Below are 55,247 nucleotides of genomic sequence, written 5' to 3'. Positions count from 1 at the left end.
GAACTCGCCGCCGCCGGCGTGCGCAGGCTGTTCGTCATGGACTCCGACGGCGCACTGGTCGGCGTGCTGTCCCGCCGCGACCTGTTGAAGCTCTTCGTCCGTGAGGACGACGAGCTGCGCACGACCATTCGCGACGAGATCTTCGGCCGGACGCTGTGGGTGGACCCGAACACCATCGACGTCAAGGTCACCGAGGGCGTGGTCGCACTGCAGGGCGAGCTGGAGCGCCAGAGCGAAGTCGACATCGCGGAGCACCTCGTGCGTGTCCTGCCTGGCGTGGTGGACGTGCACAACCGGTTGCGCTGCGGGTGGAACGACACCACCCACACCCGCCAGACCACGATCCTCGGCTGAAGGAGTGTCATGAGGACTCGAGACGTGATGACGACGGATGTCGTGGTGGTCGGACCGGACACGCTGGCGCGTGATGCCGCCCGGCTGCTCGCCGAACGTGGCTTAACCGCGCTGCCCGTGATCGATGCCTCGGGGGCGCTGGTCGGCATGGTCAGCGAGGCCGACCTGCTCCAGGACCGACTGCCGCAGGACCCGCGGTGGCTCGTCCACGGCGAACCCGTCGAGCCGAGGCAGGTGCCCGCGGACGTGGTCGCCCAGGTGATGACGAAGTCGCCGGTGAGGGTGAACCCGAACACCGACCTCGCCGAAGTCGCCAGCCTGATGCTGGAGCACAACGTGCGCAGCGTGCCAGTGGTCCACGAGGGCCACCTCGCGGGCATCGTGACCCGCCGGGACATGCTCCGCTCGATCACCCGCGCAGACTGGGTCGTCGAGGCCGAGATCCACAACCGGCTAGGCATGGTCGGTGGCGCGCAACGATGGCAGATCGCGGTGACCGGCGGCAAAGTGACCATCCTCGACAAGGGGAACAGCGCCACCGAACGGCACGTGGCCGAGGTGCTGGTTCGCGCGATCGCGGGCGTGACCGAGGTCGAGTTCACCACCGAACCCGTGCCCGCGGGGAGCTGACGATGGTAAGGAAGCGGTGGAGTGATCTCACTCCGGTGCAGCGCAAGGCTTTCACTTGGCTGGGCATCGTGCAGGTGACGTTCGCGGCGGCGGCGTGGGCGGACCTGTCGATGCGGCCCAGGGAGTTCGTACGTGGTCGCAAGTTGTGGTGGGCGCTTGCGATTGCAGTGAACTTCATCGGGCCGCTGTCCTACTTCCGCTGGGGGAGGAGGTCGTAGGGAAGGACAGAACGAAAGGCGCTGGGCTCCCCCTCCCGGCGCCTTTGCGGTGTCGGGCCGATCCCCGTTGTGATGAGGACTTAGGTCCTGCGAGCGACGAGACGTCAGGTAGTGGGAGATCAGTTCGCCGAAGCGCAGGCTGCTCACAGTAAGACAGTCCACATCGGAGTCAGGAGTTCACCGTGAGCACAGGCGTAGCCGGCCCGGAGGTCGCGACGCGGCCTGGCGCGGGAAGTGAGCAACCACGACCGTCGAGATTCGGTCTGCCCACCGCGACCGCGCTGGTGGTCGGATCCGTGATCGGAACCGGAGTGTTCGGCCTTCCGACCGCACTCGCGGCGTTTGGCCCGGTCAGTCTCGTGGCGTTCGTGCTCGTGTCGATCGGTGCCCTGGCACTCGCGTTGACGTTCGGCGCGCTCTCGAAGCGCATCAGCGGCTCCGGTGGCCCGTACGTGTACGCCAGGGAGGCGTTCGGCGAGTTCGCGGGATTCCTCAACGCCTGGTGCTACTGGATCACGGCGTGGGCGGGAAACGCGGCAATCGTCGTGGCGCTGGTCGGCTACGTCGAGGTGTTCGTCAACACCGAGCACCAGGTCGGCTGGTCCATCGTCATCGCGCTGGCGGGCCTCTGGATTCCGGCCCTGGTCAACCTGTCCGGGCTGCGGAACATGGCTGTCACGCAGATCGTCTTCACGGTGTTAAAGATCGTGCCGCTGCTGTTCATGGCCACCGTCGGCCTGGTCTTCGTGAAGTCGGCGAACTTCGGCCCCTTCAACGCCAGCGGCACGTCGATCAGCGGCGCCATCTCAGCCGCGGCCGCGATCGCGCTGTTCAGCTACATCGGCATCGAGACCGCGTCGGTCGCCGCCGGCCGCGTGCGCAACCCCGAACGCAACGTCGGCCGCGCCACCGTGCTCGGCACGATCGGCTGCGCCGTCATCTACGTCCTCGGCACGCTCACCGTCTTCGGCACCGTGCCGAACGAGACCCTCCGTGGGACCTCGGCGCCCTTCACCGACGCCGCCAACGCCATCTTCGGAGGCCAGTGGGCCGGCCAGGCCGTGGCTATCGCCGCCGTCGTGTCCGGCATCGGCTGCCTCGTCGGCTGGACCCTGATCGTCGGCGAGATGCCGATGGCCGCCGCGAAGGACAAGCTGTTCCCGAAGGCGTTCCTGCGCACCCGTGGCGACATCCCGAGCTTCGGCATCATCAGCTCCACGGTGCTCGCCTCGGCCCTGGTGAGCGTCAGCTACACCAACTTCGAGCAGGTCTTCACCACGCTCGTGCTGCTGTCGGTGTTCACCGCCGTCGTCCCGTACCTGTTCAGCGCCGCAGCGCAGCTGTACTGGTTGCTGGTGCGCGGCCGCAAGGCCGAGTGGCCGCACCTCGTGCGCGACTGCACCGTCTCGATCCTTGCTCTCGCCTTCGCCTTCTGGGCGCTGGCCGGCAGCGGCTACCAGGCCGTCTACTACGGCGTCATCTGCCTGCTGCTGGGCGTGCCGCTCTACATCTGGCTCAAAGTCGGCCGCCGCGAGTACGGCGAGGTCACGTCATGAACCTCGGAGTTGGATCGGAAGTCGGCGCGCTGCGTCAGGTGATCGTGCACCGCCCAGGCCTGGAACTGAGCAGGCTCACCCCGCGCAACTGCGACGAGCTGTTGTTCGACGACGTGCTCTGGGCCTCGAAGGCCCAGGAGGAACACGACACCTTCGCCGCGAAACTGCGTCAGCGCGGCATCACCGTGCACCACACCGGCACCTTGCTCGCTGAAACCCTGGCGCTGCCAGAAGCCCGCTCGTTCGTGCTGGACCGCGTCTGCACCCCTGAGCTGCTCGGACCGACGCTTGCCGGCCCGGTGCGGGAGTTCGCGGAGAAGGTCGACGCCCCGACGTTCGCTGAGCTTCTCGTCGGTGGCGTGACCCGTGCCGACCTGTCTCCACTCGGCGTGCCGAGCCTGCGCTGGAACAGCCTCGGACTGGACGACTTCGTTCTGCCGCCGCTGCCCAACACACTCTTCCCGCGCGACAGCTCGGCGTGGATCTATGGCGGCGTCACCATCAACCCGATGGCGAAAGCCGCGCGCCGCCGCGAATCCCTGCACTGTCAGGCGATCTACCGCTTCCACCCGATGTTCGCCGACGCGATGTTCCCGATCTACTACGGCGCCGACGACGCCAACCACCAGCCCGCAACGCTGGAAGGCGGCGACATTCTCGTCCTCGGGCGCGGCACCGTGCTGATCGGCATGGGGGAACGGACCACCTCGATGGGAGTGGAAATCCTGGCGCGCGAACTGTTCCGCACCGGGCAGGCGAGTTCCGTGATCGCCGTGCAACTTCCTCGCTCCCACGCCCTCATGCACCTCGACACGGTCATGACCATGCTCGATCTGGAGACTTTCATCCGGTACCCCGGCCTCGACCCCGAGACGCTCAAGACATGGGTGATCACCCCCGCCGACGCGGAAGAGGTCGTCGAGCGCAGCTCGGCCGGCCTGCGGGTGCAGGAGCGGTCCTCAGTGTTCGAAACGATCGCCGATCTGCTCGGTGTCGACCGGCTGCGCGTGCTGTGCGCAGACGAAGACGCCCGCGCCGCCGAACGCGAACAGTGGGACGACGCCAACAACTTCCTCGCGCTCGCACCCGGCGTCGTCGTCGGTTACGAGCGCAACACCGTCACCAACTCCATGCTCGCTGACCACGGCATCGAGGTCATCTCCATCCCCGGCAACGAACTCGGCCGCGGCCGCGGCGGCGCCCGCTGCATGACCTGCCCGATCCAGCGCGACGGAATCTGAAAGGACCACCCCGATGCGCCACCCCGGCTCACTGCTCAAGGAACTCGACCTCACCAAGGAGACGTTCCTCGACCTCGTCTCCCAGGCTCGCGGACTGAAGCGCGCCAAGGCGTCCCACACCGAACACCCGCTGCTGAAGGGCAAGAACATCGCCCTGGTCTTCGAGAAGAGCTCGACCCGCACCCGCTGTGCCTTCGAGGTCGCTGCCCATGACCAGGGCGCCCACGTCACCTACCTCGATCCCACCGGCTCCCACATGGGCCGTGAGGAGTCCATTCCGGACACCGCCAAGGTCCTCGGCCGCATGTTCGACGCCATCGAGTTCCGCGGTTTCGCCCAGGACACCGTCGAGACGCTGGCCGAGCACGCCGGCGTGCCCGTGTGGAACGGCCTGACCGACTCCTGGCACCCCACCCAGATGCTCGCCGACGTCCTCACCATGACCGAGAACTTCAACGGCCAGGTCGAGGACATCAAGTTCGCCTTCGTCGGGGACGGCCACAACAACGTCGCCCGCTCCCTGCTCACCACCGGCGCTCTGCTCGGCATGGACGTCCGCATCGCCGCCCCCATCCAGCTGCAGCCACCGGCCGACGTGATCGCCAAGGCCCACGAACTGGCCGCGGAAAGCGGCGCTCGCGTGCTCGTCACCGACGACCCCGAACACGCCGTCGCCGGCGTCGACTTCATCTACACCGACGTCTGGGTCAGCATGGGGGACTCACCCGAGGCCTGGGACACCCGCGTGCCCCTGCTCACGCCCTACCGCGTCACCGCCGAGCTCATGAAGGCCACCGGCAACCCCGACACGAAGTTCCTGCACTGCCTGCCTTCCATCCACGACCGCACCACAACCGTCGGCCGCCGAGTCCACGACCAGTACGGCCTCGACGGCGCCGAAGTCACCGACGAGGTGTTCTCCTCGCCTGCCTCGGTCGTCTTCGACCAGGCCGAGAACCGCCTCCACACCATCAAGGCGGTCATCGTCGCCGGGCTGGCCTCCTGATGCGCATCGTCGTCGCACTCGGAGGCAACGCCCTGCTCATGCGCGGCGAACGTGCAGACGCCACCGTCCAGCTCCACCACGTCGAAGCAGCGGCGCGAGCCCTCGCGCCGCTCGCCGCCGAACACGAACTCGTGGTGTGCCACGGCAACGGCCCGCAAATCGGCCTGCTCGCACTAGAAAGCGAAGCCGATCCGTCGTTGACCCGTCCGTATCCGCTTGACACCCTCGGCGCCGAAACCCAGGGCATGATCGGCTACTGGCTGGCCCAGTCGCTGCGCAACGCAGGCGTCCGCAAACCGGTCCTCGCCGTCGTGACCCAGACCGTCGTCGACAAGACAGATCCCGCATTCGGTTCGCCGACCAAATTCATCGGTCCGATCTACGACCGCGCCCAGGTCGACGAGCTCGCCGAGCAGAACAGCTGGACCATGTCCGCGGACGGCTCACACTGGCGCCGTGTGGTGCCTTCACCCGAGCCTGTCCGACTCGTCGAACAGGAGTCCATCGAGCAGTTGGTGAGCAGCGGCACGGTCGTCGTCTGTGCTGGTGGGGGAGGAGCACCCGTCGTCGACAACGGGCAACTGCACGGCGTCGAAGCGGTCGTGGACAAGGACCTCACCTCGGCCGAACTCGCGATCGCGCTGAAAGCTGACCGCCTGCTCCTGCTCACCGACGTGCCAGCCGTGATGACTGACTTCGGCCTGCCCGACGCTGAACCGCTACGCCACCTCGCAGTGGAAGAACTGGAACAGTTGACGTTCCCTGCCGGCTCGATGGGGCCGAAGATCGAAGCGTGTCGCCGGTTCGTCGCGGCGAGCGGTTCGACAGCTGCGATTGGTGCGCTCACTGACGCTGAGGCGATCCTGCAAGGTGCAGCGGGTACGACCATTGGGCCGGTGAAGATCGCGGAAACTCAGGAGATGAGGCTGTAGCTCCCGTCTGAGTGCCTCTCGAAGTAAGCCGTGTAGCCGCCGGGGTTGCCTCGGCGGTGCTTCGGCAGGAAGACGCCGTAGGTGTGGTCGGCCCAGCCGGGACAGGCTCGGCGAACGTCGTTCGGGCGGAACTTTCTCGGCAGGTCACCGCGGCTGACGGCGTCGCGGATGTCGCTGACGAACCGGCTCATCAAGACCCCCTTGCCAGCCATCTGTGGACACTCGGAATATTTCTGCGTATCTTTTCCTGCATGAGTGCGTACCTCGTGACCGGTGACGGTAACCCGGAACTCCTGGTCGCCGCGCGCGAAGCACTCGGATGGACGCAGAAGCAGCTCGCCGTGGAACTGACCCGCTTGTCGAATGCCGACCCGGAGATCAGCCAGGGCTACGTATCGCGGGTGGAGAAGGGCGCCTTGTCGGTGTCGGGTGATCGCCTGGAGCTGTTCGGCACTGCACTCGAAGTCACCCCGGACTTCCTGGCGGGCGACGCCAAGCTGTGGGCGCTGGGTGACGGGTGCATGTACCACCGCAACCGCGCTTCGACGAAGGCATCGACGCTTCGCAAGCTCCACGCACAGGTCAACCTGCTGCGTCTCTTCCTGCGGAGGCTTGCGTCCGGATCTACCGTGGAGCCACGGGAGTTCACGCTGGCGCCTATGCAGGTCGGTGGCATCGACAGTCCGGAGGACGCCGCGCGGGCGCTTCGACGCTCGCTTGAGCTCGCGGATGGGCCGATCGCATCCGTCACCGAAGTGGTGGAGAAGGTCGGCGCGCTGGTGGTGCCGATGTCGCTGGGAGGGCGAGAGGTGGACGCGACCAGCTTGCACCCGCCTGGCGAGGCGCCTCTGTTCGTGATCAACACTGATGCTTCGGCGGACCGTCAGCGGTTTACTCAGGCGCACGAGCTTGGCCATATCGCCTGTACGCCGGCGCTCGACATGGACGCGGAGGAGATGGCCCAGGCGTTCGCGAGCGAGTTCCTGGCTCCCGCTGCTCAGATTCGGCCGGAGCTGATGTCCGCTCCGATCACGCCGACGCGGCTGCTGCAGCTGAAGGCGCGTTGGCGGATCTCCGCTGCCGCGTTGTTGCGTCGGGCGGTCGATCTCGGTGTGATCACCGACTCGCGCTACCGCACGCTGAACACGCAGATCTCCGCGTTGGGATGGAAGAAGACCGAACCCGAGCCGCTTCCGCCCGAGAAAGCGACGTTCGTGCCGGCGTTGTTGAAGGCGTCGATCGACTCCGCGGGCGGTGTTGAAGCGGCGGCCGCGGTGGCTGGCACGACCTCGGTCAAGCTCCGCGCGATGCTGGGCGACGAGCTCCTGGGGGTTGTCGATGACTGACGTGGAGGGCATGAGCACCCCGTCGAGCGACGACGCGCAGACCGCGCTCGCACAGCTCGCCGACCGCGCATCGCCGCGGCGCCCGGCAGGCAGCGTTGGCGTTTTGCTCAACCGCATGCTGGTCTACGCGCGTCCGAGCCAGGTGCCGAACCTGGAGCCGCACGTCAGCCTGGACCGAGGCGGATTCATCCTGGCCGGCGCGAACACCAACGGCCGGATGCGGCTACTTGAGGACTCCGGTTACAACGGCGTGGTGCTCGTGGACCCCGCAGCCTACGAGAACCATCTCGCCACCCCCGAGGCGCCGTTCTGGTTCCCTGAGGACCAGCTGCTGCCCATGACGCTCGACGAGCAACTCAACCAGCAGTTGATAGCTGGAGCTCCGGCCGCGATCACGCCGACCAAGTTCGTGACGGCCGGCGACACCGACTCGCTGAAGGCCGCCGCCCGACAGGTGAAGGCACTCGGCCGCAACGATGTCATCTTCGCCGTGCCGCTCGACGTCTCGCTGCTGGACCGCAGGTACATCCGTCAGGTCACGGCTATCCTCGTCGACGCGGAGTGCCCGATCGGCCTCGTCCTGGGCGGACAGCTCGACCCGCTGGACCAGGCCGCGCGCCGCATCATCCCCAACTTGCGGATGCTCGCTGCGACGGTCGACCTCCTCCCAATGCGAACCGACTTCAACGCGTTCGACCTCGTTGCGCACGGCGCGTTCGCGGGAGCGGTCGGCACAGGAGGCAAGGTACGTCATGCCGTTGAACCGCCACAGCCCGACGAGTTCATCGTCCGCGATCAGTCGCCCAGCGTCCTGGTGCCAGAGCTGATGTGCTGGTGGAGGGGCAGCAAGTTGATGAAGATCTTCGGTGCCAGGCAGAACCTGGTGCCGCAGTGCCCGTGCGACGTGTGTGGTGGCCAGCGGTTGTCCCGGCTCCAAAGGCGATCGGACTGGAACGAGGCCATGGCCCACTCTGTCGCGACGTGGTCTCCCTACGCGGAGAACTTGATAGGCGCTCCGACCATGCGGCTGCGGGCGCAGTACTGGCGGAACGTCTGCAGCAATGCGGTGAAGTATCACGAGATGTTCACCAAACAGCTCAAGCGGGCGAAGCCGATCAAGCCTCAGGTGCCGCTAACGGTGTGGGCCGACCTGCCGCTCTGGCTCACTGATCAGGTCTGATCGTCAGCCGTTGAGGGTGTGCCGGTAGACCTGCTCGCAGAACCACCACCACGCGGTTGTGGGCTGCCAGTCGGCGAGCGGCTCGGGTTCGAGCACTGTCGTGGGCGCGGATCGCGGTCCGACCGCCACACCAACCCCGTACCAGGAAGCCTCCGCCAGCGCCTCCTCCGAACTCGAAGGCGCCTCCGGCACGACGAACATCCGCGGCAAATAGGAGGCGAACTCCGAGGCGCGTTCCAAGCCGTCGCGCCAGCTCGACGCGTACACAACGGCAAGCACCGGCGTAACCGCCTGCGCTGCGAGGCGGGTGACCGACGTGTCGTTGAACTGCACAACGCCGTCCGGCGCACGATGCAGCACACGAAGGACGGCTGGGCTTAGCGACGATCGAGGTATCGCCGCGCCTACAGGAAGATCCAACAGCACATCGAGCAGCTCCATCGACTTGATGTCTGCCAGGCCGCAACTGCGCCGCCGTTCGTGCTCAACATCGTCACGGCGATGAACGATCGTGGCGGTTGTGCCGAAGATCCGTACTCGCGAGGAGCGCGAGTCCTTCAGTTCAAGGGCCGTGCCCGGCTTCACCTGCACCGTGTTAGCCAGCGGAGACATCATCGCGACCGGCTCATAGCTGCGGGGCGTGGGCTGGGGGCGGTTGGCACGGCGTGATCCTTCCCTATCGGCTCCAGCTGTGCCCGCTCAGGGGACGACTTGTCCAATGACCTGGGCCTTACGCAGCTAATCGAACACCTGTGCGACGCGTTCTGCAACAGGACGTCAAGGTCGCAGGCAGCGGGTCCGGCTCATACTCGTTGGATGAATGTCCCGGAGCTCATCGTCGGCGCGTTGCTGGGAGTTGCGGTCGGCGCGCCGCTCGGAGCACTGGTGCGCCCGCACATCGCCTGGCTCGAGAAGCATTCGCGACGAGCTTGGAACGTCGATCCGCTGATCACCCATTGCGAGCGCGACAGGTCGATCATCTGGGCTGGAATGCCGGACTGGGTCGGTGAAGTCGTCTACATCGACGACCCTTTGCGGCTGAGCGGTCAGATCCCTCCTGACCGCGACACCTGGTCGACATGGGTTCGCGCGCAAAACGCGTTCGACGCGTACCGGACGCCGCTCAAAATCACTCTGCAGGCAAGGGTGGAAGCAGCGGTTGTCATCGAGAACATCCTCGTGCACGTACATCGGGCAGTGCCTGTGACCCGCGGTGCGATCCTGGCCCGCGGCACCGGTGGTGCCTCGGTCGAGCCCCGCCGATTTAGCATCGATCTTGACTGGGGATCGCCGCCGGTCGTCACGTGGCACGGCAAGGACGGATCGCCGAAAGGGCCACTGGCGTTGAAACTGGCCGCCGGAGACGTTGAGGTGTTTCACGTATGGGCCGAGGCGCGGCAGCCGGTCTGGTACGAGTGGGCGTTCGAGCTGTTGCTGCTCGTCGAGGGCAAGCGGGTTCGTCGGCTGATCAAGCAGGACGACGGCTCGTGGTTCGTGACGGTAGGCGGCGACGGCCTCGACATGTGGATGAACTACTCCGGCAGCGATGAGTGGCAGCGTCCGCCGGAGTTCGGAGCACGTTAGACCGTTTCGTCGGATACCAGGGCAGGACTTGCGTGTAGCGAGAGCGCGACTGCCCGTGCATGCCCGCGTGACCGGGCTGGCTAGAGCTTCCGCAGTACGTGGAACGGCACCAACTGGTCGACCAGATACAGCTTGTCGTTGCGGCCGTCGGCATAACTGATCTCGTAGTTCACGACGCCGAGCCAGTCGCCGTCGACACTGGGAAAACGCCCGTGGAGCCTCCCGTTGACGGAGCCGGTCAGCTCGAGGCCGATCGGAATGACATGCCTCTCGGCGCCAGGCGGCCGGGCGAAAAGGCGGTCGAGGCACACCGAGACTCCCGTGAGAACGGGTCTGCGGCCGTGGATCTGATCGCCCTCCCAGGCGGTGAACGGACTGCTAAGCGCCATGGCCACCTGCCGCAGTGATGGCTCGCTGGGAGCGGCGAAGGACGAGATCGAAGTAAAGCTCTTCGGACAGCTCAGCTCGCTCGGGCGTGGGTGCAGTAGCAGCCAGCCGCCAGAAGTGGTCGGCCGTGTCGGTGGCGCAAGCCAGGCAGCTGACGCGAGCCTCACCATACTGAACAACGGCACGGAACTCCGAGTGGCCGAGGGTGTGTCGTCCGAGCTTGCATCGCGCCGGCAGAAGGGCGATCGGCCGCCCGGTCGAGTCGTACCTGTAAGTGAGGTTGCCGTCCATTTGGGACGATTCAAGAAGCTGCCGGTCCATGACGCGAGAACCTATCACCGTCTTCGCACATATGTTCGGTTAGACGCGTGTGGCGTTTGGACTTAACCCGGCAGGGTGGCGGGCAGTGAGCCTGCTGGACTTGCTGCCGCGAATGCTTGCCACAACAGGTTGAGGGGATGGTCGGCGGCGTAGCGGTTCCGCTCGCCCTTGCGGGCGAAGATGCCCGTGACGATTTCGAGCGCAGGTGCGTAGTCGTCAGCGAGGTTGATCTTGCGCAGGCCACGACCGGGCAATCGTCCTTCGAGGACGGCATCGGCGACTCGTTCCGTCGTGAGCATGCATCCATGCGCGAGTTCGGCGTTGAGCAGGTTGAGGCCGTAGTTGAGCGAGTCGATCTCGGCGATGACGTTGAGGGTGCCGCGGTAGTCGGGGCCGTACCAGCGGCCGAGGAACTGGGCGAGCAAGCCGGCGGTTGGCGCGAGCAGTGGCAGGGTTGGCAGTTTCGCGGCGGTCACCGGAGTGTCGGGGAGTTCGCGGGTGGTGAGGTTCGTGAGCAGGGCGACGCGTTCTCGGTGCCATTCGAGGAAGTCGTAGTCGAGTTCGGGTGGTTGTCCGGGCCGGGCGGCGAAGCTGCCGCAGACCATGTCGACTTTCTTGGCGTCGAGTTTGCGCCAGAGGTCGCGGGTGCGGACGTGCTCGATGTTGAGGTGGATGTCGCGGCGCTCGAAGTCCTCGCGCAGGGAGGGCCAGACGGTGCCGAGGAACTCGACGGTGAACTCCGTGGTGCCGAAGGTGACGGTGGAGCCGAGGCGTCTCCGGCTGCGGTGCAGGCTGTCGGTCCACGATGCCAAGGTCTGGATCGCCAGTGCGACGACCTCTTCGCCGGACGGCGTGAAGAGGAAGTCCTTGCCCCGGCCCTGTTTCAGCACCAGCGCCTCGCCGACGAGACGGGTTGTGGTGCGGTTGAGATTGTCCAGCTGCTTCTGCACGCTTGACTGCTCGCGGCCCAGGATGCGAGCGGCGCGCTGTGCGGTGCCGGTCGTGTGCACGACGGCGAGGGTGCGGAGCTGATCGAGGCTGACGTCCAGCATCTCCGGCGGGCAGCCGAGCAAGGTTGCCAGCAATTCCTCCGCGTCGACCTCGTCCACGATGTCGGGCACCAGCGCCTCCCTCTTCAGGTCTCCCTGAACCCTGCTCTGACGTGCGTGTTGTCCGTGCGAACAGTTGGGTTGTCGTTGATCGCAGTTGTACTCGTAGTGTCCCAAAGATGTCCACTCGAACATCTGAAGTCGCGCTACTGTACTTCCGAACATCTATTCGGGGGTGCTTGATCCGGCACTCGATCATCGGCGGCATTGGCGAACCGCGTGCCGTGGACGTGGAGGTTCACGATGACTAGTGCTCGCAGCATCGCCGAAGAGGCGCGCGCCGCCTCCTGCTACTTCCGGACCACAGTGGATAGTCCGCATCGCAAAGCCTTGGTGCAGATCAACGAGGACTGCAACCTCCACTGCGCTCACTGCTTCGTATCCGCGACCCGCGCTGGTAAGCAGATGCCGCTGACGGAGATCGTCGGCAAGGTGATCCCACAGCTGAGCGAGGCACGAGTTCAGCGAATCACTCTCACCGGCGGAGAACCCACGATCCACCCCGACTTCATGGCCATCGTGCGCGCGTTCCGCGCCGCCGACATGGACGTCGGAATCTGCACGAACGCCACCACACTGAGCGACTTCGAGATCAGTGACCTCGCCGATCAGGGCGTGCACTGCAACGTGTCGCTCGACGGATTCGCCTCCGACTCGCACGGCAAGTTCCGCGGCGACCGAGCCAGTTTCAACGTCACCGTGGCCACCGTGAAGAAGCTCGGCGCGGCTCGGATTCTGCAGGGTTTGTTGTGCACACCGAACTCATTGGCACAGAACGAGGAGTACGTCGAGCTGTGCGAGTTCGCGCGCGCGAACGGTGCGCGCTACGTGCTGCTCAACCCGCTGGGCAGCATGGGCCGCGGCGTCAAGTCGCAGGGGCGACTCGCGAAGACGACCCTGCACATGCAGGAGATCCACGCTTTGACCGAACCGTTCAACAGCCCTGATCTCGACATCGCGCACATCCGTTTCCCGAACACCACGGGCAAGCCGTTGTCCGGCTGCGAAGCGGGAACGATCATCTACGTGTTCACCCCTGGCGAGGTCACCGTGTGCCCGTACTTGGTGTTCGCCGCGCGCACTCCCGCATCCCGGCACGCCGACACCGAGTTCATCGTCGGGAACATCTTCACCGACACGGACATCGCGCGACGCCTCGACGACTACCGGTTCAAAGCCCGTTACCAGGCAGGCTCCAACAACACGTGCGCGTCGTGCTCGATGAACGCAGGATGCGGCAAGGGCTGCCCGGCCGCCGTGATCGCGTCCGGTGGCCGGATCGGCGACGTCGATGCCGAGCAGTGCCCGGTCACGACCGCTGATCAGGTCGCGGGAGAACGTCGGCTGCTGCCACTGATGCCGGTATGACCGCCTTCTTCGACGAACCGCGGCGTCTCCCAGGAACGCTGATCACGCTGGATGGCCCTGGTGGAGTCGGCAAGTCCACTTCGGCGAAACTGGTCACTGACACGTTGGTCGCGGCGGGCGTACCGGTCCTCGCGACAGCTCAACCGTCCCGAGCACCGCTGGGCGAGCTCGCCCGGCACGGCACCGATACCTATAGAGGCATGGCCCTGGCCTGCCTGTGTGCGGCGGACCGGCACCACCAGCTCGACGCCGAGATCAAGCCCGCACTCCGCGACGGGAAAGTGGTCATTTGTGACCGCTACGTCGCGTCTTCGCTCGTCCTGCAGGGGCTTGACGGGCTGTCCGCCGAGACCGTGTGGCAGCTCAACCACGGCATCTACCGCCCGGATCTCTCTGTCATCCTCAACGGCGACCCCACCGTGATCGACCACCGGCTCCGAACACGTGGCGGGCACAGTCGCTTCGAACGCGCCGAGGACAACAGCGACATGGAATCCGGTCTCTACGTCCACGCCGTGGTCGATCTGCAGGCCAAGGGATGGCCGGTGGAGACGCTGGATTGCACCACCGACGACGCTGCCACGATCGCTGCGAGGATCGTGTCCCTGATCCACCGAGTGCTCGAGGAGAAGATCCCGGTATGCAGCTGAGCCTGCTCACCGTCAACGTCGGCGCCCCGTCGATCGACCGTGCTCGTCGACAGCTGGAATGGCTCGCCGCTCGCCCCGAGCACGTCCTGGTGCTGACCGAGACCAAGGCCACCGCGGGCAGCGTGTTCCTGGCTCAGGCCTTTACTGCGGCCGGGTACTCGGTCACCTTCCCCGAGCACGCACCGGGCGAGCTGGGCGTGATGATCGTCAGCAAGCTCGCCACTGCGCTGGACCCTCTCGGCGACGCCTTGGACTACCTGCCCGCACGCGCTGCCGGCGTCGTGGTCGACACCGATGAAGGACCGCTTCGCGTCGTGGGCGTGTACGTGCCGTCCCGCGACTCGACGCTGGAGAAGACCGACCGGAAGAAGACGTGGATCGCCAGGTTCGGAGAAGCCCTGAAGCGGACGGCGTCCGACCAGTCGTTGGTGGTGCTCGGTGATCTGAACGTGCTCGAACCCGGTCATCAGCCAGCACACCGTGGCCAGTTCGCCCAGTTCGAGTACGACTTCTACACCAGCTTGACCGAGCTGTACGACCTCGCCGACCTGTTCCGGCACCTGCACCCCGAACTGGTCGAACACAGCTGGGCTCGTCGTCCGGAACTCGGCTACCGCTACGACCACGCTCACGGCTCACCGGCGGTCGTCCAGCGGCTCATGGCCTGCGAATACCTGCACGAGACCAGAGAAGTCTCGCCGGGCGGCTCCCGGCTGACCGATCATTCGGGACTCGCCGTCCGGTTGTCGCTGAGCGCGAACAGGACGCTGCTAACGTCGGACCCCACCACGGCGGTCGACGCGCACAACGAGCCGGAACCGACTCTGTTCTGAACTCCGGCCCCACTCGCGCAGGCTGCCGCCCACGTAGCCGACCGCGAGGAACTCCCGCACGATGTCCACCACCCTCACCCCACGCGTCGGGGCTCGAGTGCTGCTGATCGACCCACAGGACCGCGTGCTGCTCATTCACGCCTGCGATCCGCACGACCGCGGCCACGATTGGTGGGAGCTGCCCGGTGGCGGCTTGGACGAGGGCGAGGAGCCGGTCGACGCCGCTCGCCGCGAAGTGGCGGAGGAGACCGGGCTCGTTCTTCCGTCGCTGGGGCGCAAGCTGTGGATCAGGGAATCCCGGTTCCACTACAAGGGACGCGACCATCACCGCATTGATCACGTCTTCCTCGGCCGCATCACCGACACGGCACCGAAGGTCGCGCTCCAGCCCACCGAGAACGAGAAAGCAGGACTGATCGAACGGCGCTGGTGGTCAGCCGCAGAACTCGTTCAGACGACGGCCAAACTCCTTCCGGCCAGCCTCCCCAGGTTGGTTGAGGACCTCCTGGCGGGCACGTTGAGCACGACGCCTCTCAACCTTTCCGACTGACCGGCCGGCGGGCTGAGCGAGCGGCTCGGCCCGTCACTCACCGGGCCGAGCCGACGCAGTCAGGATGCGGCTGTGTCTGAGCGGCTTCCGGCGCTCACCCAGGTCCTGAATTGGGACCAAGCACCTCCGCGGAAAGCCAGGCGGCCTTCGTCAGGCGCCTTGGAGTCGCGGACGCCGACTTGGCCAGCCCTGAACCTGATCTCGACGCACGCGCTCTCGCTCGGCTGGCTGTAGGAGGACTTGAACCAGGGCGTGAATCCGATATCAGGCGTTGTTGATGGCTTGCTCATCTCGTAAGCCGATCCTTCCGCTGTTGCCGTCACCAACTGTCACGACGGCAGCGGTCCGCCTACGAACGCAAGGAAGCTCGCTGCTTGATCCGACCCAAGCGCGACCTTGTCCTGCGCCTCCCACAGATCCAGGTACCTCTTGACGATCTTCGGCTCGTGCAGGACCGCCTGCTCGTCGTAACGCTCAACGTAGACGAGGTTCAGCGCGGGGTCAGCCGCATATGTGGCGAGGTGGTAGTCGGTTTCCTGACCTGGGTAGAACCCGTGGCTGAACGGCAACCACTTGATGTGCACGTTGGGAAGCTTCGCGACTTCGGCCAGCCGCCTGAGCTGGCCGGCCCATATGCCTGTGGTATCTGAGATCAAACTCACCCGCGCGAGCGCGGCTTGGTCGATGATGAACTCGAACCGTTGAGCGGGGTTCGCGAGCGCTTCCTGACGTTGAACGCGGAGGTTGATGAGCCGGTCGATCTCCTCTGCGGCGACTCCTGCGGCCTCCATGAGGTAGCGCATCAACTCGATCGTCTGGAGCATTCCGGGCAGCAACATGCTCGCCTTGCAGCGAATCAGTGTGGCGGTGCGCTCCATGTCGACCAGTTTGCGCATCGGCTCGGACTTGAACTTCCACCGAAGATCAGCCTTCGGGACCGAGACGGATCCGACTTCGGCGTGCCAAGCGATCTGCGTCCAGGTCTCCGCATCCCCGCCAAGCGCAGCCTTGAGCTTCTGCAGGTTCTCTGCCGTGAAGAGCTTCTGACCGCGCTCCAGATCGACTTGAGTCGGCTGACTCCATCCGCACGCAGTCGCGATCTCGCGTTGAGTGCGCTCGCCGCGCAGCGCTTCGAGCAATCGGCCGCACTGGATGTTGTGGATGAAGGCCGGCATCTCCACGGACGCCATGCACGTACCTCCTGAACAAGTCACCGAACCCAACGCAGACGCTACGGAGAGTAGCAGGATGGCGTTCACCGGATTGGGGCATTATCAGACTCTGATATCAGACTATACGCTTGGCTCATCAGTAGGTGAGCTGGGACATCTGGCGAGGAGGGTGAGAAATGATCACTGATATCGATGCGAGTTTCATGGCTCCGCCGCTCGATCTCCGGATCACACCCTTCGGGAGCGTTCGCCGGCTGAGCGGCAGGCCGGGAACTGGGTGTTTGTTGCTGGCACTCGTTCCGGCTGCACGGCGTTGCCGCTATCCGATCCCGGCGAACGGGGCGCGCCACGGCACGGTCGACGCCGTACCGGGGCTGTGGCGCTGCTTCCGTGATGGGTGACTTTGGCGAGAGGCGTGCAGATGGCACAGCCGAAGAAGACGGTTCGGGTCATTGTCGAACTGGCCCTCGCGGAGGCCACGGTGCTTGCGCGAGCAGCTGTGGTCGTCACATCGGCCCTGGACTGCAAAGAAGCGAACGCAGCCGAGCAAGGGCTTCTTGCGTTTCGCGCCGCAGTGGGGCTGGCCCTGGGGCAGCGCCCGACCCAAGCCGTAGTCGATCAGCCGGAGGCTGTGGCCGATCAGTCGCGACGAGCGAGCTAGTTCAGGAGGGGATCGGCGATGGGCAACCTGGTCTTGTTCGCTGAGCTGCGGCAGCGCCTCGATGCTCACCTCGATCTCGTGTCCCGAGTCGCGGCTGAGGGCGACGCCGCGTCCGCTTTGTCGATGATGCGGCGGGAAGTCCCAGGCCTGGTCGCAGCGGTGCATGCGCTCGTTGATGAACATCTCCCGGACGAGAACGGCAGCTGCAGGAAATGTCGCAGCGGACCGTTCTGGCGCCGCATCCCCGCACCGTGCCGGATGCTGATCAAGGTTCACCTCGCTGTCGGAGCAGCTACGGCGACAACGCGGGACCGCACGTGCTGGAGCCCAAGACGACACAGGCTTCACGAGTCCTCAGTGGACTGAGTTGACCGCCCCTCAATCTTTTTATCAGTACAAGGAATTCGGACATGCCGAAGAGGTTCTCCACCGCGCGCGGCCGTGAATTCGGTGAGGGCATGCGAGCTGTCATCGCCAACTCGGGGATGAACGCCCGAGAGATTGCCGACGTGTTGAGCTGGCAGGAGGCCAAAGTCTCGGACGTGGTGACCGGTAAGGGCGGTGTTAGCCGGCTCGAAGTCGTGATGCTGCTGAGCGTCTGCCGCGCCAAGGCCGCTGAGCGTGACCGCCTGCTCGAACTCTTTCCGGAGCGCGACTTGTCGGGATGGTGGCAGCTGCACGGCAAGTGCGCGCCGGTACGGCCGCGTACCGCCTTCGCCAACCTCGCCGCAGCCAAAACCCTTATCAGCTGGCACACGCATGCGATGCCAGTGCTTCTGCGGACAGCTGACTACATGCGTGCGGTGTTGACGGCGTCCGCCACTGTGTCGGCCGACGAGATGGAGGAGCGGTTGCATGTGCTGCACGAGATGCAGAAGCTGCTCAGCGGTGGCCTGGACTGCACCTTCTACATCCACGAGCTCGCGCTCGATCTTCAAATCGGTGAACCAGAAGAGCACATCGGCCAGCTGCAGCACCTCATGCTGATGTCGAACTGGAAGAAGATCAGGATCCTGATCGTGCCTTCGACAGTTGGTGCACATGCAGGTATAGCGGGGCCCTTCACTCAGCTGACGTTCCCGAAGTACCAGTCGTTGGTGTGGACGGAGACGGAGAACTCCAGCCTCTTCATCGAGACGAAGGAGGCTGTCGAAGGCTACGCGGATGTCATCCGGGCGCTCGACGAGGTCAGCCTGGACGAGGACGAATCGAGGGATCTGATCGTCCGCCGGTGCGTGCGCCTCCAAGAGGCCACTTCGCAGTATTCCGAGTACGAAAGTGAACCGAGCCATGACTGAGGTTGGAACACGCGTGTTGGAAGCCGCCGCCGTGCAGGCTGTGGCGACGCAGCTGAGCGATGCGATCGAGAAGGGGCGCCATCAAGACCGCAGGCTGTGGCGAGCGGTCCAAAACGAGGTCGACCGACGGACTGGCTTCGGACCGAGGTACCTACCTCTGTCGTCGGCCCTCGTGATCCTCGCCGTGTTCGTGGTTGGTGGGACAGCCGGATTTCTCTGGGCGGCCACGTCACGGAACTGGGTGGAGTGCGCTCTCTTTGTGGTTCTGATGATCCTTGGCGTCATGCTCCTCGACCAGGTGCGGCTGATGCAGCGGCGGGAGGACGCACTCAAGGCTGGGCTGTACGTCTCCGCCGTTCCTGCGTCGGATGAGCCGTGCGACGGCTAGCTCCTCATGCCTAAGGACTTCAGGGCTACAGCGCTTGAACGAGCCGTCGGGCGGAAGCTCGCCCGTTGGCGCAACGCGCTTGATCTCAGCCTCACCGAAGCCGGCGGTCGCGTGGGGTTCAGCAGCGCCAAGTTGTCCATGATGGAGAACGCGATGCAGCCCTCCGCACCACTCGACGTCATGGCGCTGGGATACGTCTACAAAGTGCCCACACTCGAGTGGCAGTTCGTGCTGTCCCAATCCCAACGTGCTGCCGAGCTCAGGACAGCCACCCGACCGGAGCCGGAGATCTTCGACCCGGCGGAGGACTTCCCCCAGCTCGTAGCTGATGCAACGTTCCTCCGAACGTTCACCACGGACACGGTGCCGAGCGTGTTCCAGCTCGTCGGCTACACGGATGCAGCGACGTACGGAGACGACCCGGTGAAGGCCTCGGTGACGGCTCGTGTGCGGGAGTCGTGGGCATCGAGGTCGGAGGGCAACGATCCGCTGGCGGTCGAGGCGGTGTTCCCGGAGGCGGTGTTGCGGCAGGTCGTGGGTGGGCCGCGGCTGATGAAGGCGCAACTGCTTCGTCTCATGGAGGTGAGTGAGCAGCCGTACGTGAGCCTTCGGATCGTTCCACAGGCGTCTCCGGCGATGGCCTGCCCTTTCACCTGGTTGAGCTTCCCGCACCGCCAGCACGACGACGTCGTCTATCTCGAGACCTTCCTGCGGTGCGAGTACGTGGAGGAACCTTCCAAGATCGAGCAGGTGTCGCAGCGGTTCATGGCGTTGCAGGACCTCGCGCTCAGCGACGGCGAGTCGATGGAACTCATCGCAGGCGCAGCTTCGACTTTGTGATGTACCGCAGAGCCGACCAAAGAATTCACTCGACTGAATGATTTGAGCACCTCGCCCTCGGCGTCTTGGAGAAGCTCCAAGCGCGGCGCCCTCGGTGGAGTTAGCCTGCCTGAGCAGGCCAATCTTCGACCGGGGGGACGGAGCGATGGCGGCTGACTGGTTGTTGGTCGAGACCTTCGGCGGCAGTCGGTGCGAACCGACGGTGCTGGCTGTTGGAAGCAACCCGAAGAACATGGTTCCGCTTCGGTCGGTTCTAGGACGAGGACCGTTCCTTGCCGACGCACTGGGCGTGACCGCACGCGTGATTGAAAGCCGGCAGTCGGTCGAAGCTCGAACGACCACTGGCAGGCGGCGCGTTATCGGTCACCCTTTGCTCGCGTACGGCGGTCTGGTCCACGGCGTCTACCTGTGGGTCGGACCGCTGGACGAGGATCCGCCGCCGCGGGACCCCGCGGGCGCGTGGCACATCAACCTCACCCGGCACGTCAGCAGCAGGTCTGACGATCTGCTGAGGCTCTACGGAACCAGAGCCGACAAATGGCGGAACGAGCACGACCTCGCTGAGCTCTTCGCCTATCAGCGGCTGACGACGAACGCGGACGAGGCGAAGGCGCTGGCCCTCATCGTCAACGCGAAGGAGGGCGCGGAGCACCTCGCTACGTGGACCGTCAACCGGGACGACGGCGAGCGGCGGGGTGTGCATTTCGCATGCCGGTGCGTCGAGGTGAAGACGCCCAATGGCCGCGTCGAGCTCATCGTCCGCGGAATCACCCACGACATAGGGCCTGCCGAGAGCGTTCCGGCCGCTCCGCCGCCCACGCCGGTCCTGCTCGCGCAACAGGTCCTCGCGGCTGAGGCCACGCCGGGACGTTGGCGGGCGATCGTCGACCTGCACACGATGAGGCTGCTGAAGTGGCTCGACAACCCCATGCCCGGAGTCGCCTGGACGCTCGGCGCACCGCACCGTCCAGCCATCCACCGCGAGGATCTGCGCAGCGCGGTCGGGTTGTCGAAGGAACTGGTGTCGAGCGGGCGGACAGGTGGTGTTCTGAGGCTTCGCGCCGAGGACGGAAGCTGGATGAAGGTGGCCATCTCCGCGGCGCTCATGGCGTTGGATCAACACACCACCGCAGCGCTTGTCACCCTCACCCTGCCCTGAACGTGGGAAGGTCGACTCAGTTGGCCGGCCGCGGGGAAGGTGCTGGGTCTTGAGCTGCTTCGAGGGCAAGGTTGCGGTCATCACCGGTGCTGGTGCGGGCATCGGGCGGGCGTTGGCGGTGGAGCTCGCGCGCCGTGGCGCTCGGCTTTCACTGCTTGATCACGATGCCGACGGTCTTGAGGAAGCGGCCCGCAGCTGCGAGGCGATCGGAGCGCAGGTGCTCGCGCAAGTCGTCGATGTGACTGACTGGGACGGCATGCAGGCTGCCGCGGCCGCGGCCAACGCCGAGCTGGGCGGCGTCGACTCCGTGTTCGCGGCCGCCGGGACCATTCATCGCGGCAGCCTGCTCGACTCGGACATCGCGGACATCGAACGCGTGATGGCGGTGAACTGGCGAGGGCTGATGTACACCGTCAAGGCGCACCTTTCGGCTGTCACCCACTCGAAGGACGGCCGCATCGTGACGTTCTCCAGCGCATACGGTCTGGTGGCGACTCCGAAGTACAGCGCGTACAACTCGTCGAAGTTCGCTGTCCGCGGCTTCAGCGAGTCACTGCGGCAGGAGCTCGCTGGCACCGGCGTCTCGGTGACGTGCGTGTTCCCTGGGGGCGTCCGGACCTCGATCGTCCGCAATGGAAGTTTCGCGAGCGGTGAGAACCGTGACGCCGTGGTCCAAGGCTTCGAGAAGCGTGTCGCACGCACTGAACCTGAAGAGGCCGCGACGATCGTCCTAAGTGGAGTTGAACGCCGTCGTGCGCGGGTCTTCGTCGGTGCGGACGCGCGTCTTGTGGCCGTCCTAGAGCGCCTTATCGGCGGGCACTACCAGGGCCTGGTTCCGGCTGTCGGGCGGTTGCTCGGGCGTCGGCGGAGGCGATCCGGTTGACGTGATTGGCGTCACTGTCTACTCTAGGCCAATCGGAGTATTCCGATTGGGTTGGCTTTGTCGCTATCGAGCTGATCCCTGAAACCGCAGTGGTGAGGCAGCCGTGGGCTGGCCTCGAACGCGATCGGGGATCGACATGTCTCGGCGACCATCAGCTACCAGCAACCATCTTTTGACGCTTCTCAGCGCTCTGTCGCGCTCGCCTGCGCGGATCCGGCCGGTCGGACATTCGCTTGCTGGAGGGCGCGATGTTCATGGTGCTGTCCTACTCGGTGCTGGGCCTGGCTACGGGACCGCTGGTGGTGCTCTACAGCTTCTCGATCGCGCGGCACGAGCTGCTGTCGTGGCGCCTCCTCGCCTCTGCTGGCTGGACGGTTTCCCTTGCAGCGAGCGCGCTTCTGGGTTCTGCGCTGGCGTGTGCAGCTTTGATGGCTCCTCGATCGGCCGCGCTCGTTGCGTGGTTGGTGATCGTCGGCCTCGTGCTCGCGCTCGTCGACTGGACGTGCCACAAGCTGCCGCACCACGTCGTGGGCACGCTGTTCGCCGGTGGCCTGATCCAGCTCAGCTTCATGGCGTTTGCCCTGCGCGATGTCGAGTTGCTGGTTCGTGCCGGCCTCGCCTCAGCTGTGGTGTTCGGAGTCGGATTGCTCCTCTATCTGAGGCTTGGCGCCGAGTTGGGGTTCGGCGACGTCACGCTCGCCACGACATTGGCTCTCTTCCTGGGCTCGCGCGGCTGGCTATGCGTCGCTTTAGGACTGATAACAGGTCTGATGCTTGCTGGGCTCGTCACGCCGACGTTGCTCATCCTGAGACGAATCGGTCGTCACGATCCAGTCGCACTCGGGCCAGCGCTCCTTGCCGGAGCTGTCTGCCTGATGTTGCAAGGCTGAGGGAGGTTGCGTGATGTGCCTTCCGCTCAGGGAAACGGATCCTGTCATCGCCTACGAGGCGCCACGAGCACTGCATCGCGCTGTTGCACTCTTCGTGTTGATCGTGCAGCTCGCACTCGCCGACGAACTTCGCCCGGAAGTCAGTTTCACACCGGGCGCGCCGGTCGAGGTGGCCCCTACGCCCCCAAGCGGGGCCACCTCGGCACCACCGTTCACCTTCCCAGTTTGGAGGCCTCGATGAAGAAGACGCTGCTGCTTGTCGGAAGCGCGCTCCTGGTGGGTGCGTGCGCTCAGGCGCCTGGCGCATCGTCGCCTGAGACGACTTCCGCTGTGCGGCCTGCCGACTCAGCCCGCACCGACGCGATCGATGCGTATCGAGGGATGTGGGATGCCTTCTCCGTCGTAGGGACCACTGCGGACGCGGCTTCTCCGCTGCTTGGGCAGCACGCGGCCGGTGCCGCGCTGGAGAAGCTGAAACGGAGCCTGCAGTCGGACCGGGAGAAAGGATTGGTCAGCAAGGGAAAGCCTGTCCTCGATCCGAAGGTGTCGGCCGCAGATCCTGCCGGTGATCCGCGGAAGATCACGATCACCGACTGCGGCGACTCGACGAACTGGCTCAAGTACCGCAAGGACAACGGCATGCTCGCGGACGATGTGCCCGGTGGCCGGCGACTCATCAAGGCCGCGGTCGAGAAGCAGCCGGACGGCACGTGGAAGGTCTCCGACTACGGGGTTCACGAGGTCGGGAGTTGTTGAGCGATGAGACGAACAACTGTTGTTGTGGCGCTGATGACAACGGGCTTCTTCGCAGCGTCGCCGGCGGCTGTGGCGGATGACGCGTGGGGCGTGACGACCTGTGGTCAGGAGCCTTCCCCGTTGTGCGAGGTATCGGCGGGGACGCGCCCGGACGATTCGACGACCAGCGGTCAGCGCCCGGTCAACGGCACGGAGCAGAACGACGACGGCCGCTTCGGTTGTCGGTACGTGCCTGCTGGGCCAGGGCCCGGCCAGGAAACGCCGAAGGAACCCGGCGGCTGGTTCATGTTGCTGTGCTCGCCCGACGGAAAGGATCCGGACTCCCGCGGCCCGATCTGGGTTCCCGCTGGGGCCGCCGCCCCACCACCTCTCACACCTGAGCAGGTAGCGCAGATCGCCCGCAGGCAGCTGCGGCTGCCCACGCCGAGGATCATGGCGAACCCTGCTGGAGACCAGCTGGTCAACCTGCCCACCTGGATGTGGTTGGATCGCAGCAGCTGGACTGACGTCTCGGCCACGGCGTCCGTTCCCGGAGTATCCGTGACCGCCACAGCAAGACCCACCTCGGTGATCTGGTCCATGGGGGACGGCAGTTCGGTCACCTGCATCGGCGCGGGCACCTCGTTCCCGGCTGACGGCGACCCGAAGGGCACATCGCCCGACTGCGGGCACACGTACAAGTCCTCGTCGGCAGGGCACCCAGCCGAGACCTTCCCCGTGACCGCCACCGTGCAGTGGACGGTGACTTGGTCCGGCGCGGGGCAGAGCGGGACTTTCCCGAACTTGTCGACCAACGCTTCAGCCGCGTTCCGGGTCGCCGAGAGCCAAGGAATTACCACCGGCTGATCGCTCAACACATCCGTTAGATCCAGGCACGTCGAACAGCTGAACCGACGTGCCGCGATGAAGTCATGCCTAAAGGGGGCCGTGATGACCGCGAACAGCGATCTGATCAACACGAAACCGCAGTCCAACTCGTCTCTTCGATGGACGTCGCGCGACGGCAAACCACCGACGCGATGGAGCAACCGTCGTCGGCGCGTTCCGCATCTTCTGCTGGGGCTCATGCTGGTCCCCGCTTGCGGCGTCGGGGGCGCGGTTCTCGCGACTGAACTGGGAGACAGAGACAGCGTCCTCGCGCTCGCCCGTCCAGTGGCGGCCGGCCAAGTCCTTGCGGCCCAAGACCTTCGCCAGGTCGCACTGGCGGCGGGCTCGGAGATGGACGTGATCGTCGCGTCGGCCGCCTCAACGGTCGTCGGGCAGCCTCTCGCGTTCAGCCTGCCCCAAGGTTCGCTCGTCACACGTTCGGTGCTCGGCGCTCCTCAAGTTCCTGAGCAGGGCAAAGCGATCGCGGCCGTTGGCCTCAAGCCGGGGCAGTTCCCACCGGAGCTCTCGCCGGGCACGACCGTCGCCGTTCTGCTCACTCCTGGACAGGGAACGTCGGCGGAGTCGACACCCAAGTCCTGGACCGCGGTGGTACTCGGCGTCTCCGGGCGCGCGAACGAGCAGACCACGGTCGTCTCGTTGCGCATGTCCGAATCGGATGGTCGCGCGTTGTCGTCGGCACCAGCAGGCCAGCTGAGCCTGCTCGCGATCGCGGGAGGGAACCGCTGATGCTCATCGCCGTCTGCTCGTTGAAGAGTTCTCCAGGTGTCACCACTCTTGCGGTGGCGCTGGGTGCGCGGTGGCCGGGGCCGGAGGTTCCGGTGGTGGTGGAGGCCGACCCCGCTGGGGGCGACCTGATGACCCGATTCCGGTTGAGCTCCGAGCTGACGTTGGTTCGGCTGGCTGCTTCAACCCGCTTCCGCGCGGACCAGCTGGCGCACCACGCTCAGTTCCTTCCAGACGGGTTGCGGGTGCTGCCTGGACCGGTCCAAGCGGAGCAAGCCCGTGCAGCACTGGGTTTGTTGGCTACCGGCCCGTCGTCACCCTTGCGCCGTGCCGGCGATCGGGCGGACACCGCCGTGATCGCCGACTGCGGCCGGGTGGACCCGGACTCTCCGGCGTTGTCGATCATCCGCAGCGCGGACGCGATGTTGCTCGTTGCACGTCCGCGCGACGACGAGCTCGCCCACGTTGCCCTCAAGCTGGAAGCTGCACAGCGATGGTCCCAACGCCCCTGTTTTGTCTTGGTGGGCCACGGCCACCGCGTCGGCTACGTGTCGCATGAGCTGCGCATCCCGGTCATGGCACACATTCCTCACGACGTAAAGGGCGCGGAATCCCTGTCCGGCCAAGGAGCGAGCCGGAGCGGGCCGAACAGGTCGGCGCTGGGTAGGGCAGCGGCCAAGCTCGCGCTCAGCCTTCGCGCGAGTTTGATCGCGTCTGCGCCGGAGGCCAGCTCGCAGCCCCAGCTCGCTTCGGTCGGTCAGCCGCGCCAGAACGGAGCGGGGTCATGACTCGCGCCTTGGCAGGCCCGGCAGAGCTGCCGTACAAGGCGGCTGGAGAGGCAGCGGCGGTTGACCGGTTGCGCCAACACTTGCGCAGCTCGCTGTCAGAACAGCTCGGTCAGCGCATTCGGAGCGATGAGGCCGCTGAACGACCGCCGATGAACGCGCAGCAGCGACAGCGTCTGGCCGAAGCGATACTCACCGACGCCGCGGAAGCACACGCTCGTGCCGAGCTCCACAACACGGCGGACGGCGGGATGCTGGTCACTCCGGACGTCGAGCAGCGACTGATCAAGCAGGTCCTCGACGAGGTCTTCGGCTTGGCCGGCCTCGAACCGCTGCTGGCTGATCACGACATCGAGAACATCAACATCAACGGCGACCGCGTGTTCATCCGCTGCGCCGACGGAACTCGCAGGCGCCTGCCACCTGTCGTCGGTTCGGACACCGAGCTCGTCGAGCTGATCCGCGACCTCGCGGCCCGATCGGGTGTGGAGGAACGCAGGTTCGACCGTGGCTCGCCGATCGTGAACTTCCAGCTGCCCGGCGGCGAGCGCGTGTCCGCGGTCATGGCCGTGACGACGCGGCCGTCCGTGTCGATTCGTCGTCACCGCTTCTCCAGGGTGAACCTGGCGCAGCTTCGCGAGCTCGGCAGCATCGATCTGGCTCTGGAGAGCTTTCTGGCAGCCGTCGTTCGAGCTAAGCGCAACGTGCTGGTCACCGGCGGCACCTCGATCGGTAAGACCACGATGCTCCGCGGACTTGCCTCGGCCATTCCGTGCTGGGAGCGGCTCGTCACCATCGAGGACGTCTTCGAGCTCGGGCTGGACGAGGACACCGACCTTCATCCGGATGTGGTGCCCTTGCAGGCCCGAGAGCCGAACATCGAGGGCCAAGGCGGAATCTCGATGTCGGACCTCGTCTGGCAGTCGTTGCGGATGAGCCCGGACAGAGTGATCGTCGGAGAGGTTCGCGGCCCGGAGGTCATCCCGTTGACCAACGCGATGTCCATGGGCAACGACGGCTCCATGGGCACCTTGCACTCCAGCTCCAGTCAGGGCGCGTTCACCAAGCTCGCCGCGTACGCCGTGCAGGGACCTGAGCGGTTGCCGATCGAGGCGACCAACCTCCTGGTCGCCTCGGCGTTGCACTTCGTCGTCCACCTGGACAAACCGCGCGACGACGCCAGCAAGCGCGTCGTGTCGTCGGTGAGAGAGGTGGTCGGGGCCGAGGGCGCACAGGTCATCAGCAACGAGTGCTGGCGCCCTGGCCCGGACCGGCGCGCTGTTCCAGCCGCACCCCTTCGGACCGACACTGTCGACCTGCTCGTCGAAGCGGGCTACGACCCCGACCTCTGCGACCGGAGTGACGGGTGGTGGAGGCCATGACCACCTTGCTCTTCGGACTGCTCGGGGCCGGTTTGGCTGCCGGTGTTCTGCTTGTCATCGCTGGCTGGCGTGGACGACCCGTCACCGAGACGAAGCCACGTCGGCGAGACGTACCCGCCCTGAGGCTCGACCAGAGGCACCTTGGTCATGCTGCATTTGCAGTGCTCGTGGGGCTCGGAGTCGGCATGTTCACCGGCTGGGTGGTGGGCGGCGTCCTGAGCCTGCTCGCGGTGCTGGGGCTCCCGCGGATACTGGGATCGAACGTCGGCCACCAGCGTCAGGTCGAACGCATCGAGGCGATCGCCAGCTGGACAGAGATGCTGCGCGACACGCTCGTAGCCGCGGCCGGTCTGGAACAGGCCATCCTCGCCACCGCCTCAACCTGCCCGGAACCGATCCGCGACGAGGTCACCGAGCTTGCGGTGAGGCTGGAACGCGGTGAGCGCCTCGGGTCGGTACTTCGCGACCTCGCCGACCAGCTTCAAGACCCCATTGCGGACCTGGTCGTCTCGGCGCTGATGCTGGCTTCCGAGCATCAGGCGCGACAACTCGCGGACTTGCTCGGCGAGCTCGCCGTCGAAGCACGCGAACAAGCGACGATGCGGATGCGGGTCGACGCCGGGCGAGCTCGTTCGCGGACCAGCGTGCGAGTAATCGTGATCACCACCCTCTTGTTCGCTGCCGGCTTGGTGGTCTTCAACCGCGATTACCTCAGTCCGTTCGACTCGGTGTTCGGCCAGGTCGTGCTGCTGCTCGTCGGAGCGCTGTTCGTGACGGCGTTCGCGTGGTTGACCAGGATCGCGCGGTTCCGCGAGCCCGAGCGGTTCCTCACCGACCTGAGCACGGACCAGGGAGCGACACGGTGATCACCACGGCGTTCTGGGGAATCGGTCTGGGCATTGGGCTGTGGATGCTCGCGGTGTACGCCTTCCCTCCGCGACCGTCGCTGCGCGCCCTGGTGGACCAGCTGCAGGCCGATCCTCCGTCGGCTCCGATACTCACCGCGAACTCGGCGGGCTGGGCTTTGAGCGTGGGGAGGCCGTTCGTCGGCACCCTGGGTTCTATTGGCATGCCGAGCAAGTCGCTCCGGGATGACCTCGCGGTCATCGGCAAGAGCGTCGACCACCACCTTGCGGAGAAGGCAGTCCTTACTTTGACCGGGATGCTGGTGCCTCCGCTCGTACAACTCGTGCTTGTCGTTGCTGATGCCGGTCTCACCTGGGAGATCTTGCTCGCGGCCAGCGTTCTGTCCGGCGTCGGTGGCTTCTTCGTCCCAGACATTAACGTCCGCCGAGAGGCTGAACGGCGCCGCTCGACGTTCCGGCACGCCTTGTCCGCCTACCTCAACCTGATTCGTGTCCTGTTGGCTGGTGGAGCCGGAGTTGACGGCGCACTGAAGTACGCGGTCAGCGTCGGCAAGGGATGGGCTTTCGACCAGCTTCGCCACGCTCTCGTCACATCGAGGCTCACCCGAAGCACCCCGTGGTCCGCCCTGCGTCAGCTCGGTGTGGAGCTGGGCGTGCAGCCGCTGACCGAGCTCGCCGCCTCGGTAAGTCTCGCGGGCACTGAGGGCGCTCGCGTTCGCGCCAGCCTCGCCGCGAAAGCCACCGCACTCCGAACGCGGGAGCTGACCCTCGCCGAAAGCGCGGCACAGGCCGCCACGGAACGGATGAGCGTCCCCGTGGTGGTGCTTTGCGCCGGCTTCCTGATCTTCATCGGTTTCCCTGCAGTGGCAAACGTGCTCGGAGGGCTCTGACCGGCCCGCGTACCCAGTTATGGCAGTTAGGAGAGGTCGATGTTCATCGAGGTTCAGTTTCTCGTCGTCTACGTCCAGGCCGGTCTGGAGAAGATCCGCCGTGACGACCGCGGCTACTCGACCGAGTTCGTTGTCGGCACCGCGTTGCTGGTGTCCGCGACGATCACGGCGGTCGCCTTCATCGTCGCCAAGATCATCCAGAAGGCACAGAGCATTCCGATCGAGTGATGGCGATGCTTCGGCTCATTCGACGCGTTTGCCGCGACCAGAGGGGGAGCGGTACAGCCGAGCTCATGATCGTCATGCCGGTGCTGTTCTTGCTGTTCCTGTCGATCGTGCAGTTCGCGCTGTACATGCACGCGGCGCATATCGCTCAAGCCGCTGCCGCCCAAGCGCTGTCCGCGGCCCGTGTTTCCGGTGGAAGTGCGGGAGCCGGCACTGCGGCAGGGCAGCAGGTGCTCGCACAGCTCGGCAGGGGACCGCTTCGCGAGTCATCCGTACGAGCACAACGCGGCGCTGATCAAGCATCCGTGCAGGTTCGAGGAAAGGCGGTCAGCGTGATTCCGTTCGTCACCCTCGCGGTTCGTGCCGAAGCCGTCGGTCCCGTCGAGAAGTTTTCATCGGCGGTGTCGCCATGAAGTTGACCCAGGTACTGCGCGATGACCGAGGCTCAGCTGCGGCCGAGCTGGCGTTGGTCGCACCGTTGATAGTTCTCCTGCTGTTGTTCGTGGTCCTCTGCGGGCGTCTGGCGACGACGCAAGTGCGGATCAGCGACGTAGCGCATCAGGCCGTTCGCGCGGCGACCGCGGCCCGGACTCCGGCGCAAGCGAGCGCTGCGGCCCTTGCCACCGCCGAGGCAGCACTCGACGCCGCGGGCATCACCTGCCAGTCGCTGTCGGTGCTCGTGGACTCCGGCGATCTTCGGCCTGGCGCCACGGTGACCGTGACCGTCTCGTGCGTTGTCGGCCTCCAGGACCTAACAGCGCTCGGCGTTCCCGGAAGTCGCACCCTCAGCAGCAGTTTCTCCTCGGTCGTCGATCTATGGCGAGGAGTTCGGCCATGAACCTGTCAGAGCGGCTGCGTGATCAGCACGGTCGCGTCAGCGCGTACGTGGTGATCACCGCGACCGCGGTGCTGGCGTTCGGAGGGCTCGTACTCGACGGTGGACTCGCGCTGGCCGCCAAGGTTCGCGCGATGGGGCAGGCGCAGGAAGCAGCTCGGGCCGGCGCGCAGGAGATCGACCTGACTGCCTACCGAGCTAACGGCACCTTGAGGCTGCAGCCGGATCGGGCCGTCGCCGCCGCGCACAACTACCTCGCTGCCGCGCACCACACCGGCTCGGTCTCCGTTAGCGGCAACACCGTCAACGTCAGCGTGACGATCAACCAACGAACGCAGCTCCTTGGATTGGTTGCGGTCGACACGATCACGGTGACGGGACGCGGTGAAGCGCAGCCGCAACGCGGAATCTCTTAGCAGGAAGGAAATCCGGAGATGACGACGATCGACGACATCGCGCGGCGCGTGGAGGACGCTGACGCGGCCCGCAGTGCACGACGGACCAAGGCCGCCCAGCTCGTTGGTGAACTCGCGCATGAACGCGTCGCAGTGGTTCAACGACTTGCAGACATCGATCAGCAGATCGGTGATGCCATCGTCGAGAGCGGCGATGTGATCACGGTGGACGAGCTGGCCAAGTTCACCGGCGTATCTGCGGCTGATCTGGCGCAGATCCTCGACTCGCGCAAGAGCTCCCGCGGAAGGCGCAGGAAGAGCGGCGCTGGCTCACCACCGGGCCGCAGGGGACGTAACCGAACCCTGGATACTCCCGAGCCGCAAACACACGAGGGTTCCACAGCGGAAGAATCCTTTGCTGAGAAGGAAATAGGCACGCCATGACTGGGGCGGATCGCCGCTCGGCGCTGTCGGTCGGCGTTGGAGCAGCGCGAGGTCTGCTGGCTTTAGGTGTCCTTTCGGCGCTGACGGCGGGTCTTCCGTGGGGGCTGGTGCATTTCGTTGGCTGGCCGCTTCCTGACCATGTGCCGACCTGGGACGAGGTTCGGGTAGCGCTGCTCAGTCCGATGGGCGGCCAGTTCTTCATCGACGCGCTGGCGATCGTCTGCTGGATCGCATGGTTCTTCTTCGTCTTGTCCGTGCTGCGCTCCGTCGTCGACGTCGCGCGCGGAATCGCTTGGACACCATGTCAAGGGCGCGGACCGTTCCAGGCGCTGACAGCCACGCTCATCGGCGCCGTGGTGCTGACCTTGCTGAGCAATCGGGCCTTTGCCGCGCCTGCAGCTGGTAACCGCGCGCACGAGCCGACTGCCGCCGTTGCGGTTGCGCCTTTGACTCCTGGCGCCGCGGAACACCCTGCGGCCCTTGCTTTGGTCGTAGACCGTGCAGCACCCGCCCCGCCCGGTCTCGTGCGTGTTGTCGATGAAGTCCGCCTACCGCACAACGGGATCTACGACAGCTTGTGGCGGATCGCCGAACGGATCTACGGACCTGGCGGTGGTGATCGGTGGCCTGAGCTCTACCAGCTCAACCGCGGAGTTGAACAGGCAGATGGCCGTTCTCTCTCCAATCCCGACCTCGTGCGGCCGGGCTGGCAGATCGCCGCCTACGTTCCGGAGCCAGCTGAAGCGCCACCGCTGACTGAAGTGCGGCCCACGCCCCCGAATCCTGCCCCGTCGGAGGAAGTGGCCGAACCTCGCGAAGATCTGAGTGAGCCAGGCCTGAATCTGATGACCGGTGTATACGTGAGCCTTGGTCTTGCGGGAGCGATATCGGCCGCCGTAGTGGCGATGCAGATGCGGCGCAGGTGCCGGTACCGGATCGGCAGCGGCAAGCGGTCCGACCTCCATCGCCCGGTTGCTCCCGTGGTTCAGGCGTTGCGTGTTGGGCACGAGACCACGCAGGACCGGCAGAGCGATGAAACCGAGTTCGTTCACTTCGGCCCACGCCGGCCGAATGTTCAGTTGACCGCGGAGGGTGTGCTGGAGCCGAGCAAGCCGTCACGGCTAGCTGCGGCGGCAGGCACGAGACGCGGGCGCGAGTTCGCGGTGGACCTCGCCAGCACGCGCGGCCTCGGCTTGTCCGGGGCTGGCGCCGCTGCGGCTGCGCGAGCGCTCCTCCTGCACCTGCTCACTGCGCAAGAGACGGACGCCACCTGTCGCGTGCTCGTGCCGGCTGACGATCTCCACCTGGTCTTCGGTGAGGTAGAGGCCCAGAGCCTGCCACACACCGTTGAGGTCGTTGCCTCGCTGGACGCCGCGCTCGACGAGATGGAGGCGCTCCTGCTCACCCGTGCCCGGCAAGCCCTCGACGAGCATTTGAGGGCATCGGACGCCGTGGTCCTCGTCGCTCGCTCCGTCGGACACACCGCGCGTCGGCTACAAGCTGTGCTCGACAACGGATCTGCTCTCGGCCTTGCCGGCATCCTTCTAGGCCAATGGCGTCCGGGCGCGACGGTCATCGTTCGGGCCGACGGAACGGTAAGCGCGACCAGCCCTGGCCTTGGAGACGAACTCTCCGGCGCGAGGCTGTTCAACCTGCCCGCCGCCGACGCCGCGGACCTTCTCGCCGTCCTCCGCGAGGCTGAAGTTCAAAGAGGATCTGACGGCGTTAACGACGATGTCCGTTCGATACCGGACGCAAGGCTCCCCGAGCCGCGAGCGAGCACCGTTGCCGATGCTGCAACCGCGGATTCGGCACCCGCTGCGGTGTCATCTCGCCTGACCGTGGAGGTCTTCGGTCGCTTTCAATTCGTGTTCGCGCCAGGTGGGTCCGAGGCTGTCGATCTCAGCGGCCTGCTCACCCCGAAGCAGCGCGAGGTGCTGGTTCACCTGGCGCTCCATCCGCAGGGCGTCCGGCGAGAGGTCCTGAACGAGGCGGTGTGGCCCGGCAGCAGGCCGCCGCGGCCGTACAACTCGTTTCACAACACGTTGTCGGTGCTTCGACGCGTGGTCGCCGATGCCACCAGCGGCCCCATGGCGAACTTCGTTGTGAACAGCGATGGCCGTTACCAACTGAACCGCGAGTTCGTCGAGGTGGACTTCTGGAAGCTGCAACAGCTGCTTGGGAACGTAGCGGTGACCGGTGCCGACCGGAAGTCGTGCCTCCAGCGTGCTGTTGACCTCTACGCCGGAGATCTCGCTGAAGACGTTCTCTCGCCATGGATCGAGCCGTTTCGCGAGTCCGCGCGGCGCGACGTCCTGGACGCACTCAGCGCGCTGATCAACGAGTACGGCGATGCGGACCCGCAGAGAGTGCTCGTCCTCCTTGAGCGGGCGCGCCAGCTCGATCCTTACAACGAGGGCGTCTACCGCCAGATCATGAGCACCCAGGCTCAGCTCGGACAGCTCGCCGCCGTTCCTCGGACGCTCGCCCTGCTGACAGCCACGCTCGGCGAAATCGACGAAGAACCCAGCCCTGACACCCAGGCCATCGCCGCGCTCCTCCAGCGCCGCAGTGGACCTCATGTCGGTTCCTCCGGCCGCGCAGCGGCGTCGTGAGCTGACGTCGGTCCTCCAGGTTTCCAGCTGTATCAACCAACTCCGAGATTGGAGCCATCTCATGAACCGACGACTCGGCAGCGTGCTCAGCGCCGCGGCCATGCTGGTCGCCTGCGCTGCGGCCGCCACTCCGAACGCGGCTGCGGCTACGAGAATCTGGCCACCGCCGGGCTGCGGCTTCGTCCCGCTGCCTCAACCCGTTGGCGAACTCACCGGTCGCTACTTCCACTGCGCCGGCAACTTCATCCTCATCAAGTTCCACTGGGACACAGGGAATACTGGGACATCGTGCGTGCCTCCTTGGTATCAGGTTCCCTTTTATCGCGACGGCGCACACGTGGTCGTCAACGCCTACTACGTCTCTACTCCTCCGAATCTCAGCGGACCGCCCGGCGGGGAATGGTGCTCGTTGTCGCAACCTAGGGTCTGATAGATATATACTGCGTGCAGACAAAGATGGGTCATGCGACACTGTAGACGTTTCGGGTGCCCATATCCTTCATGGAAGACTCCGGTCGGATCGCGGGTCGACGTACACGTACTTTCTTGATTTTCGTTGGATGCGGTGCTTTCGTGGCTTGGCTACGAAAGCGCCGCATCTTTGGATCGCTCCATGAAGAGTCTGTGTCACCTTCCTGGCCAGGTGCCTTCTAGGGCAGAAGCCCCTTTGGTTACGTGAATCCGCTGGTCAGCAGTGGTGTGATGGCTACCTGTGTGACGCCCGACTCGGTAGCCGGCAGGCAGTTGAGCAGTCGACCGGCGCGGCGGTGGTCCTCGTTTCCATCTACCTTGTGGGTGGCTGGCCTTCGCATCAGAAAGCCCTGCATTGACGCATCTCCTATTTACTGCATTTCGCTCAATAGGTGACCTGGTCTGGCGTGCTTTATTTGTACTCCGGTTGTCTCATGCCCGGCCTTGAATGCCCGAATCCTGCACATCGTGATCACTCGCGAAGCGCTAAAGAATCATGGAAATTCGCACGGGAATCCATTGTGTCCCGATTGGTTCGATGCTATCTTTGATGTATGGCGAGATGGGTTCGCACCCCGCATATCTCGCAACCACACAAACCCAATAACCGCCAGGAGTGGTCGTCATGGCTGATGTCATGGTCACCGCGTGGAGCAACGGCGATGGTTGGCTCAGCGTTGATACCGCTGAGTGGATCGCCGAGCGCGCGGAACTCTGCGGAGAGCTCACGAACGAGCTTCGCGAGTGGATGGATGAGAGAGGGCACCGGGATCCGACAGCACGTGTGCTGGTGCTCTGGGCAAAGGAGTGCACCGGGGAAGACCCGGTCGGCCTCTACGGTGACGGGCTGTTCTGGGCGCACAACACCTGCAACGTGGAGAACATCCTCTCGGATGATCTCGGCTTCCTGGTGTTCTCGGCCGGCGGTGAGCTGGGCGACCTGATGGTGACGATGAGCGGTGACGGGGGTCTCTACGGCCAACCCGAGGTCTACCGCGACACCACCACCGACGCGGTCTGCTGGGCGGACTACGCGCACGCGGTCGGTTGCTGCGCGAACGGCCATCAGTGGGAGACCTGCGACGGTTACCGGCTGCACTGCGTCAACGGAGGGCTGTTCGACGGCGCCCCGACGATCAGCGGTCAAGCGCGAGTGCCCTTCGGTGATTGCGAGCGCGCGTACATCGCATGCCCGCAGTGCCGCAAGTCGCTCCGCTTCACGGCCTGAGTAGCCGACTCCCGAACCCTCGTTCTTCCCTCAGTGTGAGGTGTGCCATGTCTGCCATGCTCTCTGTCGATCAGGACCAACTGCGGTTCGTCGAGGACGACTCGGTGACTGTCTCTCTTGAATTCCCTTGGGAAACGGACTCCGGCTACCACTGCACCCGGTGCGGTGAGGACATCGTCGAGACGGCCAGCGGCTACGAAACTGAGTCCGGCGAGGCGATGTGCTCCCCGGACGGTGACGAGCCAACTGCGCACGTACCGGAACGAGCTCCGTTGTCGTGGGTGAACTCCGCGACGATCGACGCGGACGAGGTTGACGACTCCGTCACCGTGTCGATCAGCGTCGGTGACCCGCGTGGAGCGTTCTGTTTCACCGTGCGACGAGTGCCGGATGACGCGGGCGGTGATCTTGCGGGCCGTCTGGTGCTGCAGGTCCCGCACCCCGGTGAGTCCAGCCCGCACAGGAAGTTGACGGCGCTGCATCCTGGCGCGTTCGTCGTCGGCTGACTTCGGCCGAGCGGCGCTCCGCAAGGTCTCGCAGTCTTCGGAGCGCCGTTCGCCCCACTATGCGGAAGTGCCGACGGACGGCACGTCACCGCTGCATGCGGCACGAACGCGGAGTTCAGAACGGGGCTACGCTACGGATGCCCTCCTGTTCGCAGGCGGGTTTGTGTGGTGGCCGGCGGGGGTGCGACACCTCCACCGTGAGGTGCCCCGTCGGCCCGCACCGGCCTTCTCCGGCGTGCCGCTCCTGGATGAGCAACTCGATCTTTCGGCCCGTTGCGGCCCGGAGCGCTGTCATGTGTTCACAAAAGCAATCGCAGGCTGGGTGTGTGCCCGCAGATCCGCACCAACACGCGGTGAAGATCGCGGAAGCAGTTGACGAGACCTGGCACCGTGCCCATGGCTCAGGACGACTCGAAGTCCCTGTATCAGTCGTCGGCGCGCTGGCGTTCCTGGCTCCGCCGGACGACGAGCGCGACGACGTGGTGCGTTACCTCCTTTCGTTGTCGGCTAGCGACTTCTCGGACTTTGCTCGTATGCAGTGGGCGATCTTCGTAAAGGCGAGACCAGATCTCCTCAACCGAGCATGGCCGCTGATCTCGTTGTGGCACAGCGAATCGCGTCTCGGCGATCAGGTGGTCTCGGCAGCCAAGAGCGTGGCGGATGCCGCACTACGCGCGGGACAGCTCCACCTCACCGGAACTGACCGGCGACGTGAGACAGACTTGTTCGGCGCCCTGCTCGAAGTGCTCCGCTCGCGCACCGCGAAGAGTGCGCGCGGGCAGTTCTACACACCGGCGTGCGTCGCGGAGGCGATGGCTCGCATGGTCGGTGTGCCCAGCGAGGGCGAGCGCGTACTTGAACCGACGGCGGGAACGGGTGCCCTCCTTCGTGCTGCGGCTGAAGCCATGCGCGAGCTCGACCGTGATCCCTCCACTGTGGAGTGGTGGGCGGTTGACGTGGACGAGCTCGCGGTGGCGTGTCTCGCAGTCAACGCGGTCTTGTGGGGCCTCGGGAACAAAGTCGTGCTCGGCGTCGGCAGCGGCCTCACCGACGAGTGGATGCCGCGTGCTGTCGCCGAACGCCGCGAGCCTATGGAACTCGCCAACGCAATTCGTTGCATGGCTGAGCTGATTCGGATCACCGAACGGCCCGCTGGCGGATGACCGCGCACGTACTTCATCAACCTTCCGTTTGTCCTCGTCCACGCGGCATGCGTGTGACACAACCAAGTTGAGGTGACCGATCATGGCCATTGAAGACCTGACCACCGCGAACCCGACCGAGATCGACGCCGAACTCGACCGTCTGAACACTGAGCGCGCAAAGGCGGAGCACACGGTCCGCATGCTCACGAAGCGTCGCCAGGACTGGCTGGAAGCCCACGCGGCCGATCTCGCGGCGGGCCTGGAACCCCAGATTGAGAGCGCTTCTCAGACCGTCATGGAGTGCAAGGTGGCTGCCGGGCCGCTGGAGGATGAGTTCGACCGCCGGGGCGGATGGACTCGCGCATGGCTCGTCCTCAACGCTGGCGGCCATGTGCACCGCACCATGGAGTGCAGGACCTGTTTCGACACCACGAAGTTCGCTTGGCTGACACACCTGTCTGGGCATGATGAAACGGAGATCGTCGAGCTGGCGGGCAAAACCGCGTGCACCGAGTGCTACCCGAGCGCGCCTGTGGAAGTGCGCAACCGACCCAGCCAGATCAAGACCCCGGAGCAGCTCGCGCGGATCGCGGAGAAGGCCGAGCGCGCGAAGGTCAAGGCCGCTAAGGCGATCACGGCGCCTGATGGAACTCCTCTGCGCACCAAGCATGGCGGAGCGATCGCGACCGAGTTCTCTGCTCGCCGCTCCTACACAGGACTCCTCAGCTATGCCAGGTACCTGGCCAAGCGGAACGTGGCGTACCACCGCGACACGATCGCTGAATACCAGGAGGACGCAAGGCTCATCCTGGTCGCGCTCGCGGCGAAGCACGGTCGAACTGAGGACGATCTCCGTGAGGAACTGGCTCCTAAGGTTGAGGCCAGGTGGTTGCGCGAGCACAGCAAGTGGTGACGAGTTGTGCGTGGCGGTGGGCCGACGTCACCGGTCAGCGGCATGTGAGTGCGTCACCAGAGTGCTTAAGGACGCGTGAACGCGATCAACGTCCGGCCCGTGGCTGCTTTTGTCGGTGAACGGATTAGCCTCGACTCGGCTGGTAGGTGATATTCGAGATGAGGCGAGCACAATGCCAGGGCAAGCGAGACGGCACCACGTCGTGTCGAAGTTCTATCTGCGTTACTTCGCGAACGACAACGAGCGGCTCACGACCGTCATGCTCCCCGGCGACCGCAGCTTTCCGCAGAGTATCGGCGACGCGTCCGTTCAGACGGACTTCTACACCGTGATCGACCAAGCGGGACAGCAGAGTGACGCGGCAGAGCGAGCCCTTTCACTTGTGGAAGGTCAGGCGGCTGCGGCGTGGCGGGAAGTAGCGGCAGGGGTATGGCCGCTCGGCGATGAGCATCGAGAGAGCGTGGCTGCGTGGGTCGCGCTCCAACTCCTGCGCGGGAGCAAAGTTCGCAACTCCATGAGTGAGTTGGCGACGCACCACCTCCTGCTGGAAGTGATCCTCGGCGGCCGGACAAGGCTGCGAGAGGCGCTGAGCGCAGCCGGAGAGCCCTGTGACGACGATACGGTGAACCGGGAGTGGGTTGGGTTCTTCAAGAACCCGATTCGCGCAGAAGCACACGCGAACCATCACATGCAGCATCTCGGCACGATGCTGCCTCGAGTCACACAATCACTCCTCGACCGTTGGTGGATTCTGACGGTGTTCGAGCGCAAGGCGCTCGCGACCTCCGACCACCCGGTCTACCTCGTTCCAAACGAGGAGATGATGAGGACAGGTAGAGGGACGGGGATCGAGAATGCGATGGCAATACATATCCCGATGACCCGCCACCACTCGCTTGCCATGTACCTGCCGTCTACTGTGCCGCAAGAACTCGCCGCCATGGGGCGCGATGTTCGCTGGCCGGGTGTCGCCGCCACTGCGCTCTACAGCAACTCTTGCACTGTGAACAGCGCCCGCCGGTTCCTGTTCCATCACCCCGACGATGCACCGCTCACCGGATTCGATCTGCCGCAGCCGCGTGAGCGCGAGGTCGTGGTTCACGCCCAGTTGTGGGGCTGGATCACCGAAGACGACCGCCAGGTGCTCCTGGATGCCGGGTTCGGCCCTGACGACCTCGCCGCACTCTTGGAGTAGCAGCGGCAGAATCAGGGCCCCGCCTCCAGCCCGGACGAAGGGGGCAGCGCCGGTGAAGGACGGGTACGACGCCGGGACCACCAGGCCAATCTTGGAGTTCTCTGCAGGCGGGAAAGTTTTCAAGAGTGGGCGGAAACCACAGCATCAGTGGCGTTGGTCGGGCGGGACGCCGCGAGGTAGTCGTCGCCATCCCATCGATAAGGGCTGATCTGGACGGGTTGGCCGAACGTCGGCGCGTGGATCATCCTGCCCGCGCCGATGTAGAGGCCAACGTGATGGACCTTGTAAGGCGTGCCGTAGAGAACCAGGTCGCCGGGCATGAGCGGCTGTCCAGGCGGAACGAGCGGCCCAGCGTTGTACTGAGCCTGGGTGTGGCGGGGCAGATGGATCCCTGCGGCGGCGTAGGCGGCTGTGGTGAGCCCCGAACAGTCCCAGCCCGTCTCGCCGTTGCCTCCCCACACGTACGGCTCGCCGAGCTGCTCGCACGCGAACTTGATCGCGATGATGGCGGCGCGGTTCGGTGCCTGAACGTTGTTGCAGTCGCCGATGCCAACGAGCGCGTCGCTATACCTCCTCGCCTGTTCGAGCACGTCGTTCACGTACCAGTCCGCATGGTTGTAGGCGAAGATCGCCTTGCGGACGTCCCTCGGCGCTCCGGAGTCGCACAGGTAGTGAGCAGCGGCGTAGATGGCATCGTGCTTGTTCCAGGGCGAGGGCGGGTTGTTGCCTCCGGGCGGAAGCGGGTGTCGCCTTACGACCGCGTCGAACGTGGGCTGAAGAAATTGCATCGGTCCGCGGGCACCCGCGAAGTTCTCGGTTCCGTCGGCGACGCCGGCCAGGGTGCTGCGGCCGTGGTTGCTCTCGATCTTGCCGATGGCTGCGAGGATCGACCAGTCGAGGCCTGGACATGCAGGGGCCGCCGCTCGGTAGAGGGCGAGGTAGTCGGGAGGGATGTCGGCGAGCGCTTCTGAGCTTGGTTGGGTGCTGCTGGCGCCGAAAAAGGCCTTCACGACGGCTTGTCCGATGCCGCCGAGGATCAATGGAAGTGCGAGGACGGCAGCTATTGCGGCGAGAGCGATCTTCACCTGTCACCTCCGGAATTGGCTGGCCGTTGGTGCAGGTGGAAGGGGATCGGGCAGGGCGAGTTCTTGCCGGGCGAGGACCGTCGGCGTTGCGGCGCCAGGTGGTTCTGCGTACGGCCACAGCTGAGCGAGCTCGGCGAGACGAAGCCGGCCGGGGCGTCGCGTCGCCGACTCGGCGACCGGCAACCATCGCGCAGCCGCCGGTGTGTTCTCGCTGACCACGCTTGTCGCCTGCGCGGTGCTGGTCGCGATCGGTACCAGCGTTGGCCGATCCAGCCCTGACAGGACCTTCGCGAGTGTTTTCCGGGCGCTGGCCTCTCGTCGGTTCGTGGGCAGCCACACCAGGACGGGCGTTGTGATTCCCGTTGCCAGAGCGAGCTTTTCGTAGCCGTAGAGCTTGCTCGCGAGCGTGTCTAGGTCCTCGGTGCCGAAGTCGAACTCGAGGAAGAACTCGATCTGGTGCCCGTTCTCGCGCCACCGGCCATAAGCGTCGGGGCGGACCATGTCGCCGAACAGGCGCTTGCAGCGCAGTTCTGACCACCACGCCGTCAGACGTCCATGAGCGCCTGGTTGCCGACTCACGGCAACCAGGCTCGTGAAGATGCCGTTCGTCCCGACGGTGTGGGCCAGCCGCAGCGAGTGAGCGATGCCGATGGCGTCCTCGTGGCGGTAGCCGAGTGCCTTCGGATCGATGCCGTCCTCGTAGGCCAGGGCGACGGCGCCAGCGATGTCGAGCACGTAGTGCATAGGGGCGGTGCCAAGGTCGACGAACGGCTGGAACCGGTCGACGACCCGCCACTTGAACAGGTCGAGCAACCGGTGGTTGGCCGCACGCACGCTTGGATAGCCGAGCTCGACGATCTGGTGGGTCGTGAAGACCTTGTGCTCGTACAGCATCCGGGCCAACCACCGGTCTCGGAAGGTGAGCCGGTTGGCGAGCCGTGCGTGGTGCTCCCCTGTAGTTGCCGCTCGCGGGGTGGGCCGTTTCGGCATGTGGCCGCGCAACGCTCGCTGAGGAGTCGGGTTGGTGATCACAGGTACGCCTTTCGCTATGCAGCGCGACGGGGATCGGTGATAGGCGGCGCGGAATGGTCAGCGGCGTTGTCAGATGAACGCGGACGGGTGTTGACCTTGGCCGCTTTGCGGATCGCCTTTGCGCGCCCAGGTATCGCGGGCGGCAGCTTCTCGGTGATCGCGGTGAACGGAGGGGCCTCTTCACCACCGAGAACGAGCCGTGCCGCAATGTGGAAGACGCCGAGGTTGGAAAGGTCGTGGTCACTCAGTCGAGGCGTGGTGTGCCGGGCCAAGCGCCTGGCGTCCTCTGGTGAGGCGTTGAAGAAGATCTTCGACCTGGCGTTCGTGCTAATGCCTTCTTCCAGCTCCGTCGGAAGCTGGCCGAGGTACTGGTGCGCCAGCGTCATGGAGAGCCGGTAGCCACGTGCCTCGGCCAGCATGTCTTCGAGCGGGTAGGCGAGGTTGAGGAAGTTGTGGCACTCATCGATGTACAAGCTGCAATCGCGACGCTGACGCTGTGGAACGCGAGCTCGGCGGGTGGCCGCCTGCCAGGTGCGTGCCACGATGATCGAGCCGACGAGCCTCGCCGTCTCCATCCCGAGAGCGTCGCGGGCGATGCGTACCAGACAAATGCCGCCGGTGTTGAGCACCTCGTCGATGTCCACCGTGGATTCACCGCCTGCGATGGCGGCGCGGACAAACGGACGCAACAGGAAGCCGCGAACCTTGTTCATCAGCGGTGCGATCACCTGTGCACGGCTGGCCTCGGACAGGTCGTCGTACCAGGTCCAGAAACCCTTCAGGACCTCGTCGCCGATCTGGTCGCAGGCCATCCGGCGGAAGGAGGGCACGGTCAGCAGCTTCGGCAGATCGGCCAGGGTTTGCGTGCCCCGCATCGCGGTCAAGGTCAGCAGTCCGGCACGGAGGATGTCGTCGGTGCGCGGCCCCCACGATGATGCGTAGATCCGCGAGAAGATGCTGACCAGATTGTCGACTGCGCGAGCCTTGTCCTCGCCTTCCAACGGGTTCAGCACTGGCGGCCGGGAGTGCGAGTCGGCGTCGAACAGCACGACTTTCTCGCCGAGCTCTTCGGGCAGGCGCATCAGGATGTCCGTGATGAGGTCGCCCTTGGGATCGATGACGACCACGCCACGGCCGGCTTCGGCGTCCGCCAGGATCAAGCGGGCCATCAGCTCGGACTTGCCGGAGCCGGTGGCGCCGAGGATGTGTAGGTGATGCCGGGCGTCGGCGACGTGCAGGCCGACTGGACGCGAGTGGCCCGAGTCGGACCGTCCCAGAGGCTTGATCTGGTCGCCGGCCGTTGCGATGCCTGGCGGAGGTGGGACTGCCTTCGCGCCTGCTCGCTGGAGTCCTGGCGTGGCGTCGTCGATCGGCAGGTGCGCGATCGCGGCCAGCTCTGGGACCGAGAGCAGGTCGCCCTTGCCGAGCCTGCGTTCGGCCAGCATGGCGACGGGATCACGGCCGAGTCGGACCCGGCGGTAGTAGTTGTGCTCGGAGTAGGCGGCGAACGCTGAGGCGATGGCGTGACCGCGCCCACGGAGGACTTCCCGCACCGCACGAATCTTGCTGGCACTGGAGTTTTCGGTGACGGTGGTGGCCACGGCGTACCGGATGCGGGTCTCGAACGGGTTCGCCCGCAGCTTCTGCACGACAGCGCGGTCCTGGGCCGCATGTTCCAGAGTGGACTGCCGATCCAGGCCTCGTTGGTGCCCGAAGCCTGACGGCTTCGAGGTTCGGCCCGGCGTGATGAGGTCGAGCAGGCGGCCAACGATGTGGACGGATCCGCCGGCGTGCACGCGCCTTGCTGCCCTGCGGGCTTTGGCGACCCGGTGCCCGGCGACCGGACGAGCGAGGATCTGCACACAGGCTCGTTCGTGCGCGCCGAGCCCGACCGGAGCACCCAGCATCGCGCGGATCGGATCGGCTGGATGCTGGGTGCGAATCGGCAGCGCCTCCGATCTCGCGAGCCGCAGCTCGCCACCGACAGCTTCGATGTGCTGCCCTGCAGGTGGGGTGATCGGAATCGGAGGCTTGGCCGGAGTGGTGCGCGTGTGCGCACCGGGCCAGGCGGCTTCGATTGCGCGCTCGACCATGCCGGGCGGCACCACGCCGGGAACCCAAAGGGCGATCTGGACGCCGTCGTCGGTGAAGGTCAACTCGAAGGTGACGTGCGGCTGCCCGGCGAAGCGGCGCAGCCAGCCTGGTCGCAGCAGCCCGACCAGGTTCGACCAGACCGTGATAGCTCCTGCCGGGTCGACGGTTGGAGGAGCGAGCACGGTGATCAGCCGTGCATTGGCCATCAAGCGCGCGTGGTGCCGTCGGAGCCACCAGCGCCGTGCCACCACGACAGCGCAAAGCAGACCTGCGAGCCCAGGCCCGAGGATCGGTCCCCAGGTGAGGGCGGTGTCGCGGAGGTCGTCCAACAGCCTGTGGATCGCGCCGAGCGGATCCCGCAGGTAGTCGCCAACCGGTGAAGTGATCAGCAGGACGGGGTACATGGAGCCTCCTCAGGCTGCCTGCGCCGGTGGACGGGTGTTGTCGACGACGAGCTTCAGGTGACGGCGAGACGTCCGTTCGACATCGACTTCGGCCTGCCACTCGGAGAACCGGCGGCCTGCCAACCGCTTGAGGTAGAAGGGAATGCGGTTCGCAGGCACACCCACCAACCGTGGACCGAGCACTGCCAACAGGTCGCTTGCTTCCTGCGACGTCCACCCGGCAGCCACGATGGCTTCCTCGTTGGGAAAGACGTCGGCGACGCGGTCAACAGCCGGGTCGAGCGCGCCGTCCTGAGTGCCGCCGTACGAGTACACCCACAGGAAGTTCGGCGGCGGATCCGGTTCGACGAGCGCGCGGAATCGCGCAATCTCTTGGTGTAGGCGTAGAAGTTCGTGTCCGGGCGCGCCCTGCAGATGTCCAGCCACGCCTGCAGGTAGAGGTCGGAGAAGAAGTCGCCGGAGTCGTGGATCCGGATCCAGCGGCCGCGGAACTTGGGCGCGTTGAGTTCCGAGAGCATCGCTGACTTCCAGCCGGGCAGGTCGTCCAGGACGTACGTCAGGTTGGCCTCGTGCTTGGCACGTACGACGGGCCAGGTGTAGGTGCCATGGCGGGCGTAGCAGACCTGCGCGCAGATTCCGGCGCTCGGACAGGTGTTGTAGGTGCGGCCGTCAGGCAGCCGACCTGCCCACGCTGGGAGGGACCAGTTCCACACGCCGATCTGGCGCATCTCGCGGTTCTGGGTGAGCAGTCGAGCGGACATGAGCATCCCCAGGTGGCTAGGCGGCGTCGAGGTCGACGAAGGAGTTCTCGAGGTCGGGCGAGGCCTCGGCGTACTCGGCGAGCTCCGCTGGGTCCGACGTGACGAGGTGGTGCTCCACCGGTGAAGCGATGGACTGGAATGCCACCCGTTGCGTGCCGGTGCTCAGCAGCCCTTGACCGCGGTCGGCGGAGAGCAGGAACTGGCGTTCGCCCATCGAGAGGTCGAACGTGCGGGTGATCTCGTCGATCGCCTGGGAGGCCTGGCGCAGCAGGATCTGCGTTGCTGCGTTGGCGACGACCGCCTTGCCGAGGTCGGTGCCCAGCACATCGGCGGTGTCCTGTGTTGCCACCGTGAGGCCGGCCCACTGCTTGCGCGAAGCCTTGGCCATGCGGACCAGGAACTCAGCGCCGGCGGGTTGCTTCATCAACAGCCAGGCCTCGTCGACCACGACCAGGCGTGGTCTGCGGATCGCCGGGTTGGAGACCTGTCGCCAGACCGCGTCGAGCGTCAGCAGGGTGCCGATCGGCTTGAGCTCGTCGGCGAGATCCCGCAGTGAGAAGACGACGAGGTGTCCTTCAGGCCGCGTTGTGGTGGGGCCGGAGAACAATCCGGAGAACGCACCTGTGATGTACGGGTGCAATCGTGCGGCGAGGTCGACTCCGGTGGGATCGCCGCTGTTCGTCAAGGTGTCGGCGAGGTCGGAGAGCAGTGGTGCTGGTCGGGTCCAGGTGCGTGAATCAGAAGTGATGCCAGCGCGCTGGTAGGTCGACGCGACGGCCTTGTCCAGCACGGCGCGTTCGGACGCGGTGAGCTCGCTGTCGAGGAGCACCGAGATGACGGTGTGCAGGAACAGGCTGCGGCGGATGAGCGCGTCTCGAGGTGCGGTGCGTCGGCCGTCTGGCCGGGTGTGGACCGGCAGGTCCATGGGGTTGAGTCGGACGTGCTCGGCACCGAGCTGCACGTACGTACCGCCGACCGCGCCAGCGAGCCGGGAGTATTCGTCTTCAGGGTCGATGACGTGGACTTCGATGCCGCGGTACAGAGACCGCAGCAGTTCCAGCTTCACGAGGTACGACTTGCCTGCACCAGATCGTCCGAGGATCACCGAGTTGTGGTTGTCCAATGCGAACCGGTCGTGGTGCACGAGTCCCTGGCTTCCGATGTTGAAGCCGTACAGCACGCCGCTCGGCGCACCGACCGAAGTCGGGTCCGGTGGTGGCAGATCCGGTGAGGTGAACGGGAATGCCGACGACAGAGCGCTGGTGTCGAAGGTGCGGCGCATGCCGACCAGGTCCAGCCCCATGGGCAGGCTCGTGACCCAGCCTTGCAAGCTGCGGTAGGTCGTCGGCTTGCAGTCCAGGAGCAACGACGCTGCGAGCGACCGGACCGCGGCCACCTCGTCGCCGAGCGAGTCCTCGGTCGCCGCGTGCACGGTCAGGTAGAGGCCGAACCGATAGAGCTTGCCCTCGCCGCGGGCGACTCGTGCTGCCATGTCGTAGGCGTCCTCGGTCGCCGCCTCGACCTGAGGATCGAGCAACCGTCCTTTCTCGCTGGTGTGCCGACGCCCGGACTCCAGTTTCGACAGCTGCTTCTTGAGTCTGTCGGCGGCGGTAACGGGGTCGACAGGTTCGATGTGCAGCGAGACGTCGACCCGGCCGGGGTAGGTGAGCAGGGGCTGGAGCCATCCTGGGTGAACCTCTCGCGGGTAGCCGACGACCGCGAACGACGCGACCCACTCGCCGCCGACTTCCAGGGCTCGGGGATGGACCGACAGGGCGTCCGGCGTGAACGAGCTGGAACTGCTGCGGCGCTTGGCTTTGGTCTTCATGAGGTCCACCTCGGCCCAAGGTCGTTGTTCCAGCACTCGTCCGGAACGCTCGTGATGACTTCGTCCGAACCCGCGAGACCGGAGTTCGGTGGCAGGAAGCTGTCGGGATTGCACGCCGCGGCGAGCACCGCGGTGGCTTGTCCGGTGTCCAGCGGGGTGACCACGATCCCCGACGGCGAGAGCAGCTCGACCGCCTCGCCGAGCCTGCGCATCAGCCTCGCTTCAGCAGCTCGGCGGGCGCCGTCGTCGACCTGATTGGCTGTGACCAGCGGTTCGCGCAGGACCAGAAGCACCTGGCGGCGCAGCAGCTCGGTCGCACGGCCGAGCTGGTCGAGGTACTCGGCGTGCTCGCGCGCGGCCTGTTCCAGAGCGGGATGCGGCAGACCGCCGGCCTGGTCCCTGAGCTCGGCGATCTGCCCGGACAGGTCCAGCCGTTCCGCGCGCACCAACACCTGAACCGGAGCGTTCAGCGAATGCAGGTATCGTCCGAACGACGCGACAAGCGACTCCTGTTCGGCCGGTGTGCGAAGGCTGAAGTTGATGGTCGAGCAGACCGCGACGACGGCAGCACCGTCCTTGCCGAGGTCGATGACGCCGGTGTCGGTGACCGCCTCGGCAGGCAGCCGGAGTTCGGCGGGCTGAGCAGTCGACTGCCGCTCGTCCGATACGTGATCCAGCCACTCGGGCACCTGCAGAACGCCTTCGGGAGCGGACACCCGATGCCGTGGGCTCAGCCGTTGCCGCAGTGCCGCCAGCACCAACCGGTCCAGCGAGATGCCGTCGCGTTGTCCCAGCGCGAGGAACGCCGATGCGATTCCGATCGGAACCGCGACGACCAGGAAAACCGCGGGAGGAACGAGTCCGCGGGTCAACGTGTACGTCCCGTACAACACCATCCCGGTGACAACCAGGATGAGCAGCTGGCGTGCGGTCAGGGGGCCGATTACCCGGTCTTCGCGGTCGACGTCGGCGGGAATCCTCACGGGATGGCTCATTTCTTCTCACCTGCAGGCGCTGGTTTCGGCGCACGGAACAGCGGAGGCGGAACGGAGTGGACGCGCTGACGGGCGTCGCCGATCCGAGGTTCCGGCTGTGCCTGCTGGAACACGGGCGCGGCGGGAGCAGACGTTTGAGGGCGTGGAGGCGTCTGCGGTGCGGGCTTGACCGCTGGCTGGAACCGAAGTTGCGTCGGCACGGACGCCACTCGGATCGGGCGTGCCGGCGGCGGAACGGCACCGCGTCGGCGTGGACCTCCAGCGGCCTGGAACAGCGGTTGCGATCCCGGCCGCGAGCCTCCTCGCGGCCCGGTTGCTACGCGCTCAGGCGCCGAGCTGAACTCCGGCTTCGTCGGCCCTGCAACTGCGGGCACTACCGCGGGTTCATGAACGGTTTGCTGAGGCTGCGGCTGCAGGAACGTCGGCTGCTGGGACGGCACCCGTGTCCGTCGGGCAGCGCGTAGCCGCTCTGCGTCGTATGCCTCCTTGAGGCGCTTGGTGACCACCTCAGGGGTGGAAGGGAAGCGAGGCTGAGGTGGCCACGGAGGATCTGCCGCCGAAGCACGTGCGGTCCCGGCCGAGCGCTTCGCGGCGTGAGCAGCAACGCCGGCGAAACGTCCACCACCTATCAGCGCCATGGCTTTGCCGAAGACGAACGCACGCGCCAGCCCGCCGAGGAACGAACGGCCGCCACCACCGACTTTGACTTGCTGCATCACCCAGGTGGGGATCTTCACCAGGATCCACACCAGCGCGATGAGGACGATCAGGTTGACGATGCCGTCGGAGCTCGGCCTGCCGAAGAAGTTGAAGCCGCCTGGTTGCAAGAAGACCTTCAGCGCGCAGATGAGCGTGAGACTTTGCCCGACCTGTATGCCGAGCACGCCTGCTCCCGCGCGCCAGAACCAGTGGGCCACGCCTTCGGTCTGGGGCAGTCCGTGACACATCAGGGCCAGAGGTGCGCCTGCAATCAGAAGGACCGTGAGCCCGACTCGGACGACGTAGCCGATCAGCAGGCCGATCAACAGGATCGCCAGAGCGAGCGACAGCAGTCCGGCGAAAAGTCCGCCATCGACCAACGACGTGGCCACCAGCGCCACGAGCAATTCGGACAGCGCTCGCCCGGCGCTCTCCGGATCCAACCCGTCTCCGAGCACCGCCAACGAGGCGGCGTTGGCGAACCTGATGGCCTGATCGGCGAGCAACAGGCTGAGGTTCGCCGCGAGAAAGCCGACCACGACTCGTGGCGCGATCTCGCGGATCGAGTGTCGCGTCTGGACGCTCTGGTGACTCATCACCAGGATTCCGGCGACCAACACCAGCAGCGAGTACACGGCGACAACGAGCAGCCGCGACTGCTCCCAGATCTCGCCGATGCGGGGCAACTGGTCGAGCGTCGGAGTGGACAGCAAGGTGTCGCCGAGCAACCGGAGCAACCAGTTCAGCGACTCGCCGACCAACATGTTCACGAACGAGCTGAAACCGTCGCGCACACACGCGCTCAGGTCGGTGATGCCGCACTCGGAGTCAGCCTTTCCCGGTTGCGGCACGTTGACGCTTGGCGGCGGAGACGTCGTAGACGGTGGTGACGGAGACGGCGTCGGGGGAGTGGTCGGCTGCGCGACGGCGGTGGCCGTCGCGAGGCCGAGCAACACGGCGACGATGCTGAGCAACAAGGCCACACGCCAGCGCCGCAGCCGGAACGTGGACGGGGTGCCGGCGGCCATTGGTCAGGCCCCCACGATCCCTTTGAGGATCTCCACGACGAGTGGCGCGAGCGCCGCGAGGCCGTAGCCCCAAGCCGCGGACTTGAAGCACTCCTTGGCCTTCTCCTGTTCGCCGGGATCGCCGCCACCGACGACGCGTCGGACGCCGCCGATGGTCAGGAACACGGTCGCGAGGCCCGCGAGAATGCCCATGATCCAGTTCCGGATGTTGTTGAGGACGTCGCCGACGGACCCGGCCAGGGCGATGGCCGAGGTGTCGGCGTGAGCCGTCGAGGCTGACGTGAGCAGCGCGATGGCGACGAGTTGGACGAGCAGTACGCGCGCCTGTCGGTGCGAGCGTGTCGGCGCGGTGGATCGTTCGATCAGGCGCATCGGGGCACCTCCGAAGACGGGGCTGAACGCGGGTCTGTCCCGCAGCCCTGAACTCCGGATTTCGCGTCCGGTTTGGACACGCGCGCAGCGGACTTCTCTTCCGCTTCGGTCTCGGTGCCGTCATCACGCAGGTACGCGACGAGCCGGACTTCGGCGCGCTTGCGAGCCTTGTAGACCGCCCACTCGCTCACCTCGTGCGCCGCTGCCCAGTCGCGGACGGACACCTCTTCCAGCCGGGTCGCACCGATGAGCGCGGCTTCGGTCTGAGTCAGGACTCCGTCGCGAACGGCGCGGGCGAGGACGAGGTCCGGGTGTCCCCAAGGCGCGTGTGGTGGAGCGGAACGGAACCCCTGCGCGACCGGAATCGGACTCGCTAGCGCTTCGGTGACCGCGTCGTACCCGGACCGGTAAGCCGCCCAGCGGAGTCGCAGCATGATTCGTGGCGGATGCAGGTCGATGGTCGCCAGCGCGGCGAGGAAGCCGCGCAGAACTTCGGCATGCACGTCAGCCGGATCGCCGGCGAACCGAGCGGACAGCGTGGCCGCGACGGAGGTCAGCGCGGGCAACGCGACCCCGACCGCGGCGACCGTCCAGGTGGCTCCTTCAGTGCGGGAGCGCAGCACCAGGTGCGCCCACACCGCGTCCTTCGTCGACTGAGAACAACTGCGTGCAAGCAGGTGGTCGCGGACCTCGTCCAGCGGGAGTTCGCGGTTCGGCAGTCCCTCGAAGTCGCGACCGTCGAGCGACACTGGATGCGGTCCGGTGACCAGCCAGGTGAAGGTGTCGCGGGCGATGTCCAGCGAGTTGGACGTGTAGTCGTCGCTGCTGCGAATGACAGATTTCGGTGCCATGACGTGGCTCCTGTGGTGTCGATGCGGAAACAACGACGCCATGACGCCACGGTCGGTACCACGCAAATACCACGGCGCTGCTAATTGCTGACTAGAAGGTCGCGGAATGCTACTAATATTTGGCTAGATTGCTCGACTTCTCCGCGACGAAGGTTTCGGCCAGCACCTGCGGTCAGCGCTGGCTCTGATAGTCAATCATGGCTTGACCAGCAGATTTGGTCCGCTGCTAGTTCGGTTCTAGTAGCGATGTGCCTCGGTGTGTGGCGGATCTGGGCGCTGTCCTGATTCGCGTGAATCTCGTCGGGTTCGACTGTCCAAAATCCGCGTGGATAGCGGAGTTAAGGCGTGTCACAACCTGGGATCGCTCGGCAAAGGAGATAGGCGATGATTTCGGCTCGCAACTCCCAAGTGCGCAGACCATCGCTACGTCGCGGTGGACGTTCCGCTCGACCGGCGCAGCCGAACACCATCTGGCCATGCGGCCAGGATGACCTCTGCGAAGGCACCGGTTTGCTGGCCAACTGGTTGCTGACCGCGGTCGCCAAGACCGTGACGACCTACACGCAACCGGGTCAACGCGTGCTCCTGCTCCAGCCAGCGCCGCACCTCACGTCGTCGGTGACATCGGTCCGTAGGCAGTCCGAGCTTGGTCCTTACGCCGGACTCCATGAGGCGGGCTGGACCGTCGTCCGACTCGGCCGCAGCGTTCAGACGCACACGGCTATCGCGCCTAGCGCTGAGCAACACGATGTCGGACCGGTCGACTCTGAATCCACACCGGACCGCTACGACCTCGTACTCGCCGCGGCCGATCCGAGCATGCTCGACTGGTTCTGCCCGTCCAATTGGGTCGACATGCTCGATCCCGCTGGCACCTTGGCCGTCATCACTCGCGGTGCTCGCTCCGGTGGCCGATTCATCGACCCCGCAGAGCGGTTGGTGCGCGCCGCACACGATGCGGGACTGCGCTACCTCGACCGGATCGCGCTGCTGCGTGTACCTCTTCGGGAGCTCCAGCGCGCTGCCGTAGGGCCGGTCTGGCACTCCCAGGTACACGACGACCTTCTCGTGTTTGGACGGTCGCCCAGCCCGGCTGCCCTTGCTGAGCCGGGAGGCGACCGTCGATGAATGACAGCGCCACGTCGGTGTGGCTTACAGGGCAGCGCGGACCGCGTGCACAGTTGCGTGAGGCCGGTTGTGTACTCGGCACCGAGTTCGACAGCGAGCGCGTTCCACCTGCCACCGCCGCTCACGCGATTGCCGCATACACGCGCCCAGGCGACCTCGTACTCGACCCCAACTGCGGCGCGGGCACCGTCTTGACTGAAGCGCTGCGCGCCGGTCGGCACGCGCTCGGACTCACGGCCCGCAAGCAGTGGTGGACTCTCGCCAGAGCCAACGTCACCGCCACGAAGGCAGCCGGCGCCTGGTGCGACGGCTCCGTTCTCGAAGCTCGGCCGAAGATGCTCGCGACGATCCGAGCAGCTGGGTTGATCGGGCGGGTCGGACTCGTTCTGATGTCACTGCGCACAGGTCCGGATAGCGCTCGCGCCGAGTCCGCCATCGGTGAGCTCGCCAGGACGATGAGGTACTGCGAACCGTTGTTGCGCCCAGGCGGGTACGTCGTCATCGTGGCACGCCCTCGCCGCAGCCCAGACGGTGCGCTGATCGACCTGACCACCCCGCTCATCGGTGCAGGAAGCAACGCCGGGCTTGTACCGGTCGAGCGCTGCATCGCACTCACCGCAGACGTGCGTGGGGATCGTGTCGCGACACGCACTTCGGCTGCCGAGCGCCGAGCAGTTTCTCGCGCCCGAGGCGCAGGTCTGCTGCGGGCGGTCAATGCACATGATGAGGTGCTTGCCTTCCAGCTCGCCCACGACGCCGAACTCGCGGTCGCGGGCGCTGTCGACTGGAGGCTGGCTTCAGAGGAAGCTGCTCGCACCGCCGTCAGCGGTGTCGAGTGCTCCGGGCGGGCGCGAGCGGCATGAGCGTCAACCAGCGTGAGCTACTCCTTCGCTCCGATGACGAACGGGAGAAGCGCGAGGTGAATCTCCCTGGTCAGGTCACCGGACGCATGCAGCACGAAGTCATGGCGCTCGTCGTTCGCGTGCTTGCCTTTCCTCTTGTAGTTCGGATGTTCCTCGACCTTGGCCACGGCTTTCGCCATGACGGAGGTGACGTCGGCGTCGCGGATGAAGAGGAGCAGTGCTGCCTTGGTATCGCGCCACACCAGGTAGCCGAGAAGCTGCTCGAGCGCGTCCGGGATCGTCTTCGGGCCCTTCCAGAACTTGCACTCACCGATGAACACGTTGCGGTCGTCGACTCGGATGAGGATGTCGGTCTTGCCGGCACCGTTGAAGACCTCGCCGGCGGCCGCACCCTCGAACTGCGCGTTGAGACCGATGAGAAGAACGTCTCGAACCTGCTCCTCAAGAAGGTGACGTGCTGTCGATGGGCTGCGTTCCAATGCGCTGCGCATGTGGTGCAGGACTGTCAGCGTCGCCTCGTAGTCCTTGAACAGGAGTGTCGGCTCAGGTCCGTCACCTTCGCCGGTCGGCTTACCTACGCCGGCTTCGAAGTTGACTTGCCGACGCCGGATCGGCACCGCGTGGGCATTGGCGTCTTCGCGTTGGCTGATCGGGAACCCGATGCTCGCTTGGAGTTCGCGATCTGCGAGCAACTTGGCTCTTCGTTCGGCGACAAGCCGGGGCAGTTCCGCTTCGACCATGCTTCGGTGGTTGGCAATGTCGGACTCAGCGTCGGCGAGGAGCTCACGAATCCTGTTGAGCTGGTCGTCGAAGGCGGCACGCATCGCAGTGGCGTCTTGATCGGCAGAGCGGTCTGTGACAACACGGAGTTCGGAAGGTTCGAGGACTGCTTGGGGCGCATCAGCGGACCCCGAGGTGGGTGTCAGCTGGAAGACCCGGTAGTCGCCGTCGAACGGAACAGTCAACGTGAATTGTGTGACTGCGACATCTCTCGCCCCGTTGATGTCCTGGATGTGCTGGATGACCTCGATCGGGTCGTAGCGATCGAAGCGAGGCTCTCGAAGAGTTGGACACTCGAACGCTGCCGAACTGATCAACTGGCCGACGACATCGGCGTCGGTGGCGTTCAAGAGAGCGCGAGGCGAGAGCCTGCCTATCCACTGGCTTATGTCCCGCCACAGCTGGTCGAGTTCGTCTCGAAGCGGTCGATCCGCGAACAACGGCGATGGCGCCTTCATGCAGGCATTGTGCCCTGCAGTGCAGGCCCCAAGGGGTACTGGCAGGTCTGTGTGGCGGTGTTGGTTCGGGGCAGAGGTACCCCGACGATTTCACCCAGAATGGTGAGCGGCATTCGTAGAATTGTTGATCATGGGTTCGTCGGTGCTAGCGTCGAACGGCCGGGCAGATGACAGAGGCGAGCGACGACCCGATGCGCGTAGACGTACCGAGCGATCCGCCCATATTGAACCCGGATGCCGCTGCCGCGCTTCTGCGACTCGTGCTCAACGTGGCGGCTCGACGAGATGGCGCCGCATCCCAATGTCCGTTGGCGCCGGGGAAGGAGAAGGCGTCGTGATGAAGCGGTTCGCGTTCGCGGGACGAGTGTCCACCGAGGACCAGCAGGACCCGGAGGCGTCGCGGAACTGGCAGCTGGGGCGGGCGCGCGGGCTGATCGAACGGCACGGCGAGATCGTCGTCGAGTTCTTTGACGTGGGGCAGTCCCGGTCGATTCCGTGGAAGCGGCGGCCCGAGGCAGCGAAGCTGCTGGAGTTGCTGAAGGACCCGGACCGCGGCTTCGACGCCGTGGTGATCGGTGAGCCGCAACGCGCGTTCTACGGCAATCAGTACGGACTGACCTATCCGGTGTTCGCGCACTACGGCGTTGAGCTCTGGGTGCCCGAGGTCGGCGGGCCGATCGACCCGGAGTCCGAGGCGCACGACCTCATCATGTCGGTGTTCGGCGGCATGTCGAAGGGGGAGCGGAGCCGCATCAAGATTCGCGTGCGGTCAGCGATGGCTGCACAAGCGCAGGTCGAGGGCAGGTTCCTCGGAGGCCGTCCGCCGTACGGCTACCAGATCATCGACCTCGGTCCCCATCCGAACCCAGCGAAGGCTGCGGACGGCAAGCGGCTCCACGGGTTGGCGCCAGATCCGATCACGGCACCCGTGGTTGCCCGGATCTTCCGCGAGTACCTCGGTGGGTACGGCATCTTCTCCATTGCGCAGCGGCTCACCAACGAGGGTGTGCTGTGCCCGTCCGCTTACGACCGGAAGCGGAACTTGCACCGGTCCGGCATCGCATGGTCGAAGGGCGCGGTGCGCGCGATCTTGGTCAACCCGCGCTACACGGGCCACGAGGTGTGGAACAAGCAGCGGAAGCAGGAGTCGCTGATCGACGTCGACGACGTCGCGCTCGGCCACGAGACCAAGATGAAGTGGAATGGCAAGGAGAAGTGGGTCTTCTCGGACAAGCCGGTGCACGACGCGCTGGTGTCGAAGACTGACTTCGAACTGGTGGGCGCTCGGCTCGCATCTCGAGGGCCGAAGTCGACCGGTCGAGCCGTCGCGCGGAAGGTGCACGGCTACGCGCTGAAGGGCCTGGTCTTCCATGAGTCGTGCGAGCGGCGGATGCAGGGCACGTGGAATCACGGCAGCCCGTACTACCGCTGCCGATTCCCGAACGAGTACGCCATTGCGAACCAGATCGAGCATGGACTGAGCGTCTACTTGCGCGAGGACGAACTCACCAAGCCGCTCGACAAATGGTTGTCGCAGGTCTTCGACCCGGCGCGGGTGGAGCACTCGCTGACCGCGATGGCAGATGCACAACCAGATGCTCAACGAGACGCAGCTCCGGCAAACGCGGAGATTCAGCGGGGCCTCGAGGAATGCCGCAAGAAACTGGCACGGCACCGTGCGGCGCTCGAGGCGGGTGCCGATCCGGTGCTCGTAGCCGGGTGGAGTCGCGAGGTGCAGAGCGAGCAGGCGCTGCTGGAAGGCAGACTCGCGGCGCTTGGCGCGAAGGCGGCTGCGACCGAACGGATGCGGCCCGCGGAGATCAAGGAACTCGTCGGCAACCTAGGTGGCCTGCTGAAGGTCCTCAACGCCGCCGAGAGGGACGACAAGCTCGACGTCTATCGGAAGCTCGGCGTGAAATTGACCTACAACGACAAAACACGGGTGGTTCTGGTCGAATCTCAACCTGAACCACCCGTGGGCGTACTGTTTGTGTCCGAGGGGGGACTTGAACCCCCACCCCCTTTCGGGGACTAGCACCTCAAGCTAGCGC

The 55,247-nt window shown here is 65.7% G+C and carries 58 protein-coding genes and 1 pseudogene (1 of these 59 running past the window's edge); 42 read left to right on the top strand and 17 right to left on the bottom strand.

Going from position 1 to position 55,247, the window contains the following annotated elements; genetic code table 11:
- From B0F77_RS18675 to B0F77_RS18645, 7 genes are all read left to right on the top strand, one after another.
- A protein-coding gene (locus tag B0F77_RS18675) for a CBS domain-containing protein (RefSeq protein ID WP_086664197.1) crosses the window boundary here: on the top strand, window positions 1-354 show its 3' portion. It extends 333 nt beyond the left edge of the window; 354 of the gene's 687 nt are visible here — the last part of the coding sequence; its start codon lies off the left edge, out of view; it ends in the stop codon at window positions 352-354.
- Window positions 355-363: 9 nt separating this feature from the next.
- On the top strand, window positions 364-984 hold the full coding sequence (locus tag B0F77_RS18670) for a CBS domain-containing protein (protein WP_086664196.1): 621 nt from the start codon (window positions 364-366) through the stop codon (window positions 982-984).
- Between the two features lie 2 nt (window positions 985-986).
- On the top strand, window positions 987-1,202 hold the full coding sequence (locus B0F77_RS18665) for a PLDc N-terminal domain-containing protein (protein WP_086664195.1): 216 nt from the start codon (window positions 987-989) through the stop codon (window positions 1,200-1,202).
- A 182-nt stretch (window positions 1,203-1,384) separates the two neighbouring features.
- Entirely contained in the window at window positions 1,385-2,758 is a 1,374-nt protein-coding gene (locus B0F77_RS18660) for an APC family permease (RefSeq protein WP_245848385.1), read from the top strand.
- Entirely contained in the window at window positions 2,755-3,999 is a 1,245-nt protein-coding gene (locus B0F77_RS18655; RefSeq protein ID WP_086664194.1) for an arginine deiminase, read from the top strand. The genes B0F77_RS18660 and B0F77_RS18655 overlap by 4 nt, the downstream gene beginning before the upstream one ends.
- A 13-nt stretch (window positions 4,000-4,012) precedes the next feature.
- The gene (gene argF / locus B0F77_RS18650; protein WP_086664193.1) at window positions 4,013-5,005 is read left to right on the top strand and encodes an ornithine carbamoyltransferase; all 993 of its coding nucleotides are present in this window, start codon (window positions 4,013-4,015) and stop codon (window positions 5,003-5,005) included.
- Window positions 5,005-5,937 carry a carbamate kinase gene (locus B0F77_RS18645; protein ID WP_086664192.1) on the top strand — a complete coding sequence of 311 codons (933 nt, stop codon included), beginning with the start codon at window positions 5,005-5,007 and terminating at the stop codon, window positions 5,935-5,937. The genes argF and B0F77_RS18645 overlap by 1 nt, the downstream gene beginning before the upstream one ends.
- Here B0F77_RS18645 and B0F77_RS18640 read toward each other — a convergent pair.
- Window positions 5,919-6,128: a hypothetical protein gene (locus B0F77_RS18640; protein ID WP_143466807.1), complete on the bottom strand. Its 210-nt coding sequence runs from the start codon at window positions 6,126-6,128 to the stop codon at window positions 5,919-5,921. The genes B0F77_RS18645 and B0F77_RS18640 overlap by 19 nt on opposite strands.
- A 60-nt stretch (window positions 6,129-6,188) precedes the next feature.
- Between B0F77_RS18640 and B0F77_RS18635 the strand changes: the two genes are divergently transcribed.
- Window positions 6,189-7,283 carry a helix-turn-helix domain-containing protein gene (locus tag B0F77_RS18635; protein WP_086664190.1) on the top strand — a complete coding sequence of 365 codons (1,095 nt, stop codon included), beginning with the start codon at window positions 6,189-6,191 and terminating at the stop codon, window positions 7,281-7,283.
- Window positions 7,276-8,463 (top strand): hypothetical protein, encoded by a 1,188-nt coding sequence (locus tag B0F77_RS18630; protein ID WP_143466806.1) that lies wholly within the window; start codon window positions 7,276-7,278, stop codon window positions 8,461-8,463. Before B0F77_RS18635 ends, B0F77_RS18630 begins: the two co-directional genes overlap by 8 nt.
- 3 nt (window positions 8,464-8,466) lie before the next feature.
- Here the strand turns inward: B0F77_RS18630 and B0F77_RS47215 are convergent, their stop codons facing one another.
- Window positions 8,467-9,078 (bottom strand): hypothetical protein, encoded by a 612-nt coding sequence (locus B0F77_RS47215; RefSeq protein WP_143466805.1) that lies wholly within the window; start codon window positions 9,076-9,078, stop codon window positions 8,467-8,469.
- 201 nt (window positions 9,079-9,279) lie between these two features.
- Here B0F77_RS47215 and B0F77_RS18620 point away from each other — a divergent pair, with 201 nt between their 5' ends.
- The gene (locus B0F77_RS18620; RefSeq protein ID WP_086664187.1) at window positions 9,280-10,047 is read left to right on the top strand and encodes a hypothetical protein; all 768 of its coding nucleotides are present in this window, start codon (window positions 9,280-9,282) and stop codon (window positions 10,045-10,047) included.
- A gap of 80 nt (window positions 10,048-10,127) precedes the next feature.
- On the opposite strand, the gene B0F77_RS18615 is transcribed toward B0F77_RS18620, so the two are convergent.
- On the bottom strand, window positions 10,128-10,436 hold the full coding sequence (locus B0F77_RS18615) for a hypothetical protein (protein WP_086664186.1): 309 nt from the start codon (window positions 10,434-10,436) through the stop codon (window positions 10,128-10,130).
- A gap of 381 nt (window positions 10,437-10,817) precedes the next feature.
- On the bottom strand, window positions 10,818-11,876 hold the full coding sequence (locus B0F77_RS18605) for a LysR family transcriptional regulator (protein ID WP_245848384.1): 1,059 nt from the start codon (window positions 11,874-11,876) through the stop codon (window positions 10,818-10,820).
- A gap of 231 nt (window positions 11,877-12,107) precedes the next feature.
- On the opposite strand from B0F77_RS18605, the gene B0F77_RS18600 reads away from it, so the two are divergent.
- The 4 genes from B0F77_RS18600 (at window position 12,108) to B0F77_RS18585 (ending at window position 15,265) form a co-directional block, all read left to right on the top strand.
- Entirely contained in the window at window positions 12,108-13,232 is a 1,125-nt protein-coding gene (locus B0F77_RS18600; protein ID WP_086664272.1) for a radical SAM protein, read from the top strand.
- Window positions 13,229-13,882 (top strand): dTMP kinase, encoded by a 654-nt coding sequence (gene tmk / locus B0F77_RS18595; RefSeq protein WP_086664184.1) that lies wholly within the window; start codon window positions 13,229-13,231, stop codon window positions 13,880-13,882. The genes B0F77_RS18600 and tmk overlap by 4 nt, the downstream gene beginning before the upstream one ends.
- Window positions 13,873-14,715: an endonuclease/exonuclease/phosphatase family protein gene (locus B0F77_RS18590; RefSeq protein ID WP_086664183.1), complete on the top strand. Its 843-nt coding sequence runs from the start codon at window positions 13,873-13,875 to the stop codon at window positions 14,713-14,715. Before tmk ends, B0F77_RS18590 begins: the two co-directional genes overlap by 10 nt.
- A gap of 61 nt (window positions 14,716-14,776) precedes the next feature.
- The gene (locus B0F77_RS18585; RefSeq protein ID WP_086664182.1) at window positions 14,777-15,265 is read left to right on the top strand and encodes an NUDIX hydrolase; all 489 of its coding nucleotides are present in this window, start codon (window positions 14,777-14,779) and stop codon (window positions 15,263-15,265) included.
- A gap of 59 nt (window positions 15,266-15,324) precedes the next feature.
- On the opposite strand, the gene B0F77_RS18580 is transcribed toward B0F77_RS18585, so the two are convergent.
- The 3 genes from B0F77_RS18580 to B0F77_RS47210 form a co-directional block, all read right to left on the bottom strand.
- Window positions 15,325-15,555 (bottom strand): DUF397 domain-containing protein, encoded by a 231-nt coding sequence (locus B0F77_RS18580; RefSeq protein ID WP_086664181.1) that lies wholly within the window; start codon window positions 15,553-15,555, stop codon window positions 15,325-15,327.
- Between the two features lie 39 nt (window positions 15,556-15,594).
- Window positions 15,595-16,455: a helix-turn-helix domain-containing protein gene (locus B0F77_RS18575; RefSeq protein WP_086664180.1), complete on the bottom strand. Its 861-nt coding sequence runs from the start codon at window positions 16,453-16,455 to the stop codon at window positions 15,595-15,597.
- Between the two features lie 301 nt (window positions 16,456-16,756).
- Window positions 16,757-17,281 carry a hypothetical protein gene (locus tag B0F77_RS47210; protein ID WP_143466804.1) on the bottom strand — a complete coding sequence of 175 codons (525 nt, stop codon included), beginning with the start codon at window positions 17,279-17,281 and terminating at the stop codon, window positions 16,757-16,759.
- Window positions 17,282-17,508: 227 nt separating this feature from the next.
- Here B0F77_RS47210 and B0F77_RS18565 point away from each other — a divergent pair, with 227 nt between their 5' ends.
- From B0F77_RS18565 to B0F77_RS18450, 25 genes are all read left to right on the top strand, one after another.
- A complete protein-coding gene (locus B0F77_RS18565; RefSeq protein ID WP_086664178.1) occupies window positions 17,509-18,396 on the top strand; it encodes a DUF5753 domain-containing protein in 888 nt (295 codons plus the stop codon).
- A complete protein-coding gene (locus tag B0F77_RS18560; protein WP_143466803.1) occupies window positions 18,389-18,784 on the top strand; it encodes a hypothetical protein in 396 nt (131 codons plus the stop codon). The genes B0F77_RS18565 and B0F77_RS18560 overlap by 8 nt, the downstream gene beginning before the upstream one ends.
- A 153-nt stretch (window positions 18,785-18,937) precedes the next feature.
- Window positions 18,938-19,624 carry a DUF5753 domain-containing protein gene (locus B0F77_RS18555; RefSeq protein ID WP_143466802.1) on the top strand — a complete coding sequence of 229 codons (687 nt, stop codon included), beginning with the start codon at window positions 18,938-18,940 and terminating at the stop codon, window positions 19,622-19,624.
- Between the two features lie 145 nt (window positions 19,625-19,769).
- Window positions 19,770-20,783 (top strand): GAF domain-containing protein, encoded by a 1,014-nt coding sequence (locus B0F77_RS18550; RefSeq protein WP_158102746.1) that lies wholly within the window; start codon window positions 19,770-19,772, stop codon window positions 20,781-20,783.
- A gap of 49 nt (window positions 20,784-20,832) precedes the next feature.
- On the top strand, window positions 20,833-21,666 hold the full coding sequence (locus tag B0F77_RS18545; RefSeq protein ID WP_158102745.1) for an SDR family NAD(P)-dependent oxidoreductase: 834 nt from the start codon (window positions 20,833-20,835) through the stop codon (window positions 21,664-21,666).
- Window positions 21,667-21,914: 248 nt separating this feature from the next.
- Window positions 21,915-22,556, top strand: coding sequence for an A24 family peptidase (locus B0F77_RS18540; protein WP_143466801.1), 642 nt, complete (start codon window positions 21,915-21,917; stop codon window positions 22,554-22,556).
- A 237-nt stretch (window positions 22,557-22,793) separates the two neighbouring features.
- Complete coding sequence (locus B0F77_RS18535) at window positions 22,794-23,312, top strand: hypothetical protein (RefSeq protein ID WP_245848382.1); 519 nt, start codon at window positions 22,794-22,796, stop codon at window positions 23,310-23,312.
- Window positions 23,313-23,315: 3 nt separating this feature from the next.
- Window positions 23,316-24,158: a hypothetical protein gene (locus tag B0F77_RS18530; RefSeq protein ID WP_245848380.1), complete on the top strand. Its 843-nt coding sequence runs from the start codon at window positions 23,316-23,318 to the stop codon at window positions 24,156-24,158.
- 219 nt (window positions 24,159-24,377) lie between these two features.
- A complete protein-coding gene (locus tag B0F77_RS18525; protein WP_158102744.1) occupies window positions 24,378-24,926 on the top strand; it encodes an SAF domain-containing protein in 549 nt (182 codons plus the stop codon).
- On the top strand, window positions 24,926-25,711 hold the full coding sequence (locus B0F77_RS18520; RefSeq protein WP_086664170.1) for a CpaE/TadZ family protein: 786 nt from the start codon (window positions 24,926-24,928) through the stop codon (window positions 25,709-25,711). Before B0F77_RS18525 ends, B0F77_RS18520 begins: the two co-directional genes overlap by 1 nt.
- Window positions 25,712-25,860: 149 nt before the next feature.
- Window positions 25,861-27,090 carry a TadA family conjugal transfer-associated ATPase gene (locus B0F77_RS18515; RefSeq protein ID WP_245848378.1) on the top strand — a complete coding sequence of 410 codons (1,230 nt, stop codon included), beginning with the start codon at window positions 25,861-25,863 and terminating at the stop codon, window positions 27,088-27,090.
- 167 nt (window positions 27,091-27,257) lie between these two features.
- On the top strand, window positions 27,258-27,956 hold the full coding sequence (locus B0F77_RS18510) for a type II secretion system F family protein (protein ID WP_245848375.1): 699 nt from the start codon (window positions 27,258-27,260) through the stop codon (window positions 27,954-27,956).
- Window positions 27,953-28,846, top strand: coding sequence for a type II secretion system F family protein (locus tag B0F77_RS18505; protein ID WP_245848374.1), 894 nt, complete (start codon window positions 27,953-27,955; stop codon window positions 28,844-28,846). Before B0F77_RS18510 ends, B0F77_RS18505 begins: the two co-directional genes overlap by 4 nt.
- A 39-nt stretch (window positions 28,847-28,885) precedes the next feature.
- Window positions 28,886-29,074 carry a hypothetical protein gene (locus B0F77_RS18500; RefSeq protein WP_086664168.1) on the top strand — a complete coding sequence of 63 codons (189 nt, stop codon included), beginning with the start codon at window positions 28,886-28,888 and terminating at the stop codon, window positions 29,072-29,074.
- Window positions 29,074-29,484, top strand: coding sequence for a TadE/TadG family type IV pilus assembly protein (locus tag B0F77_RS18495; RefSeq protein WP_086664167.1), 411 nt, complete (start codon window positions 29,074-29,076; stop codon window positions 29,482-29,484). The genes B0F77_RS18500 and B0F77_RS18495 overlap by 1 nt, the downstream gene beginning before the upstream one ends.
- Window positions 29,481-29,909: a TadE/TadG family type IV pilus assembly protein gene (locus B0F77_RS18490; protein ID WP_086664166.1), complete on the top strand. Its 429-nt coding sequence runs from the start codon at window positions 29,481-29,483 to the stop codon at window positions 29,907-29,909. Before B0F77_RS18495 ends, B0F77_RS18490 begins: the two co-directional genes overlap by 4 nt.
- Entirely contained in the window at window positions 29,906-30,322 is a 417-nt protein-coding gene (locus B0F77_RS18485) for a pilus assembly protein TadG-related protein (RefSeq protein ID WP_086664165.1), read from the top strand. The genes B0F77_RS18490 and B0F77_RS18485 overlap by 4 nt, the downstream gene beginning before the upstream one ends.
- 18 nt (window positions 30,323-30,340) lie before the next feature.
- Entirely contained in the window at window positions 30,341-30,745 is a 405-nt protein-coding gene (locus B0F77_RS18480) for a hypothetical protein (protein ID WP_086664164.1), read from the top strand.
- On the top strand, window positions 30,742-33,360 hold the full coding sequence (locus B0F77_RS18475; RefSeq protein WP_086664163.1) for an AfsR/SARP family transcriptional regulator: 2,619 nt from the start codon (window positions 30,742-30,744) through the stop codon (window positions 33,358-33,360). Before B0F77_RS18480 ends, B0F77_RS18475 begins: the two co-directional genes overlap by 4 nt.
- On the top strand, window positions 33,326-33,790 hold the full coding sequence (locus B0F77_RS50895; RefSeq protein WP_425435675.1) for a DUF6355 family natural product biosynthesis protein: 465 nt from the start codon (window positions 33,326-33,328) through the stop codon (window positions 33,788-33,790). Before B0F77_RS18475 ends, B0F77_RS50895 begins: the two co-directional genes overlap by 35 nt.
- Before the next feature lie 666 nt (window positions 33,791-34,456).
- Window positions 34,457-35,059 (top strand): hypothetical protein, encoded by a 603-nt coding sequence (locus B0F77_RS18470; RefSeq protein ID WP_086664162.1) that lies wholly within the window; start codon window positions 34,457-34,459, stop codon window positions 35,057-35,059.
- Window positions 35,060-35,115: 56 nt separating this feature from the next.
- Window positions 35,116-35,565, top strand: coding sequence for a hypothetical protein (locus B0F77_RS18465; RefSeq protein WP_211293864.1), 450 nt, complete (start codon window positions 35,116-35,118; stop codon window positions 35,563-35,565).
- 353 nt (window positions 35,566-35,918) lie between these two features.
- On the top strand, window positions 35,919-36,728 hold the full coding sequence (locus B0F77_RS18460) for an N-6 DNA methylase (protein WP_158102742.1): 810 nt from the start codon (window positions 35,919-35,921) through the stop codon (window positions 36,726-36,728).
- Window positions 36,729-36,810: 82 nt separating this feature from the next.
- The gene (locus B0F77_RS18455; protein WP_086664159.1) at window positions 36,811-37,623 is read left to right on the top strand and encodes a hypothetical protein; all 813 of its coding nucleotides are present in this window, start codon (window positions 36,811-36,813) and stop codon (window positions 37,621-37,623) included.
- Between the two features lie 202 nt (window positions 37,624-37,825).
- On the top strand, window positions 37,826-38,818 hold the full coding sequence (locus B0F77_RS18450; protein ID WP_158102741.1) for a DUF4238 domain-containing protein: 993 nt from the start codon (window positions 37,826-37,828) through the stop codon (window positions 38,816-38,818).
- Between the two features lie 119 nt (window positions 38,819-38,937).
- On the opposite strand, the gene B0F77_RS18445 is transcribed toward B0F77_RS18450, so the two are convergent.
- The 9 genes and pseudogenes from B0F77_RS18445 to B0F77_RS18405 form a co-directional block, all read right to left on the bottom strand.
- Window positions 38,938-39,903: a C40 family peptidase gene (locus B0F77_RS18445; RefSeq protein WP_086664157.1), complete on the bottom strand. Its 966-nt coding sequence runs from the start codon at window positions 39,901-39,903 to the stop codon at window positions 38,938-38,940.
- 3 nt (window positions 39,904-39,906) lie between these two features.
- Window positions 39,907-40,935, bottom strand: a complete 1,029-nt coding sequence (locus B0F77_RS18440; protein WP_086664156.1) for a replication-relaxation family protein — start codon at window positions 40,933-40,935, stop codon at window positions 39,907-39,909.
- A gap of 14 nt (window positions 40,936-40,949) precedes the next feature.
- Window positions 40,950-43,433 carry a DUF8128 domain-containing protein gene (locus B0F77_RS18435; RefSeq protein ID WP_086664155.1) on the bottom strand — a complete coding sequence of 828 codons (2,484 nt, stop codon included), beginning with the start codon at window positions 43,431-43,433 and terminating at the stop codon, window positions 40,950-40,952.
- 9 nt (window positions 43,434-43,442) lie between these two features.
- Window positions 43,443-44,200 (bottom strand): annotated as a pseudogene (locus B0F77_RS50890) (GP88 family protein).
- A 10-nt stretch (window positions 44,201-44,210) separates the two neighbouring features.
- Window positions 44,211-46,022 (bottom strand): VirB4 family type IV secretion system protein, encoded by a 1,812-nt coding sequence (locus B0F77_RS18425; RefSeq protein WP_086664268.1) that lies wholly within the window; start codon window positions 46,020-46,022, stop codon window positions 44,211-44,213.
- Window positions 46,019-47,017, bottom strand: a complete 999-nt coding sequence (locus B0F77_RS18420) for a PrgI family protein (RefSeq protein ID WP_086664154.1) — start codon at window positions 47,015-47,017, stop codon at window positions 46,019-46,021. The genes B0F77_RS18425 and B0F77_RS18420 overlap by 4 nt, the downstream gene beginning before the upstream one ends.
- Entirely contained in the window at window positions 47,014-48,744 is a 1,731-nt protein-coding gene (locus tag B0F77_RS18415) for a TrbL/VirB6 family protein (RefSeq protein WP_086664153.1), read from the bottom strand. Before B0F77_RS18415 ends, B0F77_RS18420 begins: the two co-directional genes overlap by 4 nt.
- A 3-nt stretch (window positions 48,745-48,747) precedes the next feature.
- The gene (locus B0F77_RS18410; RefSeq protein ID WP_143466799.1) at window positions 48,748-49,116 is read right to left on the bottom strand and encodes a pilin; all 369 of its coding nucleotides are present in this window, start codon (window positions 49,114-49,116) and stop codon (window positions 48,748-48,750) included.
- Window positions 49,107-49,967, bottom strand: a complete 861-nt coding sequence (locus B0F77_RS18405; RefSeq protein WP_086664152.1) for a hypothetical protein — start codon at window positions 49,965-49,967, stop codon at window positions 49,107-49,109. Before B0F77_RS18405 ends, B0F77_RS18410 begins: the two co-directional genes overlap by 10 nt.
- Window positions 49,968-50,351: 384 nt before the next feature.
- Here B0F77_RS18405 and B0F77_RS18400 point away from each other — a divergent pair, with 384 nt between their 5' ends.
- On the top strand, window positions 50,352-51,095 hold the full coding sequence (locus tag B0F77_RS18400) for a hypothetical protein (protein WP_143466798.1): 744 nt from the start codon (window positions 50,352-50,354) through the stop codon (window positions 51,093-51,095).
- A complete protein-coding gene (locus tag B0F77_RS18395; protein ID WP_086664150.1) occupies window positions 51,092-51,958 on the top strand; it encodes a DNA methyltransferase in 867 nt (288 codons plus the stop codon). Before B0F77_RS18400 ends, B0F77_RS18395 begins: the two co-directional genes overlap by 4 nt.
- Before the next feature lie 17 nt (window positions 51,959-51,975).
- Here B0F77_RS18395 and B0F77_RS18390 read toward each other — a convergent pair whose 3' ends face one another.
- On the bottom strand, window positions 51,976-53,196 hold the full coding sequence (locus B0F77_RS18390; RefSeq protein WP_143466797.1) for a hypothetical protein: 1,221 nt from the start codon (window positions 53,194-53,196) through the stop codon (window positions 51,976-51,978).
- Between the two features lie 364 nt (window positions 53,197-53,560).
- On the opposite strand from B0F77_RS18390, the gene B0F77_RS18385 reads away from it, so the two are divergent.
- Window positions 53,561-55,231 carry a recombinase family protein gene (locus tag B0F77_RS18385; RefSeq protein ID WP_211293863.1) on the top strand — a complete coding sequence of 557 codons (1,671 nt, stop codon included), beginning with the start codon at window positions 53,561-53,563 and terminating at the stop codon, window positions 55,229-55,231.
- The last annotated feature ends 16 nt before the right edge of the window (window positions 55,232-55,247 follow it).

Source organism: Lentzea kentuckyensis (assembly GCF_002150765.1).
GTDB classification, from domain to species: Bacteria; Actinomycetota; Actinomycetes; order Mycobacteriales; family Pseudonocardiaceae; genus Lentzea; species Lentzea kentuckyensis.
The sequence above is the reverse complement of the archived record's forward strand: the minus strand, read 5'-3'. Positions and strand labels throughout refer to the sequence as shown.

Excerpts from the sequence above, each read along its gene's own strand:
- B0F77_RS18670 (WP_086664196.1), top strand. The coding sequence starts at position 364 with ATGAGGACTCGAGACGTGATGACGACGGATGTCGTGGTGGTCGGACCG.
- B0F77_RS18665 (WP_086664195.1), top strand. The coding sequence starts at position 987 with ATGGTAAGGAAGCGGTGGAGTGATCTCACTCCGGTGCAGCGCAAGGCT.
- B0F77_RS18655 (WP_086664194.1), top strand. The coding sequence starts at position 2,755 with ATGAACCTCGGAGTTGGATCGGAAGTCGGCGCGCTGCGTCAGGTGATC.
- argF (WP_086664193.1), top strand. The coding sequence starts at position 4,013 with ATGCGCCACCCCGGCTCACTGCTCAAGGAACTCGACCTCACCAAGGAG.
- B0F77_RS18645 (WP_086664192.1), top strand. The coding sequence starts at position 5,005 with ATGCGCATCGTCGTCGCACTCGGAGGCAACGCCCTGCTCATGCGCGGC.
- B0F77_RS18640 (WP_143466807.1), bottom strand. The coding sequence starts at position 6,128 with ATGAGCCGGTTCGTCAGCGACATCCGCGACGCCGTCAGCCGCGGTGAC.
- B0F77_RS18635 (WP_086664190.1), top strand. The coding sequence starts at position 6,189 with ATGAGTGCGTACCTCGTGACCGGTGACGGTAACCCGGAACTCCTGGTC.
- B0F77_RS18630 (WP_143466806.1), top strand. The coding sequence starts at position 7,276 with ATGACTGACGTGGAGGGCATGAGCACCCCGTCGAGCGACGACGCGCAG.
- B0F77_RS47215 (WP_143466805.1), bottom strand. The coding sequence starts at position 9,078 with ATGATGTCTCCGCTGGCTAACACGGTGCAGGTGAAGCCGGGCACGGCC.
- B0F77_RS18620 (WP_086664187.1), top strand. The coding sequence starts at position 9,280 with ATGAATGTCCCGGAGCTCATCGTCGGCGCGTTGCTGGGAGTTGCGGTC.
- B0F77_RS18615 (WP_086664186.1), bottom strand. The coding sequence starts at position 10,436 with ATGGCGCTTAGCAGTCCGTTCACCGCCTGGGAGGGCGATCAGATCCAC.
- B0F77_RS18600 (WP_086664272.1), top strand. The coding sequence starts at position 12,108 with ATGACTAGTGCTCGCAGCATCGCCGAAGAGGCGCGCGCCGCCTCCTGC.
- tmk (WP_086664184.1), top strand. The coding sequence starts at position 13,229 with ATGACCGCCTTCTTCGACGAACCGCGGCGTCTCCCAGGAACGCTGATC.
- B0F77_RS18590 (WP_086664183.1), top strand. The coding sequence starts at position 13,873 with ATGCAGCTGAGCCTGCTCACCGTCAACGTCGGCGCCCCGTCGATCGAC.
- B0F77_RS18585 (WP_086664182.1), top strand. The coding sequence starts at position 14,777 with ATGTCCACCACCCTCACCCCACGCGTCGGGGCTCGAGTGCTGCTGATC.
- B0F77_RS18580 (WP_086664181.1), bottom strand. The coding sequence starts at position 15,555 with ATGAGCAAGCCATCAACAACGCCTGATATCGGATTCACGCCCTGGTTC.
- B0F77_RS18575 (WP_086664180.1), bottom strand. The coding sequence starts at position 16,455 with ATGGCGTCCGTGGAGATGCCGGCCTTCATCCACAACATCCAGTGCGGC.
- B0F77_RS47210 (WP_143466804.1), bottom strand. The coding sequence starts at position 17,281 with ATGTTCATCAACGAGCGCATGCACCGCTGCGACCAGGCCTGGGACTTC.
- B0F77_RS18565 (WP_086664178.1), top strand. The coding sequence starts at position 17,509 with ATGCCGAAGAGGTTCTCCACCGCGCGCGGCCGTGAATTCGGTGAGGGC.
- B0F77_RS18560 (WP_143466803.1), top strand. The coding sequence starts at position 18,389 with ATGACTGAGGTTGGAACACGCGTGTTGGAAGCCGCCGCCGTGCAGGCT.
- B0F77_RS18555 (WP_143466802.1), top strand. The coding sequence starts at position 18,938 with ATGCAGCCCTCCGCACCACTCGACGTCATGGCGCTGGGATACGTCTAC.
- B0F77_RS18550 (WP_158102746.1), top strand. The coding sequence starts at position 19,770 with ATGGCGGCTGACTGGTTGTTGGTCGAGACCTTCGGCGGCAGTCGGTGC.
- B0F77_RS18540 (WP_143466801.1), top strand. The coding sequence starts at position 21,915 with ATGTTCATGGTGCTGTCCTACTCGGTGCTGGGCCTGGCTACGGGACCG.
- B0F77_RS18535 (WP_245848382.1), top strand. The coding sequence starts at position 22,794 with ATGAAGAAGACGCTGCTGCTTGTCGGAAGCGCGCTCCTGGTGGGTGCG.
- B0F77_RS18530 (WP_245848380.1), top strand. The coding sequence starts at position 23,316 with ATGAGACGAACAACTGTTGTTGTGGCGCTGATGACAACGGGCTTCTTC.
- B0F77_RS18525 (WP_158102744.1), top strand. The coding sequence starts at position 24,378 with ATGCTGGTCCCCGCTTGCGGCGTCGGGGGCGCGGTTCTCGCGACTGAA.
- B0F77_RS18520 (WP_086664170.1), top strand. The coding sequence starts at position 24,926 with ATGCTCATCGCCGTCTGCTCGTTGAAGAGTTCTCCAGGTGTCACCACT.
- B0F77_RS18515 (WP_245848378.1), top strand. The coding sequence starts at position 25,861 with ATGAACGCGCAGCAGCGACAGCGTCTGGCCGAAGCGATACTCACCGAC.
- B0F77_RS18500 (WP_086664168.1), top strand. The coding sequence starts at position 28,886 with ATGTTCATCGAGGTTCAGTTTCTCGTCGTCTACGTCCAGGCCGGTCTG.
- B0F77_RS18495 (WP_086664167.1), top strand. The coding sequence starts at position 29,074 with ATGGCGATGCTTCGGCTCATTCGACGCGTTTGCCGCGACCAGAGGGGG.
- B0F77_RS18490 (WP_086664166.1), top strand. The coding sequence starts at position 29,481 with ATGAAGTTGACCCAGGTACTGCGCGATGACCGAGGCTCAGCTGCGGCC.
- B0F77_RS18485 (WP_086664165.1), top strand. The coding sequence starts at position 29,906 with ATGAACCTGTCAGAGCGGCTGCGTGATCAGCACGGTCGCGTCAGCGCG.
- B0F77_RS18480 (WP_086664164.1), top strand. The coding sequence starts at position 30,341 with ATGACGACGATCGACGACATCGCGCGGCGCGTGGAGGACGCTGACGCG.
- B0F77_RS18475 (WP_086664163.1), top strand. The coding sequence starts at position 30,742 with ATGACTGGGGCGGATCGCCGCTCGGCGCTGTCGGTCGGCGTTGGAGCA.
- B0F77_RS50895 (WP_425435675.1), top strand. The coding sequence starts at position 33,326 with ATGTCGGTTCCTCCGGCCGCGCAGCGGCGTCGTGAGCTGACGTCGGTC.
- B0F77_RS18470 (WP_086664162.1), top strand. The coding sequence starts at position 34,457 with ATGGCTGATGTCATGGTCACCGCGTGGAGCAACGGCGATGGTTGGCTC.
- B0F77_RS18465 (WP_211293864.1), top strand. The coding sequence starts at position 35,116 with ATGCTCTCTGTCGATCAGGACCAACTGCGGTTCGTCGAGGACGACTCG.
- B0F77_RS18455 (WP_086664159.1), top strand. The coding sequence starts at position 36,811 with ATGGCCATTGAAGACCTGACCACCGCGAACCCGACCGAGATCGACGCC.
- B0F77_RS18435 (WP_086664155.1), bottom strand. The coding sequence starts at position 43,433 with ATGTACCCCGTCCTGCTGATCACTTCACCGGTTGGCGACTACCTGCGG.
- B0F77_RS18425 (WP_086664268.1), bottom strand. The coding sequence starts at position 46,022 with ATGAAGACCAAAGCCAAGCGCCGCAGCAGTTCCAGCTCGTTCACGCCG.
- B0F77_RS18420 (WP_086664154.1), bottom strand. The coding sequence starts at position 47,017 with ATGAGCCATCCCGTGAGGATTCCCGCCGACGTCGACCGCGAAGACCGG.
- B0F77_RS18415 (WP_086664153.1), bottom strand. The coding sequence starts at position 48,744 with ATGGCCGCCGGCACCCCGTCCACGTTCCGGCTGCGGCGCTGGCGTGTG.
- B0F77_RS18410 (WP_143466799.1), bottom strand. The coding sequence starts at position 49,116 with ATGCGCCTGATCGAACGATCCACCGCGCCGACACGCTCGCACCGACAG.
- B0F77_RS18405 (WP_086664152.1), bottom strand. The coding sequence starts at position 49,967 with ATGGCACCGAAATCTGTCATTCGCAGCAGCGACGACTACACGTCCAAC.
- B0F77_RS18400 (WP_143466798.1), top strand. The coding sequence starts at position 50,352 with ATGATTTCGGCTCGCAACTCCCAAGTGCGCAGACCATCGCTACGTCGC.
- B0F77_RS18395 (WP_086664150.1), top strand. The coding sequence starts at position 51,092 with ATGAATGACAGCGCCACGTCGGTGTGGCTTACAGGGCAGCGCGGACCG.
- B0F77_RS18390 (WP_143466797.1), bottom strand. The coding sequence starts at position 53,196 with ATGAAGGCGCCATCGCCGTTGTTCGCGGATCGACCGCTTCGAGACGAA.